The sequence below is a fragment of the Pseudomonas fluorescens genome, assembly GCF_018614775.1.
In the GTDB taxonomy this organism is placed as follows: Bacteria; Pseudomonadota; Gammaproteobacteria; order Pseudomonadales; family Pseudomonadaceae; genus Aquipseudomonas; species Aquipseudomonas fluorescens_BY.
In genome coordinates this window covers 1-55,184 of sequence record NZ_JAGGOF010000048.1, presented here as the reverse complement: position 1 = coordinate 55,184, position 55,184 = coordinate 1, and the positions used below count along the sequence as shown (strand labels likewise).

Sequence of the window (55,184 nt, the reverse complement as noted above, 5' to 3'; positions counted from 1 at the left end):
GGCTGGCCCTGACCAAGCTCGATGGCACCGCCAAGGGCGGGGTGATCTTTGCCCTGGCCAAGCAGTTCGGCCTGCCCATTCGCTACATCGGCGTGGGTGAAGGCATCGACGACTTGCGCACCTTTGAAGCCGAGGCCTTTGTCCAGGCGCTGTTTGCCGAGCGGGAGCATTCATGATTCGTTTCGAACAGGTCGGTAAACGCTATCCGAACGGGCACGTCGGCTTGCATGAGCTGAGCTTTCGGGTCCGTCGGGGCGAGTTTCTGTTCGTCACCGGCCATTCCGGCGCCGGTAAAAGTACCTTGCTGCGCCTGCTGCTGGCGATGGAGCGGCCCACCACCGGCAAGCTGCTGCTGGCCGGCCAGGACCTGAGCACCATCAGCAATGCCCAGATCCCCTACCTGCGTCGGCAGATCGGCGTGGTGTTCCAGAACCACCAGTTGCTGTTCGATCGCACCGTGTTCAACAACGTCGCGTTGCCGTTGCAGATCCTCGGGCTGTCCAAGGCCGAGATCAACAAGCGCGTGGACTCGGCCCTGGAACGCGTGGCCCTGTCGGACAAGACCGACCTGTACCCGGGTGACCTGTCCACCGGCCAGCAACAGCGCGTCGGCATTGCCCGCGCCATCGTCCACCGCCCGGCGCTGCTGCTGGCGGACGAACCCACCGGTAACCTTGACCCGCGCCTGGCGGCGGAGATCATGGGCGTATTCGAAGACATCAACCGGTTGGGCACCAGCGTGCTGATCGCCAGTCACGACCTGGCGTTGATCGCCCGCATGCGTCACCGCATGCTCACCCTGCAGCGCGGACGCCTGATCGGCGACGGGGAGGCGGGTGTATGAGCGCAACCCGTAGCCCGAAAGTGGCCGAACGTGTGGCCCCGAAGGCCTCCGACCCGCAGCCGCAAAAGAAGAAGCGCGACGATGACGACGGCCCGGACTTTCCCACGCTGTTGCGTGCCTGGATTGAAAGCCACCGCGCCAGCCTGCTGGACAGCTTGCGACGCCTGGGCAAGCAGCCCGTCGGCAGCTTCTTTACCTGCATGGTAATGGCGGTTGCCCTGAGTTTGCCGATGGGGCTGTCATTACTGCTCAATAATGTGGAGCGCCTGGGTGGCTCCTGGCAGCGTGCGGCGCAGATATCCCTGTACCTGCAACTGGAAGCGAGCCCGGGCGAGGGCCAGGCATTGCGCGAGCAGATCCAGGCCATGCCGGGCGTGGCCGATGCCCAATACATCGGTCGCGATCAGGCGCTTGAGGAGTTCCAGCAGCAGTCCGGCCTGGGCGAAGCTCTGAAGGAACTGCCGGAGAACCCGCTGCCGGGGGTCGTGCTGGTGACGCCGAAAGAAGTCGACAAGCCGACCCTTGAAGCATTAAGACAAAAACTTTCGGAATTGCCCAAGGTACAACAGGCACAGCTTGATCTAGTCTGGGTCGAGCGTCTGGCGGCGATACTCAAGCTGGGCGACCGGTTTGTCTTCGGCCTGACGGTGCTGCTGGTGTCTGCATTACTTTTGGTGATAGGCAATACCATTCGTCTTCATATTGAAAACCGCCGCACCGAGATAGAAGTGATTAAACTCGTCGGCGGTACGGACAGCTATGTACGCAGGCCCTTTCTTTACATGGGCGCGCTGTATGGCTTCGGCGCCGGGCTGCTGTCCTGGGGTGTATTGGCGTTTGGCCTGGATTGGCTGAACGATGCGGTAGTGGGGCTGGCCGGTTTGTACGGCAGCGACTTCGCCTTGGCCGGCGTACCAGTCGCCGACGGTCTGTCGCTCTTGCTTGGCGCCGTGCTGTTGGGTTATATCGGTGCATGGATTGCGGTAGCACGCCACTTGCGTGAGCTTGCACCAAAATAGTGATTTTGCGCGTATTGACCTTTCGCTTTTTGTGGGAACTTGTCCTACGGTTCCCGGTCAATTTTCGCAGTGCTGAACTGCACGAGTTATGTGAGTCGGAGGTTTTTTCGTATGACCACTTCTTTGCAACCTGCTTATGCTCTGGTCCCGGGTGCGAACCTGGAGGCCTATGTGCACACGGTGAACAGCATTCCGTTGCTGACCCCCGAGCAGGAGCGTGAACTGGCCGAGAGTCTCTATTATGAGCAGGATCTTGAGGCGGCTCGGCAGATGGTGCTCGCCCACCTGCGTTTTGTCGTACATATCGCCCGCAGCTATTCCGGCTACGGGCTGGCCCAGGCTGACCTGATCCAGGAAGGCAACGTCGGCCTGATGAAGGCGGTCAAGCGTTTCAACCCGGAAATGGGTGTGCGCCTGGTGTCGTTTGCAGTGCACTGGATCAAGGCGGAAATCCACGAGTTCATCCTGCGCAACTGGCGCATCGTGAAGGTCGCGACCACCAAGGCCCAGCGCAAGCTGTTCTTCAACCTGCGCAGCCAGAAAAAGCGTCTGGCCTGGCTGAACAACGAGGAAGTCCATCGCGTGGCGGAAAGCCTCGGCGTAGAGCCGCGGGAAGTCCGCGAGATGGAAAGCCGCCTGACCGGCCATGACATGGCCTTCGACCCGGCCGCCGAAGCGGACGACGACAGCGCTTTCCAATCGCCGGCCAACTACCTGGAAGACCACCGGTACGACCCGGCGCGTCAACTGGAAGACGCCGACTGGAGCGACAACTCCAACACCAACCTGCACGAAGCCCTGGAAGTGCTGGACGAGCGCAGCCGCGACATCCTCTACCAGCGTTGGCTGGCCGAGGAGAAGGCCACGCTGCACGACCTGGCGCAGAAGTACAACGTGTCGGCCGAGCGGATTCGTCAGCTTGAGAAAAGCGCGATGAACAAGCTCAAGGTATCGATTGCGGCTTGACCTGCGCAACGGCAATGAAAAACGCCCCGATCAGCAATGATCGGGGCGTTTTTATTTCAGACCCAAGACAGATCCCCCTGTGGGAGCGAGCCTGCTCGCGATGGCGGTGTATCAGTCAACTTATTGATGGCTGACAGTCCGCCATCGCGAGCAGGCTCGCTCCCACAAGGGATCTCCCACAGGGGATCTGTGGTGGTGTCGGCTACTGCGCCCAGGGCGCCCGCCGCGCGTTGTTGAGCTCCAGCAAATAGCCGTCGCCTCCCAACTGGCTCATCTGCTGGCGAATCCAGCTGGCCCGTCTCAACACATAAGGGCTGGGCCGGCTGGGGCTCCACTTGCGGGGGTTGGGCAATACGGCCGCCAACAGGCTTGCCTGTTGCCGGGACAACGCATCGGCGCCAACGCGGAAATGGTGACGCGCCGCCGCTTCGGCGCCGAACACGCCGTCATCCCACTCGACGCTGTTGAGGTACACCTCAAGAATCCGCTGCTTGGGCCAGAGCACTTCGATCAGCGCCGTGAACCAGGCTTCGAAGCCTTTGCGCAGCCAACTGCGGCCCGACCACAGGAACAGGTTCTTGGAGACTTGTTGGCTGAGCGTGCTGGCGCCACGGATCGAACCGCCGTGACCGTTGTGGGCGAACGCGGCCTGGATCGCGTCGATGTCGAAGCCCCAGTGCTCAGGGAATTTCTGGTCTTCGCCGGCGATCACCGCAACCTTGAGGTTGTCGGAGATCTGGTCCCAGGGCTGCCAGGTGCGTTGCAGGTCGATCGGTTCGCCGTCGAACCAGGATTCAACCTTGCGCTCGATCATCAACGCGGTGAACGGCGGCGGCACCACGCGAAACAGCAGCACCAGGGCAATGCTGCCAACGGCGAACCAGAGCAGGGCTTTGAGTAATCGTCGAAACAATGAAAGCAGCATAGAGATGGCTTGGCCGAACCGGTCGAGCGGGCCATTATACAGACCCTGTCCACCGAGTCTGACTGGAGTTCTCATGCTGCGTAGCTTTCTGATGCTGGCTGCTTTTTTCGGCTTCACCGGTGTGGCACTCGGAGCGTTTGCCGCCCACGGCCTGAAAAATCGCCTGAGTGCCGACTACCTGGCGATTTTCCACACCGGTGTCACTTACCAACTGGTGCACACCCTGGCTTTGCTCGGCGTCGCGTTGCTGGCCACGCACATTCCCGGACGCATCGTCACCTGGGCCGGCATCTCATTCGTGATCGGTATCCTGTTGTTCTCCGGCAGCCTCTACCTGCTGACCCTCACCGGCATCAGTAAACTCGGCATCATCACCCCGTTCGGCGGCCTGGCGTTCCTGATCGGCTGGCTCTGCCTGGGGCTAGCGGCCTGGCGCCTCCAACTTGCCGCTTGAAGCTTGAAGCTTGAAGCTCGAAGCTGACCAAGGGACTTGGGTCCCCCAGACCGATCGGGCTAGAATGCCAGCCCCTAAAAATGATGACGGCATCCGGCATGCGCATTCAGTTGAACGGCGAACCCCTTGACCTGCCTGACGGTGAAACCGTCGCGGCCCTGCTGACCCGTCTGGAACTCGCCGGACGTCGCGTCGCGGTGGAACTCAATCTGGATATCGTCCCGCGTAGCCAGCATGCCGACACCACCCTCAATGAGGGTGATCAGGTTGAAGTCGTACACGCCATCGGCGGCGGCTAGTCGCTGCGGTTTTGCAGCCTTTCGCAAGAACCTCACCCCAACAGAGGATTTCCCATGAGCATCGTTCGTAGCGACAAGCCCTTCGTCCTGGCCGGTCGTACTTACCAGTCGCGCTTGCTGGTCGGCACCGGCAAGTACCGCGACATGGAAGAGACCCGCCTGGCCATCGAAGCCTCGGGCGCCGAAATCGTCACCGTTGCCGTGCGCCGGACCAACATCGGCCAGAACCCGGGCGAACCGAACCTGCTGGATATCCTGCCGCCGGATCGCTACACCATCCTGCCAAACACCGCCGGCTGCTTCGACGCCATCGAAGCCGTGCGCACCTGCCGTTTGGCCCGTGAGCTGCTCGACGGCCACAACCTGGTGAAGCTGGAAGTGCTGGCCGACCAGAAAACCCTGTTCCCCAACGTGATCGAAACCCTCAAGGCCGCCGAAACCCTGGTCAAGGAAGGCTTCGACGTGATGGTGTACACCAGCGATGACCCGATCATCGCCCGGCAACTGGCGGAAATCGGCTGCATCGCGGTCATGCCGCTGGCCGGCCTGATCGGTACGGGCCTGGGGATCTGCAACCCGTACAACCTGCAGATCATCCTCGAAGAAGCCAAGATCCCGGTGCTGGTGGATGCCGGCGTCGGTACCGCGTCCGACGCCACCATCGCCATGGAGCTGGGTTGCGAGGCGGTGCTGATGAACTCTGCCATCGCCCACGCCCAGCAACCGATCCTGATGGCCGAAGCCATGAAGCACGCCATTGTCGCCGGGCGCCTGGCGTATCTCGCCGGCCGCATGCCGAAAAAACTTTACGCCAGCGCCTCCTCGCCGCTGGATGGTCTGATCAAGTAAGAGCCATTGATGACTGAATCGAACGACACGCCTGTCCAGCCGGACGAAGGCGAAGAGCGCCAACACCGCCGCATCAAGAGTTTCGTGATGCGCGCCGGGCGCATGACCGAAGGCCAGCAACGCGGCCTGGAGCAGGGCACGCCCCTGTTCGTCCTGCCCCTGGCCGATGCGCCGGTGGATTTCGACCAAGTGTTCGGCCGCTCGGCGCCGCGCTCCCTGGAAATTGGTTTTGGCATGGGCCACTCGTTGCTGGAGATGGCCGCTGCTGCGCCGGAACAGGATTTCATTGGTGTGGAAGTCCACCGTCCTGGCGTCGGTGCGCTGCTCAACGGCGTGCTTACCCAGGGGCTGACCAACCTGCGGGTCTACGATTGCGACGCCATCGAAGTGCTCAACCGCTGCGTGGCCGACAACAGCCTCGACCGGCTGATGCTGTTCTTCCCGGACCCCTGGCACAAGAGCCGGCACCACAAGCGCCGTATCGTCCAGGCGTCGTTCGCTGAGCTGGTGCGCAGCAAGTTGAAGGTCGGCGGTGTGCTGCACATGGCCACCGACTGGGAACCCTACGCCGAATACATGCTGGAAGTGATGAACGTCGCGTCGGGCTACCGCAACCTCGCCGAAGACGGCAAATGCGTACCGCGCCCGGCCGAACGGCCGATCACCAAGTTCGAGCGCCGTGGTGAGCGGCTCGGGCATGGGGTTTGGGATCTGAAGTTCGAGAAGTTGGCGTGAGCATTAGTAGATCCTGTTTAAGCGGGATCCTCTGTGGGAACGAGCCTGCTCGCGATAGCGGCCTGACAGTCAACATTGATGTTGGATGTCATGGCCTCATCGCGAGCAGGCTCGCTCCCACAGTTGTTTTTGGGCGTTGCAAAGATCAGCGGCGATCCGCTACGACGCCAATCAACACCAGCACCACCAACAACACCGGTGCCAGGCTGTAGTTGTTGAACTGGCTCAGCCCTCGCACCACCCACGGCGTGGCATAGATCAAAGCCGCGCCGCTGCCGATCATGCACAGCAGGGCGATCAGCGGCACGCGCAACGCGCCGGCGATGCTGCCCAGGCGTTGTTCGACCCAGGCCTTGAGGTCCGCACCGAACAGCACCAGCAGGCAGCCTACCAGCGCCAGGGAGATTTCCGAGAGGTTGCTGCGGCTCCAGCGGGACACGGTAGCCAGCAGGTCGAGTACCAGATCCATTCGATTTCCTTGTTGTTGGTCAGCTCAGAAATGTCTGCAGCAAGTCATTGAGAAACAGCTGTCCGCGCTCGGTGGCCGCCAGACGTGTCGGTTCGACCTGTAACAACCCGCTTTGTTCGGCCTCGCGGCGGCCTTCGGCCAGGCTTAGCAGGGACAGGCCGGTGCGTTCCGGATACAGGCGCGCTTCCACGCCTTCGGTCAGGCGCAGGGCGTTCATCAGGAATTCGAACGGCAGTTCTTCGTTGGCCAGGGTTTTCTCGCCGGCGAGGAAGCGTTTGCCTGGGTTGAGGTAGTCCTTGGGCAAGCGGGTTTTCCAGGTGCGCACGATGCGCCCGTCCGGATGGCTGAGCTTGCCGTGGGCGCCGGCGCCGATGCCGATGAAGTCGCCGAAGCTCCAGTAGTTGAGGTTATGCCGCGCCGCCCGACCCGGCTGGGCGTAGGCCGACACTTCGTACTGGGCGTAGCCGTGTTCGGCCAGCAGGGCCTGACCGGCTTCCTGGATGTCCCACAGCGTGTCGTCTTCCGGCAGCGTCGGTGGCTGGTTCCAGAACACGGTGTTCGGCTCCAGGGTCAGTTGGTACCAGGACAGATGCGTCGGCTTCAGGGCGATGGCCTGGCGCAAGTCGCTCAAGGCGTCGTCGAGGGACTGGTCGGGCAAGCCGTGCATCAGGTCCAGGTTGAAGTTATCGAAGCCGGCCTGGCGGGCCATGTCGGCCGCGCGCACGGCTTCGTCACCGTTGTGGATCCGTCCCAGGGCTTGGAGCTTGGCCTGCTGGAAGCTCTGGATACCGATGGACAGGCGATTGATGCCCAGCGCCCGGTAAGCGACGAACTTCTCTTGCTCGAACGTGCCGGGGTTGGCTTCCAGGGTGATTTCAATGTCCGGGGCGAACGGTATGCGCGCCTCGACGCCCTTGAGCAGCCGGCCCAGGGCCTGGGCGCTGAACAGGCTGGGGGTGCCGCCGCCGAAGAAAATCGAACTCAGCGTCCGGCCATGCACCCCATGCAGGTCCTGATCGAGATCGGCCAGCAAGGCGTCGACGTATTCGTCTTCCGGCAGCTGCGGGCTGGCGGTGTGAGAGTTGAAGTCGCAATACGGGCATTTGCGTACGCACCACGGGATGTGGATGTACAACGCCAGGGGCGGCAGCACCGGCAGCGGCGCCCGAGGCGTTTGTGCACCGCCATGAATCAGCGGCGCGGGAGCGTCATGGCTCATGGAAGATCCAGACGCTGACGCAGCAGGGCCATGGCGCGGGCGCGGTGGCTCAGTTGGTTCTTTTCCACCGGGCCCAGCTCGGCGCTGGAGCAGTTGCGCTCCGGCACCCAGAACAGCGGGTCGTAGCCAAAGCCGTGCTCGCCGCTGGCCTCGGTAAGGATGCGCCCGTGCCACAGGCCTTCGCAGAGAATCGGCAGCGGATCATCGGCATGCCGTACGAGAGCCAGGACGCAGACGAACTGCGCGCCCCGGTCGGCTTCCGGCACATCCTTGAGGGCCTCAAGCAGCTTGGCATTGTTCGCCGCGTCGCCTTTGCCATCGGCGTAGCGGGCCGAATAGATGCCCGGCGCGCCGCCGAGGAAGTCCACTGCCAGCCCCGAGTCGTCCGCCAGCGCCGGCAGACCGGAGAGGCGCGCGGCGTTGCGGGCCTTGAGGATGGCGTTCTCGACGAACGACAGGCCGGTTTCTTCAGGTTCCACCTGGCTGAACTCGCCAACCGAGCGCAATTGCACCGACCCGCCGAGCATGGCCTGGAGTTCCTTGAGTTTGCCGGCGTTGTGGCTGGCGAGTACGAGTTGGGTGAGGTTCATCATTCGCCGGGGAACAGTTCCTGGTTGAAGTTGAGGGTGTTGATCTTGTCGCCGGTCTGCACCTTGATCTCGAAGGTGCGGGTTTCCTGCTGGTCCACCGGGTACTGGGCGATGTAGTAGATCGCCCCTTGCTCGATGACCTGGCGGAAGGTCAGCGGGACCGTCTTGCTGGTCAGGTCCTTGATCGTGCCGCTGACCTGGGCCATCAAGGGCTTGCCGTCCTTGATCAGCGAAACATTGATCACCCCCTGGTTCTTGCTGCGGACCAGCTCGGCGGCCTTGGCGATGTCCGGTGTCAGGAAGGTGGAGTTGAAGGTGTTGTAGTGCACGGTGATGTCACCGAACACTTCCTTGCGCTCGGCCTTGATGACGTCAGCGGCCATGACGCCGATGCTCAGGCAGGCGGTGATGAGGAACAACGCTAGACGTTTCATGGGGTGCTCCTGGGATCAGGGTCGGGGTTCACACGGCGACCTGGTGGTCGGCAAGGCCCGGGCTGCTGACCCGATAGATGCCTATTTCACCTAACAGATTAGGCCATAGCTTGCTGGCCCACCCGTGGCGGTGCTGTTGGTCCACGGCCAGGCGATCGATGACCTTGGCTTCACGTTCGCGACACAACGCTTCGAAGTCGGCGAAGGTGCAGAAGTGGATGTTCGGCGTGTTGTACCAGGTGTAGGGCAAAAAATCCGACACCGGCATGCGGCCCTTGCTTGCCAGGTACCAGCGGCAGCGCCAGTGGCCGAAATTGGGGAAGGTGATGATGCACTGGCGCCCGACCCGGAGCATTTCGTCGAGGATCCGGTCCGGGTAATGCACCGCTTGCAGCGCCTGGGTCATGACCACGACGTCGAAGCTGTTGCTGGCAAAGTTGCCGAGGCCCTTGTCCAGGTCCTGCTCGATGACGTTGATGCCCTTGGCGACGCACTCGGCGATGTTGTCCGGGTCGTTCTCCAGGCCGTAGCCGCTGACCTGCTTGTTGTCCCGCAGCCAGGTCAGCAGTTCGCCGTCGCCGCAGCCCAGGTCGAGCACGCGGCTGCCGGCGGGGATCCATTCCTGGATGATGTCCAGATCGGCTCTCATGGCGTCCTCACAGCGTTATACGGTTCATGTAGTTGCCAAACGCCTGCAGGTAGCGCGGGATCGGCATCAGAAAGGCGTCGTGGCCCTGGGGCGCGTCGATTTCCAGGTAGCAGACGTCCTTGCGCGCGGCCATCAGCGCGTCCACCAGTTCCCGCGAGCGAGCCGGGGAGAAACGCCAGTCGGTGGTGAACGACATCACGCAAAACCTGGCGGTGGCGCCTGCGAAGGTTTTCGCCAGGTCATCGTCGAAGTTCGCCGCCGGGTCGAAGTAGTCCAGGGCCTTGGTCATCAGCAGGTAGGTGTTGGCGTCGAAACGACCGGAGAACTCCTCGCCCTGATAGCGCAGGTAGCTTTCCACCTGGAACTCGACGCTGTGGAAGTCGTAGTTGAGCTTTTCGCTCTTGAGGCCACGGCCGAATTTCTCGCCCATGGAATCGTCGGAGAGATAGGTGATGTGCCCGACCATGCGCGCCAGCATCAGCCCGCGCTTGGGGATCACACCGCGTTCCTGGAACGAACCGCCGTGGAACTCCGGGTCGGTGAGAATCGCCTGGCGCGCCACTTCGTTGAAGGCGATGTTCTGCGCCGACAGCTTGGGGGCCGAAGCGATTGCCAGGCAATGGCGCACGCGGTCCGGGTAGGTGATGGTCCATTGCAGCGCTTGCATGCCGCCGAGGCTGCCGCCGATCACCGCCGCCCACTGGCCGATGCCGAGGCGGTCGGCCAGGCGTGCCTGGCTGTGGACCCAGTCTTCCACGGTCAACACCGGGAAGTCGGCGCCGAAGGGCTTGCCGGTGTCCGGGTTGAGACTGCTCGGGCCGGTAGAGCCATTGCAGCCGCCGAGGTTGTTCAGGCTGACCACGAAGAACTTGCGGGTGTCGATGGGCTTGCCGGGGCCGATGCAACTGTCCCACCAACCTGGCTTGCGCTCGTCGACGCTGTGGTAGCCGGCGGCGTGGTGATGCCCGGACAAGGCGTGGCAGATCAGCACGGCATTGCTCGCCGTGGCGTTCAGCGTGCCGTAGGTTTCGTAGATCAGGTCATAGGCTGGCAACGAACGGCCGCAGGCCAGGGCCAGGGGCTCGCTGAAATGCGCCACTTGCGGCGTCACCAGACCAACGGAATCGGCGGGAAAGGCAGCTGGCATCGACCCTGCTCTCGTTGAAATGAGGCGTAAGTCTAAAGACCGCTGGAGTTAGCGGCAACCAAGGAAATCGCCGACTGACGCCGATCGTTCCCATGCTCCGCGTGGGAATGTCGCCGGGGACGCTCCGCGTTCCGCTTTAGGGTGACGCAGAGCGTGGGAACGAGCGAGGGGGGTCAGATCAGCAGGCGCAGGATATCCGGCATCATGGTCATCGCCGCCAGGTTATTGATCACCAGCATGTCGAGCAGTTTGAGCACCATGAACGCCAGGATCGGCGAGATATCCAGGCCGCCGAGGTTCGGCACGATGCGACGGAACGGCGCCAGGGCCGGCTCGCAGATCTGGTTCACCAGCTCGGCGCCGGGGTTGTGGCTGCCTGGCGCAACCCACGACAGGATCACGCTGATGATCAGGGCGAAGAAGAAAATCTTCAGGAACAGCGCGGTGACGCCGATGATCGACCAGATCAGCAGTTGCAGCGGGTTGCCGGTGGTGCCGTAGGTCAGCAGCAGGGTCAGGGCCATCAGCGCCATTTGCACGAGGATTGCCAGCACCAGCGACGACATATCCAGGCCGAACAGGCTGGGGATGATACGGCGCAGGGGTTTGAGCAGCGGTTGGGTGGCCTTGACGATGAACTGGCACAGCGGGTTGTAGAAGTTGGCGCGCACCAGTTGCAGCACGAAACGCATCAGCACGATCAGCAGGTACAGGCTGCCGAGGGTTTGCAGCACGTAGACCGCTGCGGTGTTCAATCCGATCATGAATGGCTCCTTATTGGCCCAGTTGTTCGGCCATTTCGGCCGAGCGGTGCGCGGCGGCGCCGAGTGCTTTTTCCACCAGGGCTTCGAAGCCCCCGGCCTGGAACGATTTGATGGCCGCTTCGGTGGTGCCGGCCGGCGAGGTCACGCGGCGGCGCAGCTCAGCTGCATCGACATCGCTGGAGGTCGCCATATGGGCCGCGCCCAAGGCGGTCTGCAACGTCAGCTTGGCGGCGATCTCACGGGGCAGGCCGAGTTTCTCGCCGGCGGCGGTCATGGCCTCGATCAGCAGGAAGAAGTACGCCGGGCCCGAGCCCGAGACGGCGGTGACGGCGTCCAACTGCTGCTCGGTCTCCAGCCACAACGCCAGGCCGACGGCCGACAGCAGTTCCTCGGCCTGTCGGCGTTGCTCGGTGCTGACCCGGGCGGTGGCGAACAGGCCGCTGGCGCCCTGGCGCAACAGCGCCGGGGTGTTGGGCATGCAGCGGACGATGGGTGGGTCACCGAGCCAGTTGTTCATGCTGGCGCAGGTGATGCCCGCGGCGATCGACACCACCAGTTGCTGGGGCTTGAGGCTTGGGCGAAGGGCTTCGCACACGGTTTTCATCGCTTGTGGCTTGACCGCCAGCACAACGACGTCCGCGCCATCGACCGCTTGGGCGTTGTCGGCAAAGGTTTCGATACCGTGCTCGGCGCTCACCCGGGCGCGGGCCTCTGCCCCCGGATCGCTGGCGCGGATCTGTGAAGCGTCCAGACCCTTGGCCCGCAGGCCGCCGATCAGGCTGGCGGCCATGTTGCCGGCGCCGATGAAGGCAATACGCATGTTGCTCATGACTGGTCCTTGATTAGAGAGTTGAGTCGGCATGGCTGGCGGTCAGCCCGCGCTGTAGTCGCGGGCACCAAACAGCGCAGTGCCGATCCGTACCCAGGTGGCGCCTTGGGCGATGGCCGACTCGAGGTCGTGACTCATGCCCATGGAAAGGGTGTCCAACGGCAGTTCCAGGCTGGCTTGCAGGCGTTGAACGGCGGCGAACGCCGCGTCCTGGACGGCGCGTTCTTCGGTCGGCTCGGGAATCGCCATCAGCCCACGCAGCTTCAGGCGCGGCAAGGCGCCGATGGCGTTGGCCAGGGCAGGCAGGTCCGCCGGGGTGCAGCCGGACTTGCTGGCTTCACCGCTGACATTGACCTGGATGCAGATGTTCAGTGGCGGCAACCCGGCCGGGCGCTGTTCGGACAGGCGCTGGGCAATTTTCAAACGGTCCACGGAATGCACCCAATCAAAATGTTCGGCAATAGCGCGTGTCTTGTTCGATTGAATGGGGCCGATGAAGTGCCATGTCAAGGGCAGGTCGGTCAGTTCGGCCTGCTTGCTCAAGGCTTCTTGCAGGTAGTTCTCGCCGAAGTCCCGCAGGCCGGCGGCATAGGCTTCGCGCAGGGCCTGGACGGGCTTGGTCTTGCTCACCGCCAGTAACTGCACGCTGTGGGCCGATCGTTGGGCGGCCTGTTCCGCAGCGCGGATACGCGAACTAACCTGAGCAATGTTGTCTGCTATCGTGGACATAAAGAAGCGCCAGCGGGTCTGAGGTTCGCGGCATTCTACTGGAATTGAGGAGCGCTATGGATATCACTGAACTGCTGGCGTTCAGCGCCAAACAGGGAGCGTCGGACCTGCACCTGTCCGCCGGGCTGCCGCCGATGATCCGGGTGGATGGCGATGTGCGGCGGATCAACCTGCCGGCGCTGGATCACAAGCAGGTCCATGAGTTGATCTACGACATCATGAACGACCGGCAGCGCGTGGATTACGAAAAACTCCTGGAGACCGACTTTTCCTTCGAAGTGCCGGGCGTTGCACGGTTTCGGGTCAACGCATTCAATCAGAATCGCGGCGCGGGCGCGGTGTTCAGGACCATTCCGTCGAAGGTCCTGACCATGGAAGACCTGGGGATGGGCGAAGTGTTTCGCAAAGTGACCGAGGCGCCGCGCGGGCTGGTCCTGGTGACCGGACCGACCGGTTCAGGCAAGTCCACCACCCTGGCGGCGATGATCGACTACCTGAACAGCCACAAGCACCATCACATCCTCACCATCGAAGACCCCATCGAGTTCGTTCATGAACCGCGCAAGTGTCTGATCAACCAGCGCGAGGTGCACCGTGACACGCAAAGTTTCTCAACGGCCCTGCGCTCGGCCCTGCGGGAAGACCCGGACGTGATCCTGGTGGGGGAGATGCGCGACCTGGAGACCATCCGCCTGGCGCTGACTGCCGCCGAGACCGGGCATCTGGTATTCGGCACGCTGCACACCACGTCGGCGGCCAAGACCATCGACCGGGTGGTGGACGTGTTCCCGGGCGATGAGAAGTCCATGGTGCGTTCGATGCTGTCGGAGTCGTTGCAGGCGGTGATCTCCCAGACACTGGTGAAGAAGATCGGCGGCGGCCGGGTCGCCGCGCACGAGATCATGCTGGGGACATCGGCCATCCGTAACCTGATCCGCGAAGACAAGATCGCGCAGATGTATTCGTCAATCCAGACCGGCGGATCGCTGGGGATGCAGACGCTGGACATGTGCCTGAAGGATCTGGTGACCAAGGGCTTGATCAGCCGCGAGCATGCACGGGAGCGGGCGCGTACGCCGGATAATTTCTGAGGGGCGCTCTGATCGTTCCCACGCTCTGCGTGGGAACGACCAGGCAGGGGGTATCAGCGTTGGACGACCCGCAACCCGGCCGGTTCTTTCGGCAACACGCGCTTGGCAACCACGTAGTGGCTGTCCCAGTACGGTTTGTTCAAGGTGTCGATGGTCACCGACTTGCCCCGGCGCGGGGCGTGGATGAAGCGGTCGTTGCCCAGGTAGATCGCCACGTGGTTGACCCGGCGACTCTTGAGCTTGAAGAAAATCAGGTCGCCCGGCTTGAGGTCCTTGCGCTCGACGTTATCGCCATGACCGGCCGCCATGGCGTTGGACGTACGCGGCAGGTCAAACGTGGTGTCGTTGAAGGCGTATTTCACCAGTCCACTGCAATCAAACCCTTTACTTGGGCTACTGCCGCCCCAACGATAAGGTGTACCCAGTACATTGACGGCGCGGCTCAGCACGTTGCTGCTGGTTTTGTTCGCCATGGGCGGTACCAGCTTGCTGCTGGCGGTGCTCAGGCGCTGGACGCCTGGCTTGTTCTTGCTCGAAGGAGCAGAAACATGGGATTTCGGGGTGTAGCCGTTGACGTTGGGAAGACGTTGCTCACGATTGGTGGCGTGAGCGGCCAGTGGCAATAATAGGCAAATGGTTAGCCATGTCTTGAAAAATGGACGCATTAGGCAGGGCTCATAAAGGTTAGCGCGCAACTTTATAACAGCTTTTTTCACCCTCCCGAGGCCGTTGGTCGATTCAAGACCCTGGGTAAAACCCGTCCAAATGCGGCAATTTGGCCTGATTTTCCGACAGAACCCCTATGCCACGGGCCTTTCACGGAGTGCGACGGCTTAAGACCGCTTGTCGGCGAGACATTAATAAGTCACAAAAAGTCCGAAAAAATTTATCTATCGAGGTGAAAGAGACTCTTCATGAACAGCTATCAACCGGACACCCTCCACGACACCCACAGCAAAATCATCGGTTATCTGCTGTGGATTTTCGGTTTCACCGGTGCCCATCGCTTTTATTACGGCAAGCCGGTCACCGGTACGATCTGGTTCTTCACCTTCGGCCTGCTGGGTATCGGCTGGCTGATCGACCTGTTCCTGATTCCGGCCATGGATCGCGAAGCGGACCTGCGCTTTACCCCGGGGCCCATCGAATACACCGTGGCGTGGGTCCTGCTGACCTTCCTCGGGGTGCTCGGCGTGCACCGCATGTATCAGGGCAAATGGCTCAGCGGCATCATCTACCTGCTGACCGGCGGGGTGTTTTTCCTGGGGGTGCTGTATGACTTCTGGACACTGAATGACCAGGTTTCGATTCGTAATGCGCAGAAGCGGGGGGCTTTTCAGTAAGTCAGGGTACCGAGTCGCCTGCAATCGCGAGCAGGCTCGCTCCCACATTGGGCCGAGGTGTTCACAGGTCATGTGTTCACCGAAGATCCCTGTGGGAGCGAGCCTGCTCGCGATGGGCGCGACGCGGTGTCAGGCCTGGTGAGTGATCCGCCCATCCATCAGGGTATACCGCACCACCCCCGGCAGGCTGTGGCCCAGGAATGGGCAGTTGTCGCCCTTCGAGCGCCAGGCTTCGCCGGCCACGGTCGAAGCTGCCGGATCAAACAGCACCAGGTCCGCTGCCGCACCCACGGCCAGTTTCCCGGCCGGCAATTGCAGGGCCTGGGCCGGGCCGGCGCTCAAGCGTGCCAGCAGTGTAGGCAGGTCCAGCAAGCCGTCTTCCACTAGGGTCATCGCCAGCGGCAACAGCAGTTCGACGCTGCTGATGCCGGGCTCGGTGGCGCCGAACGGTGCCAGCTTGGCATCGCGCTCGTGGGGCTGGTGATGGCTGGAAATGGCCGAGATCACCCCGGATTTCACCGCCTCGCGCAAGCCATCGCGGTCGGCGCGGGTGCGCAGCGGCGGCTGGACGTGGTAGACGCTGTTGAAATCGATCAGCGCTTCGTCCGTCAGGATCAGTTGGTACAGCGCCACATCGGCGGTGACCGGCAAGCCACGGGCCTGGGCCTGGGCGATCAGCGCCGCACCACGGGCGCTGGTCAACTGGCTGAAGTGCGCGCGTACGCCGCTTTGCTCCACCAGCAGCAGGTCCCGGGCCAGGGCCACGGTCTCGGCGGTTTCCGGGATACCCGGCAGGCCGAGGAAGCTGGCGGTCGGGCCTTCGTGGGCCAGGCCACCCTCGGCCAGGTCGTGATCCTGGGAGTTGAAAATCACCGTCAAGCCAAAGGTCGCCGCGTACTCCAGGGCGCGGCACAGGGTGCGGGTGTTGCGGAAACTGTTCAGGCCGTTGCCGAACGCCACGCAACCGGCGTCGCGCAGGGCGATGAGTTCGGCCAGTTGCTCGCCGTCGAGGCCTTTGCTCAGTGCGCCGATCGGGAAGACCTTGGTGTTGCCGGCTTCGCGGGCACGGTCGAGGATCAGTTCAGCCACGGCCGAGGTGTCCAGCACCGGTCGGGTCTGCGGCGGACAGCACAGGCTGGTCACGCCACCGGCGGCGGCGGCCCGGGTTTCGCTGACGATGCTGCCCTTGCGGCTGTAGCCGGGTTCGCGCAGGGCCACGTTCAGGTCCACCAGGCCAGGCGCGGCCACCAGGCCTTGGGCGTCGACGGTCTCGACGGCGACAAAGCCGGCGGGCGGGGCGCCCAGGGCGACGATTTTGCAGGCATCGATATGGATATCGGTCACTTGATCCAGGCCGCTGGCCGGATCGATCACGCGTGCGCCGAGAATGCTGAGTTTCACTGGGCGTTCTCCTGGTCGAATTGGCGCTGGGCCGTTTGCCCGCTCATGGCCATGGACAGCACGGCCATGCGGATGGCGATGCCGTAGGTCACCTGGTTGAGGATCACCGAATGCGGCCCATCGGCCACCGCCGACTCGATCTCCACGCCACGGTTGATCGGCCCCGGGTGCATGACGATGGCGTCCGGCTTGGCCCCGGCCAGGCGGGCGGTGGTCAGGCCATAGAGCCGATAGAACTCGCCTTCGCTGGGCAGCAGGCCGCCGGTCATGCGTTCACGCTGCAGGCGTAGCATGATCACCACGTCGACATCCTTGAGGCCTTCGGTCATGTCGGTGTAGACCTTCACGCCGTACTGCTCGACGCCAATGGGCAGCAGGGTCTTCGGCGCGATCACGCGAATGTCCGGGCAGCCGAGGGTCTTGAGGGCCAGCATGTTCGAGCGCGCCACCCGCGAATGCAGGATGTCGCCGACGATGGCCACCGAGAGGTTCTCGAAGCTGCCCTTGTGCCGGCGGATGGTCAGCATGTCCAGCATGCCCTGGGTCGGGTGGGCGTGACGGCCGTCGCCGCCGTTGATGATCGCCACCTGTGGGCAGACATGCTCGGCAATGAAATGCGCCGCGCCGGAGTCGCCGTGACGCACGACGAACATGTCGGCGGCCATGGCTTCGAGGTTGCGCAGGGTGTCGAGCAGGGTTTCACCCTTGCTCGCCGAGGACGTCGATACGTTGAGGGTGATCACGTCCGCCGACAGCCGCTGGGCCGCCAGCTCGAAGGTGGTGCGGGTGCGGGTGGAGTTTTCGAAGAACACGTTGCACACGGTCTTGCCGCGCAGCAACGGGACTTTCTTCACCGCCCGGGCGCCGACTTCGAGGAACGAGTCGGCGGTGTCGAGGATTTCCGTCAGCAGCTCGCGGCGCAAGCCGTCGAGGGACAGGAAGTGCCGCAGCTGGCCCTGATCGTTGAGCTGCAGCGGGCGCTTGGTTTCGAGAGGCGTCATCGCAATGGACTCTTACAAGGGCAGTTAAAGGGCAAGGTCTTGCAGTTCGAGCTGCAGCGGTGTGGGGCCGGAGAGCTTGACCCGCTCGTGGCCGGCCAGCGCCAGCGTCGCGCCGACCACGTTCGGGCGGATTGGCAGCTCGGCGGCGTCCAGGTCCAGCAGGCACACCAGCGTCACACTGGCCGGGCGGCCATAATCGAACAGCTCGTTCATGGCAGCGCGGATGGTCCGCCCGCTCATCAGCACATCGTCGATCAGCACCAGGTGTTGGCCTTCGATCTCGAACGGCAGGGCCGAGGGACGCACCTGCGGGTGCAGGCCGTTCTGGCTGAAGTCGTCGCGGTAGAACGACACGTCCAGGGTGCCCAGTGGCGATTGGCTGCCCAGTTCATCGAGCAAGGCCTGGGCGACCCAGACGCCACCGGTGCGAATGCCGATGTAGCGCGGTTCGCGGATGCCGCGTTGTTCCAGGTGGGCCGTGAGACGGATCGCCATCTGGCTGATCAGTTCGGCAGGATTGGGCAGGCTCATGCTGGCTCCTTCAGGTTTCCGGGCCGGTGTGAGGGGCGCGGTGTATCGCTAAAAGAAAGCGCCCTGGCGGCGCTTTGTAGAAAATCAGGTGTCGAACAGGGTGGCGTTGGCGTCGAGCCAGCCCTGCAGCAGCAGAGCGGCGGCGATGGCGTCCACCGGGTTGTCGCGGTAACTGCCTTTCTGCCCGCCGCGCACCAGGCGCTCGCCCTTGGCCTCGAAGGTGGTCAGCCGTTCGTCGTGGGTATAGAAAGGCAGGTTGAAACGCCCATTGAGCCGGCGAGCAAACTTTTCAGCGCGCAGGCACATGTCGCTGGGGGTGCCGTCCATGTTCAGCGGCAGGCCCACCACCACGGCATCGGGTTTCCACTCCTTGATCAGCGCTTCGACCTGGTTCCAGTCCGGCACGCCGTTCTGCGCCTTCAGGGTGCACAACTCGCGAGCCTGGCCGGTGATGACCTGGCCGACTGCAACGCCGATCTGTTTGGTGCCGTAATCGAAGCCCAGCAGCAAGCGCAGGGCCATCAGGCGTGTCCCGCCTGGCTGGTGAGCAGGCTGAGGTTGACCCCCAACCGGCTGGCCGCCGCATCCAGGCGCAATTCGCTGCTGGTGTTGAACAGGATGTCAGCGTCGAACGGGCAGGTCAGCCAGGCGTTGTCGGCCAGCTCGGCTTCCAGTTGCCCGGCTTCCCAGCCGGCGTAGCCAAGGGCGATCAGGCTTTTGGCCGGGCCGACGCCGTCGGCGATGGCGAACAGCACGTCCTGGGACGTGGACAGCGACACACCGTTGAGGTCCACGGTGGCCTGGTAGGTCGGCCCCGACGGGTGGAGCACGAAGCCGCGGTCGGTCTGCACCGGGCCGCCGATGAAAATCGGCACGTGCTGGCACAGGACCGGCGGCTCTACGTCGGGGCGCAACTGCTCAAGAATGTCCGCCAGGTTCAACTCCTGCGGGCGATTGACCACCAACCCCATGGCCCCATTGGCCGTGTGCTCGACAATGTAGGTCAAGGTGTGGGCAAAGTTCGGATCGGCCATGTGCGGCATGGCGATCAGGAATTGATGCTTGAGGTAGGTGGGGCTGACATTTTTCATAGGCGCTAGTGTGGCGGCGCGGGGGCGAACTGACAAGCCGGGGATGTGCTGGAAATACTCGAAATCGACATGAAACCCCTGTGGGAGCGAGCAGGCTCGCTCCCACAGGGAATTACCACAGGGGGATTCGGGGTATTCAGTTGCTTGAGAGTCGATCACCCCGGGCGAACTTCCAGGTGCGGATGATCTCCAGCCGGTCGATGTCCGACAGGTCCCCGGTAAACGGCGCGAACGGTGCCGCCAGGCGCACGATCCGCTGGGCGGCCTGGTCGAGCAGCGGCTGGCCGGAGGACTCCAGCACCAGCACTTCATACAGCGAGCCGTCGCGATTGATCGAGACCATCAGCCGCAGGTTGCCGTAGATCTGCTTGCGCCGGGCTTCGTCGGGGTAGTTGAGGTTGCCGATGCGCTCGACCTTCTTGCGCCACTCGTCCTTGTACCAGGCGCCCTTGTCGCGCATGGTCGAGGCGGCGCTCAGGCGGTGGATGCGCGGGCGTTTGGCGTAGAGCTGTTGTTCCTGGGCCAGTTCGGCTTCCAGGCTGGCGATGTCGCTGGACAACTGGGAGCTGTCGAAGGTTGGCGCGGGGGCCTTGGGCTTGGGGTCGGGCTTGACCTCTTCCTTGACCGGGGCTTTTTTCGGCTTCGGCGCCACGGTGGTCACGGCTGCCTTGGGCGCGGTTTCCTGCACCTCGGGCTTGGCCGCCGGGGGAGGAGCGGCTTTCTGCACCTGATTGTCCTGGAACGGGGCGATCTCGGTGGTCTTGGGGATTGCTTTCTTTTCCAGGGTGCCGCTGCCCTGTTGGTTTTCCTGGGCGAGGAAATCGGCCTTCGCAGGCTTTTTCTCGCTCTTGAAGGTGGCCAGGGTAATTTCCAGGGTCTGGCTGATCTGCTTGGGCTCGACCGTGGCAAAACCCACACCCAGCAGCAGGGCCAGGTGGATCAGCGCCGCCAGGAACAGGGTAAAACCGAGGCGATCAGCCGGGCGCACGCCGCGATGGGCGAGCTCTTGGGGCAGATCGGACGGGAGGGTCATGACAAGGAAACCAACATCGCGTTTTTTTCAGGCCGGGCATGATAACGCAATGTGGGTTTCCTTCATCAGATCTGGATCAACGAGCCTTGAGCTTCTGATCGATGGCATCCATCAGCATCCCGCCGATGTCGGTGCCAAAGGCATTGTCGATCTCGCGGATGCAGGTCGGGCTGGTGACGTTGATTTCCGTCAGGTGCTCGCCGATCACGTCCAGGCCTACGAACAGCAGGCCTTTCTCGCGCAGCGTCGGACCGACCTGAGCGGCAATCCAGCGGTCTTTCTCGGTCAATGGACGGGCCTCGCCACGACCGCCGGCCGCCAGGTTGCCGCGGGTTTCGCCGGCCGCCGGAATACGTGCCAGGCAATAGTCCACCGGTTCGCCGTCGATCATCAGGATGCGCTTGTCGCCATCGACGATGGCGGGCAGGTAACCCTGGATCATGATCTGCTGCTGGCCGTGCAGGGTCAGGGTTTCCAGGATCACCGACAGGTTCGGGTGGCCGGCGGTGTGACGGAAGATCGAGGAACCGCCCATGCCGTCCAGAGGCTTGAGGATCACGTCGCCGTGGTGGTCGGCAAACGCGCGCAGCACGTCCGGGCGGCGGCTGACGATGGTCGGCGGCGTGCACTGCGGGAACAGCGTGGCGAACAGTTTTTCGTTGCAGTCACGCAGGCTCTGGGGTTTGTTGACCACCAGCACGCCGGCGCTTTCGGCCTGTTCCAGCAGGTAGGTGGAGTAGACGAACTCCATGTCGAACGGCGGATCCTTGCGCATCAGGATCACGTCGAGGTCACTCAGCAGCGCATCGCTTTCCGCGCCCAGCTCAAACCACTTCTCGGGGTTGGCGAAGACGTTCAGCGGTTTCATCCGCGCCCGCGCCTGGCCTTCGGCCTGGTAGAGGTCGCGCTGTTCCATGTAGAACAGCTCCCAGCCGCGCTTCTGAGCGGCCAGCAGCATGGCCAGCGAGCTATCCTTTTTGTAGGAAATGCTGGCGATTGGGTCCATGACAATGCCGACGCGTACGCTCATGGCTTGGTTCCTCGAAATGTGATGGGCACAAATGGCCTGAAAAAGTGGCGTCAGAGTGGCGCCCGGAAGATTGGCGGTCAAGGAAAAACCACCGCACCGACCGGCCGATAGATCGGCGATGGAGACTGTGCTAAAAAGGCTGCCATGTGACGCGCGGGCCTTGAACATCAAGGGTTTGCGCCGTCGTTCACCCTGACGTGTTAAAAACCGGTCCGCAGTGGCAATGGCAGAGCAATTCACGCAGCAGCAACCCAGTGCCTTGAAGGTCATGGTCATCGACGACTCGAAGACCATTCGCCGCACCGCCGAAACCCTGCTGCGCAACGTCGGCTGCGAGGTGATCACGGCCGTCGACGGCTTCGATGCCCTGGCCAAGATTGTCGACCACCACCCGGGCATCATCTTTGTCGACATCATGATGCCGCGCCTGGATGGCTACCAGACCTGCGCCCTGATCAAGAACAACAGTGCGTTCAAGGCCACGCCGGTGATCATGCTGTCGTCCCGGGACGGGTTGTTCGACAAGGCCAAGGGGCGCATCGTCGGCTCCGATCAGTTTTTGACCAAACCGTTCAGCAAGGAAGAACTGCTGGGTGCGATACAGGCCCATGTCCCGGGCTTTGCCGCTGTCCAGCCGCACCAGGCACATCAATGACACTCGGCCAACGGGCCAGGGGTCGACAAAAATGGGGAACACCATGGCACGTATCCTGATCGTCGATGATTCGCCGACCGAAATGTACAAACTGACCGGCATGCTGGAAAAGCACGGCCACGAAGTACTGAAAGCCGAAAACGGCGCCGACGGCGTGGCCCTGGCCCGGCAGGAGAAACCCGACGCCGTGCTGATGGACATCGTCATGCCCGGCCTCAACGGTTTCCAGGCCACCCGCCAGTTGACCAAGGACCCGGACACCGGGCACATCCCGGTGGTCATCATCACCACCAAGGATCAGGACACCGACAAGGTCTGGGGCACACGCCAGGGCGCGAAGGATTACCTGACCAAGCCGGTGGATGAAGAAACCCTGATCGCGACCCTGAACAAAGTGCTGGCGGGTTGACGGCGCGGCCATGAGCCAGACCCTGACCGCCTTCGAGCTTCTGCTGCAGATCGATCGGCGCTGCCGGCTGTTGGGGGCGGACCTGCCGTCCCAGCCGACCCACTGCGACAGTTGGAGCGGCATCGGTTTTCGCTTGGGCGAACATTGGTACGTGGCGCCCATGGGCGAAGTCAGCGAAGTGCTCCCCGAACCCCGTTACACACAGTTGCCCGGGGTCAAGCCATGGGTGCGCGGCGTGGCTAACCTGCGCGGGCGCCTGTTGCCGTTGATGGACCTGTGCGGTTTCTTCGGCCATGAGCTGTCGAGCGTGCGCAAGCAGCGGCGGGTGCTGGTGGTGGACCACGACGAGGTGTTCACCGGGTTGCTGGTGGACGAGGTCCTCGGGTTGCAGCATTTCCCCCGGGGCAGCCTGGAGCCGACGCTGATGGACGACCTCGATGGCCCGGAGTCGGCCTTCGTCAAGGGCCGGTTTCCCGGCGAGCTGCAGTGGCAGGTGTTCAGCCCGTTTGCGCTGACACGCTCGCCGGGGTTCATGGATGTGGCGATATGAGCAGCGCAGCACAGCTCTTGTGGGAGCGAGCCTGCTCGCGATGGCGTCGGATCAGCCAGCACTGATGCTGACTGATACACCGCCATCGCGAGCAGGCTCGCTCCCACAGTGATGACCGCAGGCAGTACAGGCGAGAACCGATGATCAAGGCAAATACAGGCAAGTCACTGGAAGCGTCGCGCAGTCGTTCGCAGATCATCGTGCTGTTCGTCGCATTGATTGTCTTCATCGTGCTGCTGTTTGCCAACTTCGCTTACCTCAACACCCAATCCACCTACGACAAGCAGTACATCGGTCACGCCGGTGAACTGCGGGTGCTGTCCCAGCGCATCGCCAAGAATGCCACCGAGGCCGCTGCCGGCAAGCCCGCGGCGTTCAAGTTGCTGAGCGAGGCGCGCAATGATTTTGCCCAGCGCTGGGGTTACCTGAAACAGGGTGACCCGGTCACTGGCTTGCCCCCGGCGCCGGCTACCCTGCGCCCGCAAATGCGCGCCGTGCAGCTGGATTGGGAGCGCCTGCTGAAGAACACCGATGCCATCCTGTCCAGCGAGCAGACCGTCCTGTCGCTGCATCAGGTGGCGGCGACCCTGGCCGAAACCGTGCCGCAATTGCAGGTCGAGTACGAAAAAGTCGTCGAAATCCTGCTGCAACGCGGCGCGCCGGCGGCCCAGGTGGCCATGGCCCAGCGCCAGTCGTTGCTGGCCGAACGGATTCTCGGCGCGGTGAACACCGTGCTGGCGGGGGATGAGAACGCCAGCCAGGCCGCCGACACCTTTGGCCGCGACGCCGCGCGTTTTGGCCAGGTGCTCAACGGCATGTTGCAGGGCGACCCGGCCTTGAAGATTTCCCAGGTCCAGGACCGTGATGCCCGGGCACGCCTGAGCGAAATCAGCGAGTTGTTCGAGTTCGTCTCGGGCTCGGTGGATGAAATCCTCGAAACCTCGCCGGAGCTGTTCAAGGTTCGCGAGTCGGCCGGCAACATTTTCAACCTGTCGCAAACCCTGCTCGACGAGGCTTCACACCTGGCCACGGCCTTCGAGAATCTGGCCGGCGGGCGGGCGCCCAACGCCATCGGCGGTTATGTGCTGGGCCTGCTGGCACTGACGTCGATCATCCTGATCGGCCTGGTGATGGTCCGCGAAACCAACCGTCAGTTGCGAGAAACCGCCGAAAAGAATGAGCGCAACCAGAACGCGATCATGCGCCTGCTGGACGAAATCGAGGATCTGGCCGACGGCGACCTGACGGTAACGGCTTCGGTCACCGAGGACTTCACCGGCACCATCGCCGACTCCATCAACTACTCGGTGGACCAATTGCGCGACCTGGTGGCGACCATCAACCTTACTGCCGGCCAGGTCGCCGCCGCCGTACAGGAAACCCAGGCCACGGCGATGCACCTGGCCCAGGCTTCCGAGCATCAGGCCCAGCAGATTTCCGAAGCGTCGACTTCAATCAATGAAATGGCCCAATCCATCGACCAGGTGTCGGCCAATGCCGCCGAATCGTCGGCAGTGGCCGAGCGTTCGGTGGAAATCGCCAACAAGGGCAACGAGGTGGTGCACAACACCATTCATGGCATGGACAACATTCGCGAGCAGATCCAGGACACCGCCAAGCGCATCAAGCGCCTGGGTGAGTCGTCCCAGGAAATCGGCGACATTGTCAGCCTGATCGACGACATCGCCGACCAGACCAATATTCTGGCCCTGAACGCCGCCATCCAGGCGTCCATGGCCGGCGATGCCGGACGCGGTTTTGCGGTGGTGGCCGATGAGGTGCAGCGGTTGGCGGAACGTTCTTCGGCGGCGACCCGGCAGATCGAGACGCTGGTGCGGGCGATCCAGGCCGACACCAATGAAGCGGTGATTTCCATGGAACAGACCACCACCGAAGTGGTGCGCGGTGCCCGGCTGGCCCAGGATGCCGGCGTCGCCCTGGAGGAAATCGAAGGCGTGTCCAAGACCCTGGCGGCGCTGATCCAGAGCATCTCCAACGCGGCGCAGCAGCAGACCACCTCGGCGGGGCAGATTTCCCTGACCATGAACGTGATCCAGCAGATCACCACGCAGACCTCGTCCGGCTCCACCGCCACCGCCGAAAGCATCGGCAACCTGGCGAAGATGGCCAGCCAGCTGCGGCGCTCGGTGTCCGGGTTCACGTTGCCGGCGGCGGTGGATGAGGACAAGGCTTGATAGCTGGAGGCGGCCTCTGGGGCGAGGGCAATGATGTGGGAGCAAGGCTTGCCCGCGATGGGAGCGCCGCGTCTGTCGGTAGATTGAGTTGCCTGTATCGCGAGCAAGCTTTGCTCCCACGGATAGATCGCCTTGCCACAAGGGTTCTGTATTTGCCGCACTGGAGTCGTTATGGCTGATCGGCACGACTATGTGGCCCTTGAGTGGGTCAAGGGCGAGATTGCCGAAACGCTGAAGCAGGCCCATCTGGCCCTCAACCGCCTGGTGGACGACCCGCAGGCGTCGGACGCCCTTGCGCAATGCCTGGCGGGCATTCACCAGGTGCACGGTGGCTTGCAGATGGTCGAGTTCTACGGCGCCGCCTTGCTGGCCGAAGAAATGGAACAGCTGTGCGCTGCCTTGCAGGACAACCGCATCAGTCATCGCGACGAAGCCATCAGCCTGTTGAGCCAGGCCCTGGGACAGTTGCCGATCTACCTGGACCGCGTCCAAAGCGCGCGCCGCGACTTGCCACTGGTGGTACTGTCCTTGATCAACGACCTGCGCAGCGCCCGGGGCGAGAGCCTGTTGTCGGAGACCAGCCTGTTCAGCCCCGAGTTGCCGCAGATGCCCGCGCTGAGCGACGAGGCGCTGAGGCAACTCGAACCGCCGGACCTGCCGAACACCCTGCGCAAATGGCGCCAGACCCTGCAAATGGCCCTCGTCGGCCTGTTGCGCGAACAGGATGACGCGACTCATCTCGGTTACCTGGCCAAGGTCTTCCAGCGCCTGGAAGTGCTGTGCGCCGGGGCGCCGCTCAATGCGCTGTGGCAGGTGGCTTCGGCACTGGTCGAAGGCATGCGCGACGGGCGCATCGCCAACAGCCCGGCGCTGCGCAGCCTGATCAAGGAAGCCGACAAGGAACTCAAGCGCCTGCTCGACCAGGGCCTGCCCGGCATCAATCAACCGGCACCGCCCCACCTGCTCAAGAGCTTGTTGTTCTATATTGCCAAGGCCGAACACCCCAGCGGGCAGATGCAGATCATGAAAGAACGCTACTCACTGGACGACGCGCTGCCCGACAGCGCCATGGTCGACGAAGAACGTGCGCGCCTCGCCGGGCCCGACCGCGACGCCCTGCGCTCGGTGCTCACCGCGCTTTGCGAAGAACTGGTGCGGGTCAAGGAGCGCCTCGACCTGTTCGTGCGCAGCGATCGCCAGCACGCCTCGGAGCTGGACAGCCTGCTGGCGCCGCTGCGACAGATCGCCGATACCCTGGCGGTGCTGGGCTTCGGCCAGCCACGCAAGGTCATCATCGACCAACTGGCAGTAGTCCTGAGCCTCGCCCAGGGCCAGCGCGAACCCGATGACGCGACGCTCATGGACGTCGCCGGTGCCCTGCTCTACGTCGAGGCGACCCTGGCCGGCATGGTCGGCACCGTCGAGCCCGAGAGCCGCGAAGACACGCACCTGCCCACCACCGACCTGACCCAGATCCACCAGATCGTCATCAAGGAAGCGCACACCTGCCTGCAACAGGCCAAGGACATGATCGTCGACTACATCGACGCCGACTGGAACCGCGAGCAATTGCTGCCTTTGCCAGCGTTGCTGACCCAGGTCCGCGGTGCGCTGGCGATGATCCCCCTGAGTCGCGCGGCCGGCCTGGTCGAGGCCTGCAACGATTTCATCCGCGACCATCTGCTACTCGATCAGGTTCAGCCGGGGTGGGAAGCACTCGATCACCTGGCCGATGTGATCAGCGGCCTCGAATACTACCTGGAGCGCTTGAGCGAAGACCCGCAAACCCCCGGAGAACCTTTGCTGGATGAGGTCGAGCGGAGCCTGGCCGCGCTCGGTTATTACCCAGACGAAGCGCGTGTTCCGCTGCTCGATGATGTGCTGAGCCCCAACGAAGCCCAGCTCATGCAGAACTTGCAGGAACTGGACGATCCGCAGACCGTGCAATCCCTGGCGCAAGTGCTGGCCAGTCCGATGTCGACGGTCAACCCACCGGCCAGGAACACACCGGGCAGCCTGCTGCCGCCGCCCTTGGATGAACGTCCGGTGGACGACGAGTTGCGCGAGGTTTTCCTTGAGGAAACCGACGAGGTGCTGGACGTCCTGCGCGAATACCTGCCGCGCTGGAGCGCGCACCCCGACGACCATGGCGCCCTGAGCGAACTGCGCCGGGCCTTCCATACTCTCAAGGGCAGCGGCCGGATGGTGCGGGCGTTGATACTGGGCGAACTGGCCTGGGCCGTGGAAAACCTGCTCAACCGGGTGCTGGAACGCAGCGTCGAACCGCTGGCTTCGGTTCGCCAACTGGTCGAGGAGACCGTGCAGTTGCTGCCGGCTCTCGTCGACGAATTCGCTGCCAGTCGACAGCGGCAGCGCGACGATGTCGACCGCCTGGCCGCCCGCGCCCATGCCCTCGCCAAGGGCGGCGACGAGGCCGATGAAGACGCGCAGGACGTGGTCGCTCTCGATCCGCTGCTGCTGAAGATCTTCGACAATGAAGCCCAGGGCCATCTTGGCAGTATCAATCGTTTTCTCGACCAGGCCACCGATCACTTGCCGTTGCAGGCCAGCGATGAACTGCAGCGGGCCTTGCACACCCTCAAGGGCAGCGCCTCCATGGCTGGCGTGCTGCCGATTGCCGAACTGGCCGGCGCGATGGACGAACTGGCCCGGGAATACAAGGCGCACCTGATCGCCCTTGATCTGGATGAGATCGAGCTGTTGCTGGAGGCCGAAGGGCTGCTGCGACGCGGCTTGCGCCAGTTGCACCGCGAGCCGCTGGCGCCGATCGCCGGCGCGGAAGACCTTGTCCGACGCGCCCAATCCTTGTTGGCCGAGCGTCTGCAAACGGCCCTCAACGCCCCGAACAAAGGCCCGCGGACCAAGCGCGATCCTCAGTTGATCAACAACTTCCTTGCCCAGGGCATGGACATCCTGCTCGACGCCGAAAGTCTGTTGCAGCGCTGGCAGCAGCACCCGGGCGAAGGCCAGGAGTTGAGCGCGTTGCTGGATGAGCTGACCACCCTCGGCGAAGGCGCGCACCTGGCGGACCTGCACCCGGTGGACGCACTCTGCGAAGCCTTGCTCGATCTCTACGGCGCGGTGGAGGAAAGCAGCCTGGCGGTCAGCGATGTGTTTTTTCAGGAAGCGCAGCGTGCCCATGAAGCGCTGATCGGCATGCTCGACGAACTGGCGGCCGGGCAGTCCGTGCATCCGCAACCCGAGCGGGTGCAGGCCCTGCACCGGCTGCTCGAAGACAGCCTCGACCCGGCGGCCACTGGTCTGATCCGCAGCGATGGCAGCCGGACCCTGAGCATTCGCGAACTGGGCCATGCGACTGCCGAGCTCGAACGCGACGCCCCCACCCAGACTCCGGTGGACGACGACATCGTCGCGATCTTTCTCGAAGAGGCCCAGGACATTCTCGACAGCGCCGCCCAGGCCTTGCAGCGTTGGCTGGCCGACCCGGCCAACGGCGCCCCGCTGTCTTCATTGCAACGGGATTTGCACACCCTCAAGGGCGGGGCGCGGATGGCCGATATCCATCCGGTGAGTGACCTGGCCCAGGAACTGGAAAATCTCTACGAAGGCCTGGTGGATCGCCGCTACAGCCATAGCGAGGCGCTTGAGCAACTGCTCGAGAGCAGCCACGAGCGTCTTGACCTGTTGCTCGGGCAGTTGCAACAGGGTCGGCCACTGGGCGATCCCGTTGCACTGATCGATGCCATCCGCCGCTTCCGCCAGGACAAGCCGAACGCTCTCGAAAGCGCTGGGGCAAGCCGGGGCGATTCGGCCGGCCAGGATCCCGAGCTGCTGGAGATCTTCCTCGAAGAAGGCTTCGACATCCTCGACAGCTCCGCGGCGGCGTTGCTGCGCTGGCAGGCCGAACCGTCGAATCGCCAGGCGGTGGAAACCCTGCTGCGCGATCTGCACACCCTCAAGGGTGGTGCGCGAATGGTGGAAATCGTGCCCATCGGCGACCTGGCCCATGAGCTGGAAAACCTTTATGAAGGCTTGTCGGCGGGGCTGCTCCAGCCGAGCCCGAGCCTGTTCACCTTGTTGCAAAGCAGCCATGACCGACTGGCGCAGATGCTTGACGCCGTGCGCGCCGGGCATCCGTGTCCACCGGCCGATCGGCTGATTGCGCAGATCCAGGCGGTGAATCAGCCACAGGAACGCGACACCCCTCCCGTGGTTGCTGTGCAGGAACCGCTGCCGGCCCCGGCTATCGTTCCGAAGCCGACGGCTACCAAACCCGAAACCGGCGACGGCGCGGACACGGTCAAGGTCTCCGCCGAACTGCTGGACGATCTGGTCAACCTGGCCGGTGAAGCCTCAATCTTCCGCGGACGCATCGAACAGCAGGTCAACGATGCACGGGTGGCCCTGGGCGAGATGGAAACCACCATCGAGCGCATGCGTGACCAGTTACGTCGCCTGGATACCGAAACCCAGGGGCGGATTCTCAGCCGTCAGCAGGTGGAGGCCGAACGCCTGGGCTACGAAGAATTCGACCCGCTGGAAATGGACCGTCATTCCCAGTTGCAGCAATTGTCGCGGGCACTGTTCGAATCCGCTTCGGACCTGCTCGACCTCAAGGAGACCCTTGACCGCGGCAACCACGACGCCGAAAACCTGTTGCAGCAACAGGGGCGGATCAACACCGAACTCCAGGAAAGCCTGATGCGTACGCGCATGGTGCCGTTCGAGCGCATGCTGCCACGGCTCAAGCGCATCGTCCGGCAAGTGGCGCAAGAGCTGGGCAAGGACGTCGAATTCGTGGTCGGCAATGCCGAAGGCGAGATGGACCGCAACGTGCTGGAACGCATGGCTGCGCCCCTGGAGCATATGCTGCGCAACGCCGTCGACCATGGCCTGGAGCCCGCCGACGTGCGCCTCGCCGCGGGCAAGCCGACCCGGGGGCGCATCAGCCTCGACTTGTCGCGCGAAGGGGGCGACATCATTTTCGATATCCGCGACGACGGCGCCGGCGTGCCATTGGACGCGGTGCGGCGCAAGGCGATCAAGCGCGGCCTGCTGGCCCCGGACAGCGATATCAACGACCGTGACGTGTTGCAGTTCATCCTGCAGCCGGGATTCTCCACCGCCGAAAAAATCACCCAGATCTCCGGACGCGGCGTCGGCATGGACGTGGTCCACGAAGAAGTACGGCAACTGGGCGGCAGCATGATCATCGATTCGACGCCGGGGCAGGGCGTGCATTTCCGCATCCGCCTGCCGTTCACCCTGGCAATCAACCGGGCGTTGATGGTGCAGTGCCACGAGGACCAGTACGCGATTCCGCTCAATACCATTGAAAGCATCGTCCGGGTCTTGCCCGCTGAGCTGGACGGCTATTACCAGCTTGATCCACCGACCTACACCTATGCCGGGCAGCGCTACGAGCTGTGTTACCTGGGCGAGTTGCTGAAAACCGGCGCGCGCCCAAAACTATTGGGCCAGAGCCAACCCTTGCCGGTGCTGCTGATGCAGTGCAACGAGCGGCATGTCGCCGTGCAGGTGGACGCCACCGCCGGTACCCGCGAGATTGTGGTCAAGAGCCTCGGTGCACCATTTTCGGCGGTGCAGGGGCTGTCCGGGGCGACGATCCTGGGGGACGGCCGGGTGGTGCTGATTCTCGACCTGCTGGCACCGATCCGCGCTTTGCCCCACCAGGTTCCCCGCCGGCCATCACCGGCCGAAAGCGAGGGCGAACCGCAACGGCCGCTGCTGGTGCTGGTGGTGGACGACTCGGTGACGGTGCGCAAGGTCACCAGCCGTCTGCTGGAGCGTCATGGCATGCACGTCCTCACCGCGAAGGACGGCGTGGACGCGATGGCGCTGCTGGCCGAACATTCGCCGGACCTGATGCTGCTGGACATCGAAATGCCGCGCATGGACGGGTTCGAAGTGGCGACCCTGGTGCGCAACGACCCGCGCCTGGCGCACCTGCCGATCATCATGATCACCTCTCGCACCGGCCAGAAACACCGCGACCGCGCCATGGCCATCGGCGTCAATGACTACCTGGGCAAGCCGTACCAGGAATCGGTGCTGCTCGACAGCATCGCGCACTGGAGCAAGCCCCATGCATGACCTGCACCCCCACCAGCGCGCCAGCCACCTCACTGGGCTGTTGCTGCCCCTGGCGGACCGTCACCTGATCCTGCCCAACGTGGCGGTGGCCGAGTTGATCGACTACCAGAGCAGCGCGTTCGATCTGGACACACCGCCGTGGTTCCTGGGCTGGGTGAGTTGGCGCGAACGGCAGATCCCGCTACTGAGCTTCGAGTCGGCCTGCGGCCAGAAAACCGTGATCGGCGAGCGGGTACGCATCGTCGTCCTCAACGCCTTGGGCGGCCGCCCGGCGCTACGCTTCATGGCGTTGCTGGTCCAAGGCATCCCACGCTCCTGCAAGCTCGACACCCAACTGAGCTACGTCGACGTGCCGCTGTGCGGGCTGGAGCAGGCGGCGGTGCAAGTGGGCGAACACGTGGCGAAAGTGCCGGACCTGCTGGCGTTGGAAGAGTTGGTGGTCGCCGCTGGTTTGGTAAACACCTAAGCCAGCATACAAACCCTGTGGGAGCGGGCTTGCTCGCGAAGGCGTCGGAACAGTCGACATTGATGTTGAACACCGGGCCCGCTTCCCCCTCTCGTACCAATCACGACATGGGGCGGCCTGGCGCCGGAGTAGGGCACTTGAGTTACTGGAAGGTCAATCCAAGTGCCATGTGGAGTGCGTTCATCTATCCAAAAAATGGGAACGCCAAGCGAGTCGGAATCTGTAACGATGAGTCCGATCGACGTTGCTTCCCCTGGCTCCGGTGGGTAGACCCGATATCTGAAGGTTATTTCAAGCTGCCCTTTCTCCTGTTCACCGCCAGGAAAGGAAAAGATCTTTGCAAGAGATGCTTGAAACGTCTGTGGTGGCCTCCACTCCAGCTTACCGGACCAGAAAGTATTAGGACCTTCTTCAGTTTTGAGTAGCCCATCCAGAGATCCAACATCATTTTCCCAACCGTTCCTTTCTCCGTCTTCAAAATTGTGCCCATAGTCAACGTCATCAGTGTTCATGTGCTTTCCTCCGATCGTCGGCGCTTTCAATGCTGCTCTTGAATCGGGCATCCAGGGTTGCAGCACAGACATTTGGCGCTGTAAAAAGCGGGCAGGCTACTGTCAGCATTGACAGTTCGAGACGCTGATTCGATAGACGGTCACCAGCTGTCTGTGGGAGCGAGCCTGCTCGCGATGGCGTCGGATCAGTCACCACTGGTGCAGCCTGACCCACCGCCATCGCGAGCAGGCTCGCTCCCACAGGGTGGGTGTGTTCAACCGTTACTCCAAGCGTAACGATCCGTCGCCGTGCTTGATTGATGCCCTTGCCCCAACGCTCCTAAGGTGATGCCCACGACAGCGAACCCGTGGAGTGGTCATGACAACAATATCCCCCGACTCGCGCTGGACGCGGCGGCGCAGCGAAAAGCAGCGGCGCCTCGGTCTGGTGAAAGGGCTGGCCGATGGTGTGGTGTTGCCCACCGACAAGATCGTGGCGGCGCTGGAGGCTTTGATTGTGCCGGGCGACCGTGTGGTGCTGGAGGGCAACAACCAGAAGCAGGCGGATTTCCTGTCGCGCGCCCTGGCCAAGGCCGATCCGTCGACGCTGCACGACCTGCACATGATCATGCCCAGCGTCGGCCGCTCCGAGCACCTGGACCTGTTCGAGCGCGGCATCGCCCGCAAGCTCGACTTTTCCTTCGCCGGCACCCAGAGCCTGCGCATCAGCCAGTTGCTGGAAGATGGCCTGCTGGAAGTCGGCGCGATCCACACCTACATCGAGCTGTATGCCCGGCTGGTGGTCGACCTGATTCCCAACGTGGTGCTCTGCGCCGGTTTCATGGCCGACCGCGCCGGCAACATCTACACCGGCCCGAGCACCGAAGACACCCCGGCGCTGATCGAGCCGGCGGCCTTCAGCGATGGCATTGTCATCGTCCAGGTCAACCAGTTGGTGGACGACGTCAGCGACCTGCCACGGGTGGATATCCCGGCGTCCTGGGTCGATTTCGTGGTGGTGGCCGACAAGCCGTTCTATATCGAACCGCTGTTCACCCGTGATCCGCGTCACATCAAGCCGGTGCACGTGCTGATGGCGATGATGGCGATTCGCGGGATCTACGAAAAACACAACGTCCAGTCCCTCAACCACGGTATCGGTTTCAACACCGCCGCCATCGAATTGATCCTGCCGACCTATGGCGAATCCCTCGGCCTGAAGGGCAAGATCTGCCGCAACTGGACCCTCAATCCCCACCCAACGTTGATCCCGGCCATCGAAAGCGGCTGGGTCGAGAGCGTGCATTGCTTTGGCACCGAACTGGGCATGGAACACTACATCGCAGCCCGGCCGGACGTGTTCTTCACCGGCCGCGACGGCTCGCTGCGCTCCAACCGCATGGTCTGCCAACTGGCCGGGCAGTACGCGGTGGACCTGTTCATCGGCGCCACGCTGCAAGTGGACGGCGACGGCCATTCCTCGACGGTGACCCGTGGTCGGTTGGCCGGCTTCGGCGGCGCGCCAAACATGGGGCACGACCCGCGCGGTCGTCGCCACGGTACGCCGGCCTGGCTCGACATGCGTCACGGCGACGGCGAGGCGCCGTTGCTGGAGCGTGGCAAGAAGCTGGTGGTGCAGATGGTCGAGACCTTCCAGGAGGGCGGCAAACCGACGTTCGTCGAGACCCTCGACGCAGTGGATGTGGCGAAGAAAGCCGGCATGGACCTGGCGCCGATCATGATCTACGGCGACGACGTCACCCATCTGCTGACCGAAGAAGGCATCGCTTACCTGTACAAGGCTCGCTCGCTGGAAGAGCGCCAGGCCATGATCGCAGCCGTGGCCGGCGTCACCGCCATCGGCCTGCGGCATAACCCCAAAGATACCGCACGCATGCGCCGCGAAGGGTTGATCGCTTTGCCCGAAGACCTCGGCATCCGCCGCACCGACGCCACCCGCGAACTGCTCGCCGCCAAGAGTGTGGCCGATCTGGTGGAGTGGTCCGGAGGCCTCTACAACCCGCCCGCCAAGTTCAGGAGCTGGTAATGCACGTACTCAACCTGCAACCAAGCACCCTGACCCTGGCCGAACGGCTCGCGGACCTGGCCGTGGATGCCTTGATCGACGAGGCGGACTTGTCGCCCAAACCTGCGTTGGTGGACCGGCGCGGCAATGGCGCGCACACCGATCTGCACTTGGGCCTGATGCACGCCTCAGCGCTGGCGTTATGGCCGGCGTTCAAGGCAATGGCCGACGCGGCCATCGAACTGGGCGAAGTGGGCCTGCCCTTGCGCGAAGCCTTGGGGCGCATCGGCCGTGAAGGTGAGCAAGCGATGCTCTCTACCACTCACGGGGTGAACACCCACCGTGGCGCCATCTGGGCCTTGGGCCTGTTGGTGGCCGCTGCGGCGCTGGAACCTGAGTCCACCGGTGCAGGCGTCATCACCCTGCGCGCCGCCCGTTTGGCATTGATCGAGGATCGCTACGCGCCAAAACCCATGAGCCATGGCGCCGAAGTGGCCCAACGCTACGGCGCGCGCGGCGCCCGGGAAGAAGCGCAACTCGGCTTTCCGGCGGTGATGCAGCGTGGATTGCCGCAACTCAAGCGCAGCCGCGCCCAAGGTCATGGCGAGCAGAACGCTCGTCTCGACGCCTTGCTGGCGATCATGACCCACCTGGCGGACACCTGCGTGCTGTACCGCGCCGGCGAGCCCGGCCTGCAGGCCATGCAGCTCGGTGCCCAAGCGGTACTGGACGCCGGTGGCAGCGCCAGCCTCGGCGGTCGCCGCCGGTTGCATGAGCTGGACCAACAACTGATCGCCTTGAACGCCTCGCCCGGCGGCGCCGCCGACCTGCTCGCGGCCTGCCTGTTCGTCGACCGTCTTGAATCGGGTGACGGCGTCATCCAGGGAGCTTTCTGATGCAAACCTTATCCTTTGAATTCCCCGCCGGGCAGCCGCCACGGGGCCGTGCGCTGGTGGGCTGCGTGGGCTCGGGCGACCTGGAAGTGCTGATCGAGCCGGGGGCGGCGGGCAAGCTGACCATCCAGGTGCAGACCTCGGTCAATGGCAGCGAGCAACGCTGGCAGCATCTCTTCGCGCGCATGTTCGACGGCCAGACGCCGCCCGCGCTGTCCATCGACATCCATGATTTCGGTGCCACTCCCGGGGTGGTGCGTTTGCGCCTGGAGCAAGGCTTCGAGGAGATCGGCCATGACTGACAGCGCAGCGTTGCTCAACAAACACAGCTTCGTCGAACTCGGCGCCCGGCAGCGGGCGAAAGCCTTGCTCGATGACGGTACTTTCCGTGAACTGCTCGACCCGTTCCAGCGAATCATGTCGCCCTGGCTGTTGCGTCAAGGTGTGGTGCCGCAAAGCGACGACGGCGTGGTGATCGCCAAAGGCACGCTCGACGGCCTGCCAGTGGTGATCGCCGCCATCGAGGGTGCGTTCCAGGGTGGCAGCCTCGGCGAAGTCGGCGGGGCGAAGATCGCCGGCGCGCTGGAGCTGGCCGCCGAGGACAACCGTAACGGTATTCCGACCCGTGCCGTACTGCTGCTGGAAACCGGCGGCGTGCGGTTGCAGGAGGCCAACCTCGGTCTGGCGGCGATTGCCGAGATTCATTCGGCGATCGTCGACCTGCGCCAGTATCAACCGGTGGTCGGCGTGGTGGCTGGCAGCGTCGGCTGTTTTGGCGGCATGTCCATCGCCGCCGGGCTGTGCAGTTACCTGCTGGTGACCCAGGAAGCGCGGCTGGGCCTGAACGGCCCGCAAGTGATCGAACAGGAGGCCGGGCTCGACGAATACGACTCCCGCGACCGGCCCTTCATCTGGAGCCTGACCGGCGGCGAGCAGCGTTTCGCCACGGGATTGGTGGACCGTTATGCGGCCGATGATGTGCCGCAGATCCGCCAACAGGTCTGCCAGCTGCTGCACCTGGGTGTGCCCGCCGAACACCGCAGCGGCCAGGCCGAACTGTTCCTGCAACGCCTGGCCCGATTGGACACTGACGTGCAGATAGAACCGGCAGCGGTTCGCCAGCTGTATCAGGGAGAACACCCATGAGTTCGTATTCATTGAGAGGCCTGCGCTGGTTCGAAGCCTTGAGCGCTGGCGCCAGTCAGCTGCCAGGATTGCCCGCTTCGGTGAAAGCTGCCGACGCCAGGCTGGGTGGGAAAACCGTGCGGCTGCTGGCGGTCGTGGCCGATCCCGATAACCGTTTTCCCCGCGCTCGCAACGGCGAAGTCGGCTTGCTGGAAGGCTGGGGCCTGGCCAAGGCCGTGGACGATGCCATCGAGGCCGACCGCGAGACGTCCAGCAAGCGGGCGCTGATCGCTATTGTCGATGTGCCGAGCCAGGCTTACGGTCGCCGCGAAGAAGCCCTGGGCATTCACCAGGCGCTGGCCGGTGCGGCGGACAGTTATGCCCGCGCCCGCTTGGCCGGCCATCCGGTGATCGGCTTGCTGGTGGGCAAGGCGATGTCCGGGGCGTTCCTGGCCCACGGCTACCAGGCCAACCGGCTGATTGCACTGCGCGACCCGGGGGTGATGGTCCACGCCATGGGCAAGGCCTCGGCGGCGCGGGTGACCCTGCGCAGTGTCGAAGAGCTTGAAGCGCTGGCCGCCAGCGTGCCGCCGATGGCCTATGACATCGACAGTTTTGCCAGCCTGGGCCTGCTGTGGGAAACCTTGTCGGTGGAGCAGATTGAGCAGCCGTCTGCCGCCGATCTGGCTCGGGTCGTCGACTGTCTGCAACAAGCGATCAACGCTGTGACCGGCGCGCCGCGAAACCTGAGCAGCCGCCTGGGTGCGCCCCATCGGGCCGCTTCCAGCCATGTTCGCCAGTTGCTGAGCGCGCAGTGGTGAGCGGCTTCCTGGCCCACGACCTGCTGTGGGGGATGACCCCGGAGCAGTTGCCGACGGACGCGCCGGCGTGGGTCGCCGAGGCCCTCAGTCTCGGGCAACCGGTGGTGGTGCGGCGGGCGTCGACCCCGCCGGGGCAAGTCGCGGTGGGCGTGCGAGGTCCGGCCCGTGAGCAACGGTACGCCACGTCGATGCCGTTGGTGGCGATCCGGCGTCGGGTACGTCCGGAGGATCTGTGCCAGGTCGAAGCCCATCGGCACGTGCCGGCCCTGCAAGCGCTGGCCCGACTGCGATCGATGCTCGACACCAGCGGCTGGACCTGGGGCGTCAGCGGCAGCGCCGGGTTCGAACTGGCCACTGGCATCGAGGTGCTGCACGGGCGCAGCGACCTGGATCTGATCCTGCGCATGCCGCAGCCGCTGGATCGCGGCCAGGCCAGGGAGTTGCTGGCGCAACTGGACGACTCGGCCTGCGCCGTGGACATGCAATTGCAGACACCCTTCGGCGCGGTTGCCCTGCGAGAGTGGGCCGGTTCGTCACGTAGGGTCTTGCTCAAGGATGACGTCCAGGCGCGGCTGGTGAGCAATCCCTGGCAGCCATCGCTGGAGCAGGTCGCATGAGCAGCCTCCTGGTGTTCCCCGGCCAAGGCGCGCAACGGGCGGGCATGCTTCATGGCCTGGCGCCGCAGGTGTTGGTCGAGGCCAGCGACGTGCTCGGTGAAGACGTGTTGCAACTGGACAGTACCGAGGCCTTGCAATCGACGCGCGCCGTGCAGGTGTGCCTGTTGATTGCGGGTGTGGCGGCGTCCCGCCGCTTGCTGGAACAGGCGCCTGCGCCGGACTACGTCGCGGGGCTCTCCATCGGCGCCTATCCGGCGGCAGTGGTGGCCGGTGCGCTTGGCTTCGAGGCGGCGTTGCGGCTGGTCAGCCTGCGGGGCGAATTGATGCAGCGGGCGTATCCGCAAGGCTATGGCATGACCGCAATCATCGGCCTGGACCTCGCCGCCGTGGAAGGGGTGCTGGCACAGGTCCACAGCCACCAGACACCGGTCTACCTGGCCAACATCAATGCCGATAACCAAGTGGTCATCGCCGGCAGTGACGAAGCCATGGCGCTGGTCGCCAGGCACGCACGAAGCCAGGGCGCCGGCAAGGCCTGCCGGCTGGCGGTGAGTGCGCCGTCCCATTGCCCGCTGCTGGAGGCGCCGGCACAGACATTGGCCCAGGCGTTTGCCGACGTGCCGTTGCAAGCCCCGACGTTGGGTTACCTCAGCGGCAGCCGCGCCCGGCCTGTGGTCAACACAGAAGCCTTGCGCGACGACCTGGCCTTCAACATGTGTCGCGTGGTCGATTGGCGCGGCACGGTGCAAAGTGCCTACGAGCGCGGCGTGCGCTTGCAGATCGAACTGCCGCCCGGTGCGGTACTGACCGGGCTGGCGCGCCGGGTGTTCGAACAGGGGACCGTCATGGCGTTCGACGGTGCCAGGCTCGACACCTTGCAGGCGTTGCTCGCAGAGGAGGGAAGCCGCCAACCCTAGACCCCCGACTCAAGCTGGCGAAGCACAAAAACAACAACTTCGACGATGCACTTTGAGGACTACAGCAATGATTATCTACGGTGTGGCGTTTCTGGCCTTTTGTACCCTGACGGGTATCTTCATCGGCGAGCTGCTGGGCAAATTGATCGGTGTGCCGGCCAACGTCGGCGGCGTCGGCATTGCGATGCTGCTGTTGATTGGCCTGGGCAGTTATCTGAGCAAACGCGGTCTGTTCAAGGGCAAGTCCGAGGCCGGCGTGGAATTCTGGAGCGCGATCTACATTCCCATCGTGGTTGCCATGGCGGCTCAGCAAAATGTCTATGGCGCGCTCAAAGGTGGGCCGATGGCGATTCTGGCCGGGACCCTGGCGGTGGTGATTGCCTTTGCCTTGGTGCCGGTGCTGGTGCGCATCGGCCACAAAGGGCCTCGAGCCGATGTTTCCGTGAAGACGGTCGGGTGATCGCCATGTATGAATCAATGATGAAGGTGATTACCGGCTACGGCCTGATCAGTGGTTTCGCAATTGTCGGCATCACCATGTGGGTGTCGTACTGGATCAGCAACACGTTCACCAAGGGCCGCCTGCACGGTTCGGCCATCGCCATTCTGCTGGGGTTGGTACTGTCGTACATCGGCGGGGCGATGACCGGAGGGCAAAAGGGCGTGGTGGACATTCCCCTGCTTTCAGGGATTGGTTTACTGGGCGGCGCCATGCTGCGGGACTTTGCCATTGTCGCCACGGCGTTTGGCGTGAGTGTCGAGGAGCTCAAGCGCGCTGGCTTCGTCGGGGTTCTGGCACTGTTTGTCGGAGTGGGCACCTCGTTCATTGCCGGTGTAGGCGTGGCGTTGGCCTTCGGATACACCGACCCGGTGAGCCTGACGACCATTGGCGCCGGGGCGGTGACGTACATCGTCGGGCCCGTCACCGGAGCGGCCATTGGTGCCAGTTCCGAGGTGATGGCGCTGTCTATCGCCGCTGGGTTGATCAAGGCGATCCTGGTGATGGTGGCGACGCCTTTCGTGGCACCGATGATTGGTCTCGACAACCCACGCAGTGCGGTGATCTTCGGCGGGTTGATGGGCACCTCCAGCGGCGTGGCCGGCGGGCTGGCGGCGACCGACCCGAAACTGGTGCCGTATGGCTGCCTGACGGCGGCGTTCTATACCGCGCTTGGGTGCCTGCTGGGGCCTTCGTTGCTGTTTCTGATCATGCGCGGGTTGATGGGGTAGTTGTTGATCGTTCCCACGCTCTGCGTGGGAATGCCTCTTGTGACGCTCCGCGTCACGCTTTTGGGGACGCGGAGCGTCCCGGGCTGCGTTCCCACGCAGAGCGTGGGAACGATCATGGGATGCCCTGGCGATGGGCATACATCCGGCACTCGGCAAGCAACGCCAGCAGATTCGGATCGCGCTCCTTGGCCTTCAGAAACACCACGCCGATGTGCTGTTGCAACCGGTACTTTTCCTGCAGCGGGATCAGTCTCACCCGGTTCTCGTACACCGCCGCGATCCTGCCCGGTAGCAGCGCATAGCCCACCCCGGAACTGACCATGCTCAACAGGGTGAAGATGTCGTTGACCTGCATCGCCACCTTTGGCTCGAACCCCGCCTGCTTGAATACGCGGATGCCGTCCTGGTGCGTGGCGAAGCCTTGGGTCAAGGTGATGAAGGTCTCGTCGCGCACCTCGGCCAGGTCCACTTCGCTGCGTTGGGCAAAGGGTGAGTCGGCCGGCGTGGCGAGGAAGATGTCGTCGGAGAACAGTGCGATGTGCTCGCAGTCCGGGTCGTTGACGCTGTCGTCCAGCGACACCAGGATCGCATCCACCTCCATGTTCTTGAGTTTGTACAACAGGTCGATGTTGGAGCCCATGATCAGGTCGATATTGAGTTCGCTGCGGCGGATCTTCAGGCCCATGATCAACTGGGGCACGGTCTTGACCGTCAGCGAGTACAGCGAGCCGAGCTTGAAGCGTTCCGCGGAAAACCCGGCGGCTTCGCGGGTCAGGCGCACGCTTTCGACCACGTCCTGGATCAGCTTCTGTGCCCGCTCCTCCAGCACGTAGGCGCTTTCCAGCGGCGTGAGATTGCGGCCTTCGTGCTTGAACAGCGGACAGCGCAGGGCACTTTCCAGCGAGTGAATGGCCCGGTGCACGCTGACATTGCTGGTCTGCAACTCGGCGGCCGCCCGCGCCAGGTTGCCGGTGCGCATGAACGCCAGGAACACCTCGAGTTTTTTCAGGGTCAATTCTTCGTCGATCAGCATGGGCCGGGCTCTTATTCGTGTCGCCCGATTGTGCCTCAATAGCCCGTGGGAGCAAGGCTTGCCCGCGATAGCGGTGTTTCAGCGATGGAGATGTCGGCTGTGAGGCCGCCATCGCGAGCAAGCTCGGCCCCCACAGGTAGACTCGTCGCAAACCATTGCACTTTTGCGCCGCAGGCCTGAGCCTTGGCGGCTGTTTCATCATGGAGGGACAAGAATCGATGTATCACGGGGAACGACTCAACGCCTGGACCCATCTCGTTGGGGCCATCGCAGCGTTTATCGGTGGGGTGTGGCTGGTGGTGATTGCCGGGCTGACCGGCGATCCCTGGAAGATTGTCAGCGTGTCGGTCTACGGTTTTACCCTGCTGGCGCTGTACAGCGCCTCGACGGTTTACCACAGCGTGCGCGGGCGGCGTAAAGAGATCATGCAAAAGGTTGATCATTTTTCGATCTACCTGCTGATCGCCGGCAGCTACACACCGTTCTGCCTGGTCACTTTGCGGGGGGCATGGGGCTGGAGCCTGTTCGGCATCGTCTGGGGGTTGGCGCTGATCGGGATCCTGCAGGAGATCAAACCGCGTTCCGAGGCGCGGGTCCTGTCAATCGTGATCTACGCGGTAATGGGCTGGATCGTGCTGGTGGCGGTCAAACCGCTGCTGGCGGCCCTGGGCAGCGCCGGGTTTACCTGGCTGGCCTCGGGCGGCGTGCTGTACACCGTGGGCATCATTTTCTTCGCCCTCGACAGCCGCCTGCGCCACGCCCACGGCATCTGGCACCTGTTCGTCATTGCCGGCAGCCTGCTGCACTTCGTGGCGATCAAGGCTTATGTGCTTGGAGCCTGAAACCATTGGCCCTTGTGGGAGCGAGCCTGCTCGCGATAGCGCCATGTCAGCCAGTATCAATGTCGACTGACCCACCGCCATCGCGAGCAGGCTCGCTCCCACAGGGTTTTTTCATGGTGGTTTAGAAATCCCCCCACAACTGCTGTGCTACCGCCAGCGCCACCACGGGCGCGGTTTCGGTGCGCAGCACCCGGGGGCCGAGGCGGGCGGCGTGGTAGCCGGCGGTCCTGGCCTGTTCGACTTCCGCGTCGGACAAACCACCCTCGGGTCCGATCAGGAAAGCCAGGGACGCTGGCCGGGCATGGCTGACCAACGGCTCGGCCACCGGGTGCAACACCAGCTTCAGCTCGGCCTCGGTCTGCTTCAGCCAGTCGGCCAGCAACAAGGGTGGGTGGATCACCGGCACGGTGGAGCGCCCGCACTGCTCGCAGGCACTGATTGCGACCTGGCGCCAGTGCAGCAGGCGCTTGTCGGCGCGTTCGTCCTTGAGGCGCACTTCGCAGCGCTCCGTGAAAATCGGCGTGATCTCGCCGACCCCCAGTTCAGTGGCTTTCTGAATCGCCCAATCCATCCGCTCGCCCCGGGACAGGCCCTGGCCGAGGTGGATGCGCAAGGGTGATTCAAGCTGCCCGGCGAACTGCTCGTCCAGTTTCACCCGCACCCGTTTCTTGCCGACTTCGGCCAGGCTGCCGCGAAACTCCTGGCCCGAGCCGTCGAATACCTGCACTGCATCACCCTCGGCCATGCGCAGTACACGGCTGATGTAGTGCGCCTGGGCTTCGGGCAGTTCGTGGTCGCCGAGGCTCAGGGGGGTGTCGATGAAGAAGCGGGACAGTCTCATGTTTTTTCTCTCGATCGTTCCCACGCTCCGCGTGGGAATGCCGCCATGGGACGCTTTGCGTCCTCTGTGGATGTGACGCGAAGCGTCACGGGATGCATTCCCACACAGAGCATGGGAACGAGAAGTTCAGGGTTCAACCCGGATCGCGAAAACCCGGGTGGAAATCCTTCGGCACCGCCACGCTGACCGTGTCCCGGGTGGCAATGTCGATGCCTTCGCTGGCCACCTGCGCGAGGAAATCAATCTGCTCCGGGGTAATGACATAGGGCGGCAGAAAATACACCACGCTGCCCAGCGGGCGCAGCAAGGCACCGCGCCCCAGTGCGTGCTGGAACACCGTCAAGCCGCGCCGCTCCTGCCACGCATAGGCGGTCTTGCTGGCCTTGTCCTTGACCATTTCAATGGCCAGCACCATGCCGGTCTGGCGCACTTCGGCCACGTTCGGGTGATCGGCCAGGTGCGCCGTGGCGCTTGCCATGCGCTGGGCCAGGGCCTTGTTGTTTTCGATGACGTGGTCTTCTTCGAAGATATCCAGCGTCGCCAGGGCCGCCGCGCAGGCCAGCGGGTTGCCCGTGTAGCTGTGGGAATGCAGGAAGGCGCGCAGGGTCGGGTAGTCGTCGTAGAAGGCGCTGTAGACCTCATCGGTGGTCACGCAGGCCGCCAGCGGCAGGTAGCCGCCGGTCAGGGCCTTGGACAGGCAGAGGAAATCAGGGGTGATGCCGGCCTGTTCACAGGCGAACATCGTGCCGGTGCGACCGAAGCCCACGGCGATCTCATCGTGGATCAGGTGCACGCCGTAACGGTCACAGGCTTCGCGCAGCAGTTTCAGGTACACCGGGTGATACATGCGCATGCCGCCGGCGCCCTGGATCAGCGGCTCGACGATCACTGCCGCTACCGTGTCGTGATGCTCGGCCAGGGTTTGTTCCATGGCCACGAACAGGTTGCGCGAATGTTCTTCCCAACCCATGCCCTCGGGGCGGTGATAGCAGTCGGGGCTGGGTACCTTGATCGTGTCCAGCAGCAGCGCCTTGTAGGTTTCCGTGAACAGTGGCACATCGCCCACCGACATCGCCGCGATGGTCTCGCCGTGGTAGCTGTTGCTCAGGGTGACGAAGCGTTTCTTGTCCGGCCGGCCGCGATTGACCCAGTAATGAAAGCTCATCTTCATCGCCACTTCGATGCAGGACGAGCCGTTATCGGCGTAGAAGCACCGGGTCAGGCCTTCCGGCGTCAGCTTCACCAGGCGTTCGGACAGCTCGATGACCGGCTGATGGCTGAAGCCGGCGAGGATCACGTGCTCAAGCTGATCGACCTGGTCCTTGATCCGCTGGTTGATGCGCGGGTTGGCGTGGCCGAACACGTTGACCCACCAGGAACTGACGGCATCGAGGTAACGCTTGCCTTCGAAGTCTTCCAGCCATACGCCCTCACCGCGCTTGATCGGGATCAGCGGCAGCTGTTCGTGGTCTTTCATCTGGGTGCAGGGATGCCACAGCACGGCGAGGTCGCGTTGCATCCACTGGTTATTCAGGCCCATTTACAGTCTCCTCGAGGCGGCTCGCGGCGGGCGCGGGCAAAACAATCGCGCAAGCCTATGCAATGGCAGCCGCGCGGACAACCCATTGTGTCATCCGCGCTACTTTGACCAAGGCGATAGACGTCGCTGGCGGCGTTTTGATGGCTGACGTATTCTTCGCCGCTCTCTGAGCCGACTGGCTCGAACAACTGAAGTTTCCTACGTTTAATCCGGAGTTCGCTGAATGTCTGCTGGTTGGCTGCGCGCCTGTGCGCTGGTGATGATAGGGCTGTTCAGCGTTTCGGCGCTGGCCAAGGATAAACAACCGACGGCCATCGTCATCGGCGGTGGCCTGGCGGGGCTCACGGCGGCCTACGAGTTGCAGAGCAAAGGCTGGGCCGTGACGTTGCTGGAAGCGAAGCCGGACCTGGGCGGCCGCTCGGGCATGGCCACCAGTGAATGGATCGGCAATGAAAAGACCCAGCCGGTACTGAACAAGTACGTCTCCACCTTCAAGCTGAGCACCACGCCGGCCCCGGAATTCGTGCGCACCCCCAGCTACCTGATCGACGGTACCTACTTCACCGCGGCGGACCTGGCCACCAAGCAGCCGGCCACCGCCGAAGCCCTGAAGCGCTACGAAACCACCCTGGACGACCTGGCGCGCTCCATCGAAGACCCGCAGAACCCGGCGGCCACCAGCACGCTGCATGCACTGGACCAGATCACCGTGTCCAGCTGGCTCGACCGTCTGCAACTGCCGGCCACTGCGCGGCAATTGGTCAACCAGGAAATTCGCACCCGTTACGACGAGCCTTCGCGCCTGTCGTTGCTGTATTTCGCACAGCAGAACCGGGTCTACCGTGGTGTGTCCGATCGTGACCTGCGGGCCTCACGCCTGCTCGGAGGCAGCCCGGTACTGGCCCAGGCGTTCGTCAAACAACTGAAAACCATCAAGACCAACTCCCCGGTATCGGCGATTTCCCAGGACAAGGACGGCGTGACCGTCAAGGTCGGCAGCGTCGGCTACCAGGCGGACTACGTCGTGTTGGCGGTGCCATTGCGCGCCCTGAACAAGATCCAGCTGACCCCGGCCCTCGATGCCCAGCACCAGGGCGCGATCAAGGGCACCAACTACGGCTGGCGTGACCAGATCATGCTCAAGTTCAAGACCCCGGTCTGGGACAGCAAGGCGCGCATGTCCGGCGAGATCTACAGCAACGCCGGTCTGGGCATGATGTGGATAGAACCGGCCCTGAAGGGTGGCGCCAACGTGGTCATCAACCTGTCCGGCGACAACGCCCGGGTGATGCAGGCCTTCGGCGACAAGCAGATGGTCGATCAGGTACTCATCCGCCTGCACGCCTTTTATCCACAGGCCCGTGGCGCATTTACCGGCTACGAAATCCGTCGCTACAGCACCGATCCGTCGATGGGCGGCGCCTACCTGGCCTTTGGCCCCGGCCAGATCAGCAAGTACTGGCGCCTATGGGAAAAGCCGCTGCAACGCGTAGCCTTTGCCGGCGAACACACCGACACCTTGTACCCAGGCACCCTGGAAGGCGCCCTGCGCAGCGGCCAGCGCGCGGCCAGCCAGGTGGAAGACCTCGCGGCAGGCAAGTCTTTCGAGCCGGCCAAGGTGGCGCCGGTCGCGGCGGCAGCAGCCGGCGCGGTGGCGGCGAAGAAGGGCAACTTCTTCACCAACCTGTTCGGCGGCTCGGATGACGAGAAGAAGCCGGAGCCGGTCAAGGCACCGGAACCGGTAGCACCGCCAGCGCCGGCGCCTGTTCCCGCTCCAGCGCCTGCCCCCGTAGAGCCGCCGAAACCTGCGGTACCGGTGAAAGCTGAACCGGCCAAGAAGGCAGCGGCTAAACCTGCGGCTAAAAAACCTGCTGCCAAGACCGAGGCGAAAAAGGCCCCGGCCAAGGCTCCGGTGAAAAAGGCTGAACCGGCGAAGAAACCAGCGGCCAAGCCGGCTGCAACGACACCGGCGGCGACTGAGACAAAGGCTCAGTAAGGCTGGCAATAAAAAAACGCGGCGAGTCAGCCGCGTTTTTTTGCCTGGAAGAAACTCATCGCGAGCCTGCTCGCGATGAGACCGGTCCTGATCAAGCTAATATCACAGGCCGTATCCCCTTTAATCTTTCCTTAACCCATCCCCTCCAGACTCGTGATCGTATTTCTCGATATTTCAGAGCGAAATTTTCCGCTTTAAATCGATAGATAACCCGCTAGTCTTGGTCGCAGTTTTTACAGGATATGAGCAATGCAGCTACGCAACTCTTCTTCTCGCTATGGCTGGGTCAGCATCTTCATGCACTGGGGCGTCGCGCTGGCGGTGTACGGGCTGTTCGCGTTGGGCCTGTGGATGGTCGGCCTGGATTACTACAGCACCTGGCGCAAAGACGCGCCGGACCTGCACAAGAGCATTGGCCTGGTGCTGCTGGCAGTGATGTTGCTGCGGGTGCTCTGGCGTTTCGTCAGCCCGCCGCCGCCGACCTTGCAGACCTACGGCCGCCTGACCCGTATCAGCGCCAAGCTCGGCCATGGCGCCCTGTATCTCGGGTTGTTCGCCGTGATGATTGCCGGTTACCTGATTTCCACCGCAGACGGTGTCGGGATCCCGGTGTTTGGCCTGTTCGAAGTACCCGCGCTGGTGTCCGGACTGCCCGACCAGGCAGACGTCGCCGGCCTGATTCACCTCTACCTGGCATGGGCGTTGGTCATTTTTTCCGGCCTCCATGCATTGGCAGCATTGAAGCACCACTTTATCGACCGTGACGCGACCCTCAAGCGCATGCTGGGGCGCCAAGCCTGATGTTCAACCTCGACTCCAAAGGAATAGAAAGCATGTTGAAAAAGACACTCGCCGCCCTGGCAATCGGTTCTGCACTGCTGTCGGCCGGCCAGGCCATGGCCGCCGACTATGTCGTCGACAAGACCGGCCAGCACGCCTTCGTCGACTTCAAGATCAGTCACCTGGGCTACAGCTACATCACCGGTACCTTCAAGGACATCGACGGCAAGTTCAGCTTCGACGCCGCCAAGCCTGAAGACAGCAAGATCGAGTTCAACGTCCGTACCGCCAGCGTGTTCACCAACCATGCCGAGCGTGACAAGCACATCGCCAGCAAAGACTTCCTGGACGTAGGCAAGTTTGCCGAGGCCAAGTTCGTGTCCACCAGCGTCAAGTCCACCGGCAAGAACGCCGATGGCAAAGACACCGCCGACGTCACCGGTGACCTGACCCTGCTGGGCGTGACCAAATCGATCGTGGTCAAGGCCACGTTCCTGGGTGAAGGCAAGGATCCATGGGGCGGCTACCGCGCCGGCTTCGAAGGCACCACCAGCATCAAGCGCTCCGACTTCGGCAAGCAGATGGACCTGGGGCCAACCTCCGATGCGGTCGAGCTGTACGTCACGTTTGAAGGTGTCAAAGCGAAGTAATTTTCGCGCCTGACTAAGAACGCCCCGGGTCTTGTGACCGCGGGGCGTTTTTTATGGCCATACGAATTCGAAAAAGTGATGCAGAAACCCTGTGGGAGCGGGCTTGCTCGCGAATGCGATGCAACAGTCGCAGCCAACGTTGCCTGGCACACCGCATTCGCGAGCAAGCCCGCTCCCACAAGGGGTTTGTGGCAACAAAAAAATGCCCCTGATCGTGAGATCAGGGGCATTTTTCAAGGCTGGGGAAACTCAGCGATTGCGGGTCAGCAACGCCGGCTTCTCGCCCCGTGGACGGCTCGGCAGTTGATCCAGCTGTTCAGGCGTCGGGAAGCGATCGGCTTTCGATTCCTTGTGCATGATCTTCGGCTGGGTACCGCGCGGGTTCTGCACCGCCGGTTCCTGACGAGGCTGGTCGTCACCGGCCGGACGGCGAGGGCGGGAGGCATCACCATCGCGACGTGCCTGACCGTCACGGGGAGCACCGTTGCGCGGGCCGCTGCGCTTGGCCGGCGGGGTGCCGGTGGACGAGCCGTTGCTGTTGCGCGGACCGTTCTGGCGACCTTGCGGCTGACCACCGCGTGGCGCAGCACCTGCACCTGGTGCCGGAGCACCTGGGCGGCGACCGCGACCCTGGGCCGGTTTCTGCTGTGGTACGTAGTCGACGCGGTTACCGAAGTTGTCGACATCGTCGTCCAGGAACTCGTCCGGGGCACGATCGGCTGCAGCACGGGGTGCCGGACGCTGTTGCTCGCGGGCTGGGCTCCCTTCGCGGGGTTTCTGCTCGCGGGCCGGGCGTTCGCCACGGCTGCTGCTGGCCGGTTTTTCCTTGCCCTTGTCCTTGCCTTTGTCTTTACGGCCACCGCCGCCACCGCCGCCACCGCCGCCATTCGGACCGTCGCCGCGTGGGCCGCGGGCGTTACGCGGGTTGCGCACGTCCGGACGTTCGCGCACTTCAGGCTTCTCGGCCTCGATAGTGCTGGCGTCGAAACCCATCAGGTCGCCGTCGGCGATTTTCTGCCGGGTCATGCGCTCGATGCTTTTGAGCAGCTTTTCTTCGTCCGGCGCGACCAGCGAGATCGCTTCGCCCGAACGACCGGCCCGGCCGGTACGGCCGATACGGTGCACGTAGTCTTCATCGACATTCGGCAGCTCGAAGTTGACCACGTGGGGCAACTGGTCGATGTCCAGGCCGCGAGCGGCAATGTCGGTGGCAACCAGGATGCGCACTTCGCCGGCCTTGAAGTCGGCCAGGGCCTTGGTGCGGGCGTTCTGGCTCTTGTTGCCATGGATCGCCACGGCCGGCAGGCCATGCTTGTCGAGGTATTCGGCCAGACGGTTGGCGCCGTGCTTGGTGCGCGTGAACACCAGCACCTGCTCCCAGGCGCCGGCGGTGATCAGGTGCGCCAGCAGGGCGCGCTTGTGGCTGGCGGCCAAGCGGAATACACGCTGTTCGATACGCTCGACCGTGGTGTTCGGCGGCGTGACTTCGATGCGCTCGGGGTTGTGCAGCAGCTTGCCGGCCAGGTCGGTGATGTCCTTGGAGAACGTTGCCGAAAACAGCAGGTTCTGGCGCTTGGCAGGCAAGCGGGCGAGGACTTTCTTCACGTCATGGACAAAGCCCATGTCGAGCATGCGGTCGGCTTCGTCCAGCACGAGGATTTCCACGTGGGACAAATCGACGCTGCCCTGGCCGGCCAGGTCCAGCAAGCGGCCGGGGCAGGCCACCAGCACGTCGACGCCGCGGGACATGGCCTGGACCTGGGGGTTCATGCCGACGCCGCCGAAAATGCAGGCGCTGACGAACTTCAGGTCGCGAGCATAGGTCTTGAAGCTCTCGTGAACCTGGGCAGCCAGTTCGCGGGTTGGGGTCAGGACCAGTACGCGCGGTTGGCGCGGGCCGTGACGCTGGGATTTGTCGGGGTGACCGTTGGGAAACAGTCGCTCCAGGATCGGGAGGGCGAAACCGCCGGTTTTACCCGTACCTGTCTGCGCCGCAACCATCAGGTCGCGACCTTGCAACACGGCGGGGATGGCCCGCTGTTGCACCGGGGTAGGCTCGGTGTAGCCGGCGGCTTCGATGGCGCCGACTAAAGCCTCGGAGAGACCGAGGGAAGCAAAGGACATGAGTAATCCTGTTTTAGTGAGGGCCTGGCCCAATGGGATAGTCTTGCCTGGCGCGAACGACGTTCAATCAAAATGTCATCCCGTCCGGTCCTGCCGGGTCTGAAAGGTGGGTCCGGACAAGGCTCGCGCGGGCTGGAAGCTGCGCTGTAGCGGTGTCGGGAGACCTTTTGCAAGACCGGGCGTCCGGGCGTGAGCCTGGCGGGAAGGCCGGAGTATAACAGAGCAAACGCCCTGCGCCGCTTTCCTGCTGCTCAACGGTGTATTTGCGCGTTGACCTGACCCGGCGGCATGGCCTTGGCAATCGGCCCGGCACCATACCGGGCACTCAGTTCGGCATAGGCCGGTTCGCGCTTGAAGCGCTTGAGTTCGGCGCCGAAGCGTTGTACCAGCAAATCCATCCCGGCGTTGCGCCGCACGGCCAGGTATTGGCTCTGGCGGCTCACGACTGTCGGATTCTCGGTGATCTGGTCGCCGAGTCGCATCTGCTTGAGCACATACCGTCCGACCCGGCGGTCAGTGATCAGCAAGTCGATCCGGCCCAGTTGCAACTTGCCGAAGTTGGCTTCGTGGGTCGGCGCCGTTTCACGCTCGAACAGGCTGGATTCGCTGAAGGCCTGGCTGTAGAGATAGCCGGGCGACGTGCCTACGGTCAGGCCTTTGAGGTCATCGAATGTGCGAAACGGATGGGGCCGGGCATTGGCGTAGAACATCACGAACTCCACATCCGACAGCGGTTCGCTGGGGTACAGCAGCGTGGCATCGCGTCCATCACTGTGGAAAATGTCCAGCGCACCGTCCGCCAGCCCCTGTTCGAGCATCGCCAGGCAGCGCTTCCATGGCAGTAGTTGCCATTCCACGTCGATGCCCAGGCGTTTGAATACGATGGCCGTGGTTTCGTAGTCCAGTCCGACGACCTTGCCGTTCTCTTCGTAGACATAGGGCGCCCAGGGCTCAGTGACAATGCGCAGTTTCTCCGCCCGGGCGGCAACGCTCAGACACAAGAGAAGAAAGGCAGTCAGGAACTGGACAATGACGGGCATGGCCCTGAGGTTACGACGAGAGCTCACCAAATAGCTAGAGCGCTCTGGCCTGCGCCTCAACCACCTTTTGCCTGCACCAGATGCTTATAGATGACTTCGCGGCGTTCGCCCAATACCAGGCGAATCAGCGGATGATTGAGCCAGCGCTTGAGCTCATGGTCTTCCAGCGGTTTTTTCAGGCGGTTTTCGACGTTCTCCAGGGCTTTTTCCCACCAGACCGGGGCGCAGGCCTGATCGAACTGATTGGTGTGGCGGTAGCAACCGTAGAGGATCTCGCGCATGAATTGCCGTTTATAACTGGGCAGGGCCAGGGTGATGACCTTGTAGGCCAAGCGCTGGAGCGTGGGTGGCCGGGGCAGGACAGTCGTCACCTGAGCTGTCTCATCCAGCGCCTGTTGGCAAACGGGCGCGGCGCGGTGTTTATCGAGCCAGGCTTTGGTCTTGGCGCGGAAGAGCTGCTTGCGACTCCAGTAGTGATGGATCAGGTCCGGGCATTCGCGCAAATCCACCGAACGATAGGCCGCCACTGCAAGGCAAAACTCTTCCAGGGTGTAGGCTCCTCTGGCCAGTGGATACAGTTCATCCATGAGGGCAATCGAACAATCCAGGACGCTCGCGTCCGTGCAGTTGAGACCAATGACCCCTGAATTCAGCAAGGGCATGCTGTCATCTGCCAGTTGCCGCTGGCGCAGCGTATCCGCCAGCGTCACGTACAGCGTTGAATCTTTGCTCGCGCCATAGCCGAGGTCGATGGTATTGCACAGCAGGGTGCCAGGCTGGATGCGACGGAACAGTTCCAGGGGCGAGCAATGGAAGAACGTGTCCGTATCGATCAGCAATGCCAGTTCCGCTTCTTGAAGCACTTTCTGCATCACCACATGCTTGGCACGGAAGTGATAGCCATGGGGCTCGATCCAGGCCTTTCGGGTCTCGTTGTCCAGGAGGCGTAGCCGCACCGGCAAGCCGGCGTAGGGCGTCGGGTCGTCGGTAAACACCTGGATATCCAAGGCTTCATCCGGTGTTTTGCGCAGGCCAGCCAATGCGCTGGCAATGCTGAACAGCGCTTCCTGATGATAGGTGTCGGCCCCATAGACCAGGTAGATCAGTTGTGGGGTCGTTAACCTGTGACCGTTGGGCATCTACTGCAATCCTCCAGATGTCTTGGGTAAAAAAGGCCCTGGTGTTTGCCAAGGCCTTTTGTACCAGCACGTTAAGTCCTTAACGTGGCAGTTTGAGGTTGTTCCATACCGCCAGGCTAGGCTCAGCCTGGTTAAGGGTATAGAAATGCAGCCCCGGTGCGCCGCCTTGCAACAAACGTTCACACATTTGCGTGATGACTTCCACGCCGAAGCTTTGGATGCTGGACGTGTCATCGCCATAGGCTTCCAGCTGCTTGCGGATCCAGCGTGGGATTTCTGCACCGCATGCGTCGGAGAAACGCGCCAACTTGCTGTAGTTGGTGATCGGCATGATCCCCGGCACCACAGGAATGTCTACACCCATTTGACGTACGCGTTCGACAAAGTAGAAGTAGCTGTCGGCGTTGAAAAAGTACTGGGTGATCGCGCTGTTGGCGCCGGCGTTGGCTTTGCGGACGAAGTTGCGCACATCGTCTTCGAAGTTGCGCGCCTGGGGGTGCATTTCCGGATAGGCAGCCACTTCAATGTGGAAGTGGTCACCGGTTTCTTCACGAATGAAGCTCACCAGCTCGTTGGCGTGGCGCAGTTCGCCGCTGGCCATGCCCATGCCCGAGGGCAGGTCACCGCGCAGGGCGACGATGCGCTTGATGCCCGCCGCCTTGTATTGGGTCAGCAGGCTGCGAAGGTCGTCCTTGCTATCACCCACGCAGGACAGGTGGGGGGCGGCCGGGACTTTGACTTCGCTTTCGAGCTGCAACACGGTGTTCAACGTGCGGTCACGGGTCGAACCGCCGGCGCCATAGGTGCAGGAGAAGAAATCGGGGTTGTAGCTCGCCAACTGGCGGGCAGTTGCAATCAGTTTTTCATGCCCAGCATCGGTCTTCGTCGGGAAGAATTCGAAGCTGTAGCGACGATCTTGGGACATGGGGGGCCTCCAGCTGCGAGCTGCAAGCTGCAAGCTACAAGAGGGCACTGCGCCGAATTCCTGTGCTTAAGCTTGCAGCTCGCGGCTGCGTAATAGCGATGAAGAAGTAAGCCCGAGCTTTAAGCCGCAAGTAAATAAACTGCTTTTACTTGCAGCTTGAAGCTCAACGCTTGCAGCTGCTGTCAGTACCTGTAAGCGTGCGGCTTGAACGGGCCTTCGACGGTGACGCCGATGTAGTCAGCCTGTTGCTTGGTCAGTTGGGTGACCACGCCGCCGAAGCCGCGAACCATTTCCAGGGCCACTTCCTCGTCAAGTTTCTTCGGCAGTACTTCCACGGTCAGGCGCTCGGCTTTCTGGGCCGGCGACAGGTCGGCGTATTTCTGGCCGAACAGGAAGATCTGGGCCAGGACCTGATTGGCGAACGAACCGTCCATGATGCGGCTTGGGTGGCCGGTGGCGTTGCCCAGATTAACCAGGCGGCCTTCAGCCAGCAGAATCAGGTAGTCGTCGTTCTGTGGGTCGAAGCTACCGGTGCCGGTGCGGTGAACTTTGTGCACTTGTGGCTTCACTTCTTCCCATGCCCAGTTCTTGCGCATGAAAGCGGTGTCGATTTCATTGTCGAAGTGACCGATGTTGCACACCACGGCGCGCTTCTTCAGAGCCTTGAGCATGTTGGCGTCGCAGACATTGACGTTGCCGGTGGTGGTCACGATCAGGTCGATCTTGCCCAGCAGTGCCTTGTCGATGCTCGCTTCGGTGCCGTCGTTGATCCCGTCGATGAACGGCGAAACCAGTTCGAAGCCGTCCATGCAAGCTTGCATGGCGCAGATCGGATCGACCTCGGACACCTTGACGATCATGCCTTCCTGACGCAGGGACTGGGCCGATCCCTTGCCCACGTCACCGTAGCCGATCACCAGCGCCTGCTTACCCGACAACAGGTGGTCGGTGCCGCGCTTGATGGCGTCGTTGAGGCTGTGACGGCAGCCGTACTTGTTGTCGTTCTTGCTCTTGGTCACCGAGTCATTGACGTTGATGGCCGGGATCTTCAGCTCGCCCTTGGCCAGCATGTCCAGCAGGCGGTGTACGCCGGTGGTGGTCTCTTCGGTCACGCCGTGGACGTTTTCCAGCACGGCGGCGTATTTCTTGTGCAGCAGTTCGGTCAGGTCGCCGCCGTCGTCGAGGATCATGTTGGTGTCCCACGGCTGGCCATCCTTGAGGATGGTCTGCTCCAGGCACCACTCGTATTCCTGCTCGGTCTCGCCTTTCCAGGCGAACACCGGGATACCGGCGGCGGCGATGGCGGCGGCGGCCTGGTCCTGGGTCGAGAAGATGTTGCAGGACGACCAGCGCACTTCGGCACCCAGGGCAACCAGGGTTTCGATCAGTACGGCGGTCTGGATGGTCATGTGGATGCAGCCGAGGATTTTCGCGCCCTTGAGCGGCTGCTCACCGGCGTATTTGCGGCGCAGACCCATCAGGGCCGGCATTTCGGATTCGGCGATGATGATTTCGCGACGGCCCCAGGCGGCCAGGGACATGTCGGCAACTTTGTAGTCGGTAAAATCGGCAGGCGTGATAACAGCGCTCATGAAGAGTCTCCATTCGTAATGTATGCGAATGGGCGCCGTTGTGCGTTTAGTGTTCGTGCGGGTTGTCCCGTACAAACAACGCCCCATCCGAGCCTGACAGGTCGAGCCTGCTGCAGCGCCCCTCGGACAGGTGGCGGGAACGGTCCAAAGCGAGGACCGAAGTAAAGCGGTGGCGATTATAACTGTCTTTGAGCGGGTAGTTGCAAGCAGCAGCGGACAAGTTGCAAGCTGCAAGCCCCACGTTAGAAGCCTTAACAGACCAATCTTGCAGCTTGAAGCTCCAAGCTTGCAGCTGTCCTCCTGGAGTGATCATGAATTTCCACACCCGCAAATGGGTCAAGCCCGAAGACCTCAACCCCAACGGCACACTGTTCGGCGGCAGCCTGCTGCGCTGGATCGACGAGGAAGCGGCGATCTATGCGATCGTCCAGCTCGGCAACCAGCGCGTGGTCACCAAATACATCTCGGAAATCAACTTCGTCAGCGCCTCGCGCCAGGGCGACATCATCGAGCTGGGGATCACCGCCACCGAATTTGGCCGTACCTCCATCACCCTGACCTGCGAGGTGCGCAACAAAATCACCCGCAAGAGCATCCTGACCGTGGAGAAAATGGTCTTCGTCAACCTCGGGGAAGATGGCCTGCCCGCGCCCCATGGCCGGACGGAGATCAAGTACGTCAAGGATCAATTCCAGGACGACCTCGCCAGCGAGTGAGATCGGTGGTGCGGCCATCGCGAGCAGGCTCGC

Annotated in this window: 56 protein-coding genes, 1 pseudogene and 1 riboswitch (1 of these 58 running past the window's edge); of the genes and pseudogenes, 30 read left to right on the top strand and 27 right to left on the bottom strand. The window is 63.1% G+C overall.

What is annotated here, in order from left to right; genetic code table 11:
• The 4 genes from ftsY to rpoH all read left to right on the top strand — a co-directional run.
• A protein-coding gene (ftsY, locus tag J7E36_RS13735; protein WP_215003739.1) for a signal recognition particle-docking protein FtsY crosses the window boundary here: on the top strand, positions 1-176 show its final stretch. It extends 1,246 nt beyond the left edge of the window; the window shows 176 of its 1,422 coding nt (coding positions 1,247-1,422); its start codon lies beyond the left edge, outside the window; it ends in the stop codon at positions 174-176.
• Positions 173-844 carry a cell division ATP-binding protein FtsE gene (gene ftsE / locus J7E36_RS13730; protein WP_024778908.1) on the top strand — a complete coding sequence of 224 codons (672 nt, stop codon included), beginning with the start codon at positions 173-175 and terminating at the stop codon, positions 842-844. The genes ftsY and ftsE overlap by 4 nt, the downstream gene beginning before the upstream one ends.
• A complete protein-coding gene (gene ftsX, locus J7E36_RS13725; protein WP_215003737.1) occupies positions 841-1,863 on the top strand; it encodes a permease-like cell division protein FtsX in 1,023 nt (340 codons plus the stop codon). Before ftsE ends, ftsX begins: the two co-directional genes overlap by 4 nt.
• Positions 1,864-1,974: 111 nt before the next feature.
• On the top strand, positions 1,975-2,829 hold the full coding sequence (gene rpoH / locus J7E36_RS13720) for an RNA polymerase sigma factor RpoH (protein WP_003177476.1): 855 nt from the start codon (positions 1,975-1,977) through the stop codon (positions 2,827-2,829).
• A 202-nt stretch (positions 2,830-3,031) separates the two neighbouring features.
• On the opposite strand, the gene mtgA is transcribed toward rpoH, so the two are convergent.
• On the bottom strand, positions 3,032-3,754 hold the full coding sequence (gene mtgA / locus J7E36_RS13715) for a monofunctional biosynthetic peptidoglycan transglycosylase (protein ID WP_215003735.1): 723 nt from the start codon (positions 3,752-3,754) through the stop codon (positions 3,032-3,034).
• 73 nt (positions 3,755-3,827) lie between these two features.
• Here mtgA and J7E36_RS13710 point away from each other — a divergent pair, with 73 nt between their 5' ends.
• The 4 genes from J7E36_RS13710 to trmB all read left to right on the top strand — a co-directional run bounded on the left by J7E36_RS13710 (position 3,828) and on the right by trmB (position 6,091).
• Positions 3,828-4,208 carry a DUF423 domain-containing protein gene (locus J7E36_RS13710; protein ID WP_215003734.1) on the top strand — a complete coding sequence of 127 codons (381 nt, stop codon included), beginning with the start codon at positions 3,828-3,830 and terminating at the stop codon, positions 4,206-4,208.
• Between the two features lie 98 nt (positions 4,209-4,306).
• Positions 4,307-4,507: a sulfur carrier protein ThiS gene (thiS, locus tag J7E36_RS13705; protein WP_215003732.1), complete on the top strand. Its 201-nt coding sequence runs from the start codon at positions 4,307-4,309 to the stop codon at positions 4,505-4,507.
• Positions 4,508-4,561: 54 nt separating this feature from the next.
• The gene (locus J7E36_RS13700; protein ID WP_003177480.1) at positions 4,562-5,356 is read left to right on the top strand and encodes a thiazole synthase; all 795 of its coding nucleotides are present in this window, start codon (positions 4,562-4,564) and stop codon (positions 5,354-5,356) included.
• A gap of 9 nt (positions 5,357-5,365) precedes the next feature.
• Positions 5,366-6,091, top strand: coding sequence for a tRNA (guanosine(46)-N7)-methyltransferase TrmB (gene trmB / locus J7E36_RS13695; protein ID WP_215003730.1), 726 nt, complete (start codon positions 5,366-5,368; stop codon positions 6,089-6,091).
• A 145-nt stretch (positions 6,092-6,236) separates the two neighbouring features.
• On the opposite strand, the gene J7E36_RS13690 is transcribed toward trmB, so the two are convergent.
• The 9 genes from J7E36_RS13690 to J7E36_RS13650 all read right to left on the bottom strand — a co-directional run bounded on the left by J7E36_RS13690 (position 6,237) and on the right by J7E36_RS13650 (position 12,921).
• Entirely contained in the window at positions 6,237-6,560 is a 324-nt protein-coding gene (locus tag J7E36_RS13690; protein ID WP_215003728.1) for a DUF3392 domain-containing protein, read from the bottom strand.
• Between the two features lie 19 nt (positions 6,561-6,579).
• Positions 6,580-7,779 carry a radical SAM family heme chaperone HemW gene (hemW, locus tag J7E36_RS13685; protein WP_231286416.1) on the bottom strand — a complete coding sequence of 400 codons (1,200 nt, stop codon included), beginning with the start codon at positions 7,777-7,779 and terminating at the stop codon, positions 6,580-6,582.
• A complete protein-coding gene (gene rdgB, locus J7E36_RS13680; protein WP_215003726.1) occupies positions 7,776-8,372 on the bottom strand; it encodes an RdgB/HAM1 family non-canonical purine NTP pyrophosphatase in 597 nt (198 codons plus the stop codon). Before rdgB ends, hemW begins: the two co-directional genes overlap by 4 nt.
• A complete protein-coding gene (locus tag J7E36_RS13675; RefSeq protein ID WP_215003724.1) occupies positions 8,369-8,803 on the bottom strand; it encodes a DUF4426 domain-containing protein in 435 nt (144 codons plus the stop codon). Before J7E36_RS13675 ends, rdgB begins: the two co-directional genes overlap by 4 nt.
• Positions 8,804-8,831: 28 nt before the next feature.
• A complete protein-coding gene (gene metW / locus J7E36_RS13670) occupies positions 8,832-9,452 on the bottom strand; it encodes a methionine biosynthesis protein MetW (RefSeq protein WP_215003722.1) in 621 nt (206 codons plus the stop codon).
• Between the two features lie 7 nt (positions 9,453-9,459).
• The gene (gene metX, locus J7E36_RS13665) at positions 9,460-10,599 is read right to left on the bottom strand and encodes a homoserine O-succinyltransferase MetX (protein WP_215003720.1); all 1,140 of its coding nucleotides are present in this window, start codon (positions 10,597-10,599) and stop codon (positions 9,460-9,462) included.
• A gap of 173 nt (positions 10,600-10,772) precedes the next feature.
• Entirely contained in the window at positions 10,773-11,363 is a 591-nt protein-coding gene (locus J7E36_RS13660) for a YggT family protein (RefSeq protein WP_215003718.1), read from the bottom strand.
• A gap of 10 nt (positions 11,364-11,373) precedes the next feature.
• On the bottom strand, positions 11,374-12,192 hold the full coding sequence (proC, locus tag J7E36_RS13655) for a pyrroline-5-carboxylate reductase (RefSeq protein WP_215003716.1): 819 nt from the start codon (positions 12,190-12,192) through the stop codon (positions 11,374-11,376).
• Positions 12,193-12,234: 42 nt separating this feature from the next.
• Positions 12,235-12,921, bottom strand: a complete 687-nt coding sequence (locus J7E36_RS13650; RefSeq protein ID WP_215003714.1) for a YggS family pyridoxal phosphate-dependent enzyme — start codon at positions 12,919-12,921, stop codon at positions 12,235-12,237.
• Between the two features lie 56 nt (positions 12,922-12,977).
• Here J7E36_RS13650 and J7E36_RS13645 point away from each other — a divergent pair, with 56 nt between their 5' ends.
• Entirely contained in the window at positions 12,978-14,012 is a 1,035-nt protein-coding gene (locus tag J7E36_RS13645) for a type IV pilus twitching motility protein PilT (protein ID WP_215003712.1), read from the top strand.
• A 53-nt stretch (positions 14,013-14,065) separates the two neighbouring features.
• Here J7E36_RS13645 and J7E36_RS13640 read toward each other — a convergent pair whose 3' ends face one another.
• Positions 14,066-14,677 carry a C40 family peptidase gene (locus J7E36_RS13640; RefSeq protein ID WP_215003710.1) on the bottom strand — a complete coding sequence of 204 codons (612 nt, stop codon included), beginning with the start codon at positions 14,675-14,677 and terminating at the stop codon, positions 14,066-14,068.
• Positions 14,678-14,926: 249 nt separating this feature from the next.
• Between J7E36_RS13640 and J7E36_RS13635 the strand changes: the two genes are divergently transcribed.
• A complete protein-coding gene (locus J7E36_RS13635; protein ID WP_215003708.1) occupies positions 14,927-15,355 on the top strand; it encodes an NINE protein in 429 nt (142 codons plus the stop codon).
• Positions 15,356-15,484: 129 nt separating this feature from the next.
• On the opposite strand, the gene J7E36_RS13630 is transcribed toward J7E36_RS13635, so the two are convergent.
• The 7 genes from J7E36_RS13630 to gshB form a co-directional block, all read right to left on the bottom strand.
• Positions 15,485-16,756, bottom strand: coding sequence for a dihydroorotase (locus tag J7E36_RS13630; RefSeq protein WP_215003706.1), 1,272 nt, complete (start codon positions 16,754-16,756; stop codon positions 15,485-15,487).
• Positions 16,753-17,757 (bottom strand): aspartate carbamoyltransferase catalytic subunit, encoded by a 1,005-nt coding sequence (locus tag J7E36_RS13625; RefSeq protein ID WP_042731348.1) that lies wholly within the window; start codon positions 17,755-17,757, stop codon positions 16,753-16,755. The genes J7E36_RS13630 and J7E36_RS13625 overlap by 4 nt, the downstream gene beginning before the upstream one ends.
• A gap of 24 nt (positions 17,758-17,781) precedes the next feature.
• Positions 17,782-18,288 (bottom strand): bifunctional pyr operon transcriptional regulator/uracil phosphoribosyltransferase PyrR, encoded by a 507-nt coding sequence (gene pyrR / locus J7E36_RS13620; RefSeq protein ID WP_215003704.1) that lies wholly within the window; start codon positions 18,286-18,288, stop codon positions 17,782-17,784.
• An 84-nt stretch (positions 18,289-18,372) separates the two neighbouring features.
• The gene (gene ruvX / locus J7E36_RS13615) at positions 18,373-18,810 is read right to left on the bottom strand and encodes a Holliday junction resolvase RuvX (RefSeq protein WP_215003702.1); all 438 of its coding nucleotides are present in this window, start codon (positions 18,808-18,810) and stop codon (positions 18,373-18,375) included.
• The gene (locus J7E36_RS13610; protein ID WP_215003700.1) at positions 18,810-19,379 is read right to left on the bottom strand and encodes a YqgE/AlgH family protein; all 570 of its coding nucleotides are present in this window, start codon (positions 19,377-19,379) and stop codon (positions 18,810-18,812) included. The genes ruvX and J7E36_RS13610 overlap by 1 nt, the downstream gene beginning before the upstream one ends.
• Positions 19,380-19,515: 136 nt before the next feature.
• Complete coding sequence (locus J7E36_RS13605; RefSeq protein WP_215003698.1) at positions 19,516-20,412, bottom strand: energy transducer TonB; 897 nt, start codon at positions 20,410-20,412, stop codon at positions 19,516-19,518.
• 76 nt (positions 20,413-20,488) lie between these two features.
• Positions 20,489-21,442: a glutathione synthase gene (gshB, locus tag J7E36_RS13600; RefSeq protein ID WP_215003696.1), complete on the bottom strand. Its 954-nt coding sequence runs from the start codon at positions 21,440-21,442 to the stop codon at positions 20,489-20,491.
• A gap of 223 nt (positions 21,443-21,665) precedes the next feature.
• Between gshB and J7E36_RS13595 the strand changes: the two genes are divergently transcribed.
• From J7E36_RS13595 to J7E36_RS13570, 6 genes are all read left to right on the top strand, one after another.
• Positions 21,666-22,097: a response regulator gene (locus J7E36_RS13595; protein ID WP_215003694.1), complete on the top strand. Its 432-nt coding sequence runs from the start codon at positions 21,666-21,668 to the stop codon at positions 22,095-22,097.
• 43 nt (positions 22,098-22,140) lie between these two features.
• The gene (gene pilH, locus J7E36_RS13590; RefSeq protein WP_215003692.1) at positions 22,141-22,506 is read left to right on the top strand and encodes a twitching motility response regulator PilH; all 366 of its coding nucleotides are present in this window, start codon (positions 22,141-22,143) and stop codon (positions 22,504-22,506) included.
• Between the two features lie 10 nt (positions 22,507-22,516).
• Positions 22,517-23,056 carry a chemotaxis protein CheW gene (locus J7E36_RS13585; protein WP_215003690.1) on the top strand — a complete coding sequence of 180 codons (540 nt, stop codon included), beginning with the start codon at positions 22,517-22,519 and terminating at the stop codon, positions 23,054-23,056.
• A 140-nt stretch (positions 23,057-23,196) separates the two neighbouring features.
• On the top strand, positions 23,197-25,251 hold the full coding sequence (locus J7E36_RS13580) for a methyl-accepting chemotaxis protein (RefSeq protein ID WP_215003688.1): 2,055 nt from the start codon (positions 23,197-23,199) through the stop codon (positions 25,249-25,251).
• Positions 25,252-25,422: 171 nt separating this feature from the next.
• The gene (locus J7E36_RS13575; protein ID WP_215003686.1) at positions 25,423-31,347 is read left to right on the top strand and encodes an Hpt domain-containing protein; all 5,925 of its coding nucleotides are present in this window, start codon (positions 25,423-25,425) and stop codon (positions 31,345-31,347) included.
• On the top strand, positions 31,340-31,813 hold the full coding sequence (locus J7E36_RS13570; protein ID WP_215003684.1) for a chemotaxis protein CheW: 474 nt from the start codon (positions 31,340-31,342) through the stop codon (positions 31,811-31,813). The genes J7E36_RS13575 and J7E36_RS13570 overlap by 8 nt, the downstream gene beginning before the upstream one ends.
• Here the strand turns inward: J7E36_RS13570 and J7E36_RS13565 are convergent.
• On the bottom strand, positions 31,810-32,325 hold the full coding sequence (locus J7E36_RS13565) for a hypothetical protein (protein ID WP_215003682.1): 516 nt from the start codon (positions 32,323-32,325) through the stop codon (positions 31,810-31,812). The genes J7E36_RS13570 and J7E36_RS13565 overlap by 4 nt on opposite strands.
• A gap of 358 nt (positions 32,326-32,683) precedes the next feature.
• On the opposite strand from J7E36_RS13565, the gene mdcA reads away from it, so the two are divergent.
• From mdcA to madM, 9 genes are all read left to right on the top strand, one after another.
• The gene (mdcA, locus tag J7E36_RS13560; protein ID WP_215003680.1) at positions 32,684-34,351 is read left to right on the top strand and encodes a malonate decarboxylase subunit alpha; all 1,668 of its coding nucleotides are present in this window, start codon (positions 32,684-32,686) and stop codon (positions 34,349-34,351) included.
• A complete protein-coding gene (locus J7E36_RS13555) occupies positions 34,351-35,226 on the top strand; it encodes a triphosphoribosyl-dephospho-CoA synthase (protein WP_215003678.1) in 876 nt (291 codons plus the stop codon). Before mdcA ends, J7E36_RS13555 begins: the two co-directional genes overlap by 1 nt.
• Positions 35,226-35,525 (top strand): malonate decarboxylase subunit delta, encoded by a 300-nt coding sequence (locus J7E36_RS13550; protein WP_215003676.1) that lies wholly within the window; start codon positions 35,226-35,228, stop codon positions 35,523-35,525. The genes J7E36_RS13555 and J7E36_RS13550 overlap by 1 nt, the downstream gene beginning before the upstream one ends.
• Complete coding sequence (locus J7E36_RS13545) at positions 35,518-36,369, top strand: biotin-independent malonate decarboxylase subunit beta (protein ID WP_215003674.1); 852 nt, start codon at positions 35,518-35,520, stop codon at positions 36,367-36,369. The genes J7E36_RS13550 and J7E36_RS13545 overlap by 8 nt, the downstream gene beginning before the upstream one ends.
• On the top strand, positions 36,366-37,169 hold the full coding sequence (mdcE, locus tag J7E36_RS13540; RefSeq protein ID WP_215003672.1) for a biotin-independent malonate decarboxylase subunit gamma: 804 nt from the start codon (positions 36,366-36,368) through the stop codon (positions 37,167-37,169). Before J7E36_RS13545 ends, mdcE begins: the two co-directional genes overlap by 4 nt.
• On the top strand, positions 37,163-37,786 hold the full coding sequence (locus tag J7E36_RS13535) for a malonate decarboxylase holo-ACP synthase (protein ID WP_215003670.1): 624 nt from the start codon (positions 37,163-37,165) through the stop codon (positions 37,784-37,786). Before mdcE ends, J7E36_RS13535 begins: the two co-directional genes overlap by 7 nt.
• Positions 37,783-38,703, top strand: coding sequence for a malonate decarboxylase subunit epsilon (gene mdcH / locus J7E36_RS13530; protein ID WP_215003669.1), 921 nt, complete (start codon positions 37,783-37,785; stop codon positions 38,701-38,703). The genes J7E36_RS13535 and mdcH overlap by 4 nt, the downstream gene beginning before the upstream one ends.
• 67 nt (positions 38,704-38,770) lie before the next feature.
• Positions 38,771-39,163 (top strand): malonate transporter subunit MadL, encoded by a 393-nt coding sequence (madL, locus tag J7E36_RS13525; protein ID WP_215003667.1) that lies wholly within the window; start codon positions 38,771-38,773, stop codon positions 39,161-39,163.
• A gap of 5 nt (positions 39,164-39,168) precedes the next feature.
• Complete coding sequence (madM, locus tag J7E36_RS13520) at positions 39,169-39,933, top strand: malonate transporter subunit MadM (RefSeq protein ID WP_215003665.1); 765 nt, start codon at positions 39,169-39,171, stop codon at positions 39,931-39,933.
• A gap of 112 nt (positions 39,934-40,045) precedes the next feature.
• Here madM and J7E36_RS13515 read toward each other — a convergent pair whose 3' ends face one another.
• Positions 40,046-40,966, bottom strand: coding sequence for a LysR family transcriptional regulator (locus tag J7E36_RS13515; RefSeq protein WP_215003663.1), 921 nt, complete (start codon positions 40,964-40,966; stop codon positions 40,046-40,048).
• 218 nt (positions 40,967-41,184) lie between these two features.
• Here J7E36_RS13515 and trhA point away from each other — a divergent pair, with 218 nt between their 5' ends.
• Positions 41,185-41,808: a PAQR family membrane homeostasis protein TrhA gene (gene trhA, locus J7E36_RS13510; RefSeq protein ID WP_215003661.1), complete on the top strand. Its 624-nt coding sequence runs from the start codon at positions 41,185-41,187 to the stop codon at positions 41,806-41,808.
• A 121-nt stretch (positions 41,809-41,929) separates the two neighbouring features.
• On the opposite strand, the gene J7E36_RS13505 is transcribed toward trhA, so the two are convergent.
• Positions 41,930-42,649, bottom strand: coding sequence for a 16S rRNA (uracil(1498)-N(3))-methyltransferase (locus J7E36_RS13505; RefSeq protein ID WP_215003659.1), 720 nt, complete (start codon positions 42,647-42,649; stop codon positions 41,930-41,932).
• A 133-nt stretch (positions 42,650-42,782) separates the two neighbouring features.
• Entirely contained in the window at positions 42,783-44,189 is a 1,407-nt protein-coding gene (locus tag J7E36_RS13500; protein WP_215003658.1) for an adenosylmethionine--8-amino-7-oxononanoate transaminase, read from the bottom strand.
• Between the two features lie 223 nt (positions 44,190-44,412).
• Between J7E36_RS13500 and J7E36_RS13495 the strand changes: the two genes are divergently transcribed.
• From J7E36_RS13495 to J7E36_RS13485, 3 genes are all read left to right on the top strand, one after another.
• Positions 44,413-46,185 (top strand): flavin monoamine oxidase family protein, encoded by a 1,773-nt coding sequence (locus J7E36_RS13495; RefSeq protein ID WP_215003656.1) that lies wholly within the window; start codon positions 44,413-44,415, stop codon positions 46,183-46,185.
• A 249-nt stretch (positions 46,186-46,434) separates the two neighbouring features.
• Complete coding sequence (locus J7E36_RS13490; RefSeq protein WP_215003654.1) at positions 46,435-46,986, top strand: cytochrome b; 552 nt, start codon at positions 46,435-46,437, stop codon at positions 46,984-46,986.
• A gap of 32 nt (positions 46,987-47,018) precedes the next feature.
• Positions 47,019-47,615, top strand: a complete 597-nt coding sequence (locus J7E36_RS13485) for a YceI family protein (protein ID WP_215003652.1) — start codon at positions 47,019-47,021, stop codon at positions 47,613-47,615.
• Positions 47,616-47,864: 249 nt separating this feature from the next.
• On the opposite strand, the gene J7E36_RS13480 is transcribed toward J7E36_RS13485, so the two are convergent.
• From J7E36_RS13480 to ahcY, 5 genes and pseudogenes are all read right to left on the bottom strand, one after another.
• Positions 47,865-49,739 (bottom strand): DEAD/DEAH box helicase, encoded by a 1,875-nt coding sequence (locus tag J7E36_RS13480; RefSeq protein ID WP_215003650.1) that lies wholly within the window; start codon positions 49,737-49,739, stop codon positions 47,865-47,867.
• Between the two features lie 232 nt (positions 49,740-49,971).
• Positions 49,972-50,779, bottom strand: a pseudogene (locus J7E36_RS13475) (substrate-binding periplasmic protein); the annotation flags it as partial.
• A 56-nt stretch (positions 50,780-50,835) separates the two neighbouring features.
• Positions 50,836-51,918 (bottom strand): hypothetical protein, encoded by a 1,083-nt coding sequence (locus J7E36_RS13470; RefSeq protein WP_215003647.1) that lies wholly within the window; start codon positions 51,916-51,918, stop codon positions 50,836-50,838.
• 79 nt (positions 51,919-51,997) lie between these two features.
• Positions 51,998-52,843: a methylenetetrahydrofolate reductase [NAD(P)H] gene (gene metF / locus J7E36_RS13465; protein ID WP_215003645.1), complete on the bottom strand. Its 846-nt coding sequence runs from the start codon at positions 52,841-52,843 to the stop codon at positions 51,998-52,000.
• 182 nt (positions 52,844-53,025) lie between these two features.
• On the bottom strand, positions 53,026-54,435 hold the full coding sequence (gene ahcY, locus J7E36_RS13460) for an adenosylhomocysteinase (protein ID WP_215003643.1): 1,410 nt from the start codon (positions 54,433-54,435) through the stop codon (positions 53,026-53,028).
• 23 nt (positions 54,436-54,458) lie between these two features.
• A riboswitch (S-adenosyl-L-homocysteine riboswitch) is annotated at positions 54,459-54,565 on the bottom strand.
• Positions 54,566-54,746: 181 nt separating this feature from the next.
• On the opposite strand from ahcY, the gene J7E36_RS13455 reads away from it, so the two are divergent.
• The gene (locus tag J7E36_RS13455; protein WP_215003641.1) at positions 54,747-55,151 is read left to right on the top strand and encodes an acyl-CoA thioesterase; all 405 of its coding nucleotides are present in this window, start codon (positions 54,747-54,749) and stop codon (positions 55,149-55,151) included.
• Positions 55,152-55,184: the final 33 nt, after the last annotated feature.

Bases quoted from the DNA above. Each gene is read 5' to 3' on its own strand.
- J7E36_RS13610 (WP_215003700.1), bottom strand. From the start codon at position 19,379: ATGAAAAATGTCAGCCCCACCTACCTCAAGCATCAATTCCTGATCGCC.
- J7E36_RS13470 (WP_215003647.1), bottom strand. From the start codon at position 51,918: ATGCCCAACGGTCACAGGTTAACGACCCCACAACTGATCTACCTGGTC.
- gshB (WP_215003696.1), bottom strand. From the start codon at position 21,442: ATGAGCGTACGCGTCGGCATTGTCATGGACCCAATCGCCAGCATTTCC.
- J7E36_RS13455 (WP_215003641.1), top strand. From the start codon at position 54,747: ATGAATTTCCACACCCGCAAATGGGTCAAGCCCGAAGACCTCAACCCC.
- J7E36_RS13515 (WP_215003663.1), bottom strand. From the start codon at position 40,966: ATGCTGATCGACGAAGAATTGACCCTGAAAAAACTCGAGGTGTTCCTG.
- J7E36_RS13490 (WP_215003654.1), top strand. From the start codon at position 46,435: ATGCAGCTACGCAACTCTTCTTCTCGCTATGGCTGGGTCAGCATCTTC.
- J7E36_RS13700 (WP_003177480.1), top strand. From the start codon at position 4,562: ATGAGCATCGTTCGTAGCGACAAGCCCTTCGTCCTGGCCGGTCGTACT.
- J7E36_RS13480 (WP_215003650.1), bottom strand. From the start codon at position 49,739: ATGTCCTTTGCTTCCCTCGGTCTCTCCGAGGCTTTAGTCGGCGCCATC.
- pyrR (WP_215003704.1), bottom strand. From the start codon at position 18,288: ATGAGCCTGCCCAATCCTGCCGAACTGATCAGCCAGATGGCGATCCGT.
- ruvX (WP_215003702.1), bottom strand. From the start codon at position 18,810: ATGGCCCTGCGCTTGCTGCTGGGCTTCGATTACGGCACCAAACAGATC.
- J7E36_RS13505 (WP_215003659.1), bottom strand. From the start codon at position 42,649: ATGAGACTGTCCCGCTTCTTCATCGACACCCCCCTGAGCCTCGGCGAC.
- madM (WP_215003665.1), top strand. From the start codon at position 39,169: ATGTATGAATCAATGATGAAGGTGATTACCGGCTACGGCCTGATCAGT.
- mdcA (WP_215003680.1), top strand. From the start codon at position 32,684: ATGACAACAATATCCCCCGACTCGCGCTGGACGCGGCGGCGCAGCGAA.
- madL (WP_215003667.1), top strand. From the start codon at position 38,771: ATGATTATCTACGGTGTGGCGTTTCTGGCCTTTTGTACCCTGACGGGT.
- trhA (WP_215003661.1), top strand. From the start codon at position 41,185: ATGTATCACGGGGAACGACTCAACGCCTGGACCCATCTCGTTGGGGCC.
- J7E36_RS13550 (WP_215003676.1), top strand. From the start codon at position 35,226: ATGCAAACCTTATCCTTTGAATTCCCCGCCGGGCAGCCGCCACGGGGC.
- J7E36_RS13640 (WP_215003710.1), bottom strand. From the start codon at position 14,677: ATGCGTCCATTTTTCAAGACATGGCTAACCATTTGCCTATTATTGCCA.
- J7E36_RS13500 (WP_215003658.1), bottom strand. From the start codon at position 44,189: ATGGGCCTGAATAACCAGTGGATGCAACGCGACCTCGCCGTGCTGTGG.
- J7E36_RS13485 (WP_215003652.1), top strand. From the start codon at position 47,019: ATGTTGAAAAAGACACTCGCCGCCCTGGCAATCGGTTCTGCACTGCTG.
- J7E36_RS13710 (WP_215003734.1), top strand. From the start codon at position 3,828: ATGCTGCGTAGCTTTCTGATGCTGGCTGCTTTTTTCGGCTTCACCGGT.
- mtgA (WP_215003735.1), bottom strand. From the start codon at position 3,754: ATGCTGCTTTCATTGTTTCGACGATTACTCAAAGCCCTGCTCTGGTTC.
- ftsE (WP_024778908.1), top strand. From the start codon at position 173: ATGATTCGTTTCGAACAGGTCGGTAAACGCTATCCGAACGGGCACGTC.
- thiS (WP_215003732.1), top strand. From the start codon at position 4,307: ATGCGCATTCAGTTGAACGGCGAACCCCTTGACCTGCCTGACGGTGAA.
- J7E36_RS13585 (WP_215003690.1), top strand. From the start codon at position 22,517: ATGAGCCAGACCCTGACCGCCTTCGAGCTTCTGCTGCAGATCGATCGG.
- J7E36_RS13555 (WP_215003678.1), top strand. From the start codon at position 34,351: ATGCACGTACTCAACCTGCAACCAAGCACCCTGACCCTGGCCGAACGG.
- metF (WP_215003645.1), bottom strand. From the start codon at position 52,843: ATGTCCCAAGATCGTCGCTACAGCTTCGAATTCTTCCCGACGAAGACC.
- J7E36_RS13625 (WP_042731348.1), bottom strand. From the start codon at position 17,757: ATGACGCCTCTCGAAACCAAGCGCCCGCTGCAGCTCAACGATCAGGGC.
- J7E36_RS13580 (WP_215003688.1), top strand. From the start codon at position 23,197: ATGATCAAGGCAAATACAGGCAAGTCACTGGAAGCGTCGCGCAGTCGT.
- metW (WP_215003722.1), bottom strand. From the start codon at position 9,452: ATGAGAGCCGATCTGGACATCATCCAGGAATGGATCCCCGCCGGCAGC.
- J7E36_RS13595 (WP_215003694.1), top strand. From the start codon at position 21,666: ATGGCAGAGCAATTCACGCAGCAGCAACCCAGTGCCTTGAAGGTCATG.
- ftsX (WP_215003737.1), top strand. From the start codon at position 841: ATGAGCGCAACCCGTAGCCCGAAAGTGGCCGAACGTGTGGCCCCGAAG.
- mdcE (WP_215003672.1), top strand. From the start codon at position 36,366: ATGAGTTCGTATTCATTGAGAGGCCTGCGCTGGTTCGAAGCCTTGAGC.
- J7E36_RS13575 (WP_215003686.1), top strand. From the start codon at position 25,423: ATGGCTGATCGGCACGACTATGTGGCCCTTGAGTGGGTCAAGGGCGAG.
- J7E36_RS13645 (WP_215003712.1), top strand. From the start codon at position 12,978: ATGGATATCACTGAACTGCTGGCGTTCAGCGCCAAACAGGGAGCGTCG.
- rpoH (WP_003177476.1), top strand. From the start codon at position 1,975: ATGACCACTTCTTTGCAACCTGCTTATGCTCTGGTCCCGGGTGCGAAC.
- ahcY (WP_215003643.1), bottom strand. From the start codon at position 54,435: ATGAGCGCTGTTATCACGCCTGCCGATTTTACCGACTACAAAGTTGCC.
- J7E36_RS13605 (WP_215003698.1), bottom strand. From the start codon at position 20,412: ATGACCCTCCCGTCCGATCTGCCCCAAGAGCTCGCCCATCGCGGCGTG.
- J7E36_RS13675 (WP_215003724.1), bottom strand. From the start codon at position 8,803: ATGAAACGTCTAGCGTTGTTCCTCATCACCGCCTGCCTGAGCATCGGC.
- J7E36_RS13495 (WP_215003656.1), top strand. From the start codon at position 44,413: ATGTCTGCTGGTTGGCTGCGCGCCTGTGCGCTGGTGATGATAGGGCTG.
- J7E36_RS13660 (WP_215003718.1), bottom strand. From the start codon at position 11,363: ATGATCGGATTGAACACCGCAGCGGTCTACGTGCTGCAAACCCTCGGC.
- proC (WP_215003716.1), bottom strand. From the start codon at position 12,192: ATGAGCAACATGCGTATTGCCTTCATCGGCGCCGGCAACATGGCCGCC.
- trmB (WP_215003730.1), top strand. From the start codon at position 5,366: ATGACTGAATCGAACGACACGCCTGTCCAGCCGGACGAAGGCGAAGAG.
- J7E36_RS13635 (WP_215003708.1), top strand. From the start codon at position 14,927: ATGAACAGCTATCAACCGGACACCCTCCACGACACCCACAGCAAAATC.
- J7E36_RS13690 (WP_215003728.1), bottom strand. From the start codon at position 6,560: ATGGATCTGGTACTCGACCTGCTGGCTACCGTGTCCCGCTGGAGCCGC.
- pilH (WP_215003692.1), top strand. From the start codon at position 22,141: ATGGCACGTATCCTGATCGTCGATGATTCGCCGACCGAAATGTACAAA.
- rdgB (WP_215003726.1), bottom strand. From the start codon at position 8,372: ATGATGAACCTCACCCAACTCGTACTCGCCAGCCACAACGCCGGCAAA.
- J7E36_RS13650 (WP_215003714.1), bottom strand. From the start codon at position 12,921: ATGTCCACGATAGCAGACAACATTGCTCAGGTTAGTTCGCGTATCCGC.
- mdcH (WP_215003669.1), top strand. From the start codon at position 37,783: ATGAGCAGCCTCCTGGTGTTCCCCGGCCAAGGCGCGCAACGGGCGGGC.
- metX (WP_215003720.1), bottom strand. From the start codon at position 10,599: ATGCCAGCTGCCTTTCCCGCCGATTCCGTTGGTCTGGTGACGCCGCAA.
- hemW (WP_231286416.1), bottom strand. From the start codon at position 7,779: ATGAGCCATGACGCTCCCGCGCCGCTGATTCATGGCGGTGCACAAACG.
- J7E36_RS13565 (WP_215003682.1), bottom strand. From the start codon at position 32,325: ATGAACACTGATGACGTTGACTATGGGCACAATTTTGAAGACGGAGAA.
- J7E36_RS13545 (WP_215003674.1), top strand. From the start codon at position 35,518: ATGACTGACAGCGCAGCGTTGCTCAACAAACACAGCTTCGTCGAACTC.
- J7E36_RS13570 (WP_215003684.1), top strand. From the start codon at position 31,340: ATGCATGACCTGCACCCCCACCAGCGCGCCAGCCACCTCACTGGGCTG.